The organism is Mycoplasma sp. 4404 (assembly GCF_034863325.1).
Taxonomy (GTDB): domain Bacteria; phylum Bacillota_I; class Bacilli_A; order Mycoplasmatales; family Metamycoplasmataceae; genus Mycoplasmopsis.
Genome location: NZ_JAYFFE010000002.1, coordinates 1 through 57,671, shown reverse-complemented (window position 1 = coordinate 57,671; position 57,671 = coordinate 1). Strand labels below are relative to the sequence as shown.

Sequence of the window (57,671 nt, the reverse complement as noted above, 5' to 3'; positions counted from 1 at the left end):
CTGTATTAGATGAAAAAGCTCTCCCATACACAACAGTGGAATATGACAGACCTACAATTTTAGTTGTAGGTAATGAAGGTGATGGAGTATCAAAAAGTGTGCTTTCAGTCACAGATCAAACAATCTATATTCCACAAAGGGGGAATGTGCAATCTTTAAATGTATCAGTAGCAACAGGTATTATTGTGTTCGATGCATTAACTAAATGATAAGAAAATATCATTTGAACGATAAGTTTCTCTCTGAATTTTTGAAACTCGAAAATGACAAGTATTATTCAGTTTCAAAAATTATTTCTGCTTTCAGTATACAGCACAGTAAGTCAATAGATGTTTTGTCTAGAAAAATTAGTTGAGTCTTTGGTAAGGTATCTATTGATCCAGCAGAAATTAAAAATGTTATACTTCATGAATTTTTAGGAATTTTTCTAGAAGTTTCTTCAGAAGTTTTTTGTAAGGATTTTAAATCCTATTCTCATTTCGAATCATTCATTTGAAATAAATTAAAGTTAAAGACTCTGAATTTCTTCCACTCAGAAATTAACTCTCAATATATTTTTGATGATGGTATCTCTAACAAAAGGGTAAATTTACAAAAAATTCTAATAGACATGGAAAATAGTGTAGTTGATAACTCACATAGTCCAAAACAACTTGATTGTCAAATTAAAACTCTAAAAATGCACTCAAGAAATCATTTTTTAAATAGTAGTTATAAAAAGAAACACTCAGTTATGAAAACAACAGATTTAAATGTTGGTTCATCTATTGATATTGACATTATTTGTTCGAACAACCTTATTACTACATTGATATCAAGTTAAATAGAGCTTATGTTATCTTATATGTCAAATTTTTAATTCTTCTTTCTCATATATATTTATCGTATATTTACATAAGTTTATGAAATGTTTTTATGGTATAAAACGCAGTAGATTTTTTAAATTATTTTGTGTTGATTTTTAAAATCTCTTTAATTTATTATGTTCATGTTTTTATAAACAAGCTATATTTTGCTTGTTGCTCCATTATTTTTTATAATTTTTTGAGACAAATCGTTTTTACTCTCTGGCGATTTAGTCCCTTCTATATTTCTTTTATTTTTTCACTTACAAAATATGCATGTATAGACTTTTTTTTGATTCTATCTATGTTTTTCCGTATTTTAGGTAAACTTACTTGGATTTTATTTCCAATAATTATTCATTCTTGCATATTAATAACATTGGGTAAGTGTTAGGTTATGAAAACGTATCATCTCATTTGCTTGGGGGAGTGTGTGGGATGGTCAAAATTAATTAAACTTGAATTTAAGTTTTAAGGGTTAAGGAAAATTCGTAAGTTTAATTAATATGTTTTCTCTTGTTGCTTTTTATTTTATTAGTGTAAATTTTGGGGTACTTCTCAAAATTACGGTTATCTTCTTGTATGTTGTGGGGACTGAACTCTTTTTCACTTTCCAGTTTATGTTCTTCATTACTCACTTTGGTTTTCATTAAATTTTTATAGTTTATTTTTATAGTGTTTAAAACAAAATATAATATGGTTTTTAGTTTATTTGTTGGATTATTCCTTTCTAAACATTTGAAAAGTATTTCACTTTCTTATATTTCTCCATTTATTAACTTTTATTCAATATAATATCTTATTATTAAATGCGAAATACAAAATTGGTTCTAAATGAACCGAAATTCATTATTTTTTCTTCTCTCATCAGTTAGACATTTTCTGTTAAATGTCAAACACCTTTCTTTAATTTTATTATTTAATTTTTTACAATGTCTATTAGATTTCCACTTAACTTTTTTAAGTTAAGTGGTTTTTATATCCACTGTATGTAAATTTTCTCTTTTTATATTATGTGCTAATATTTTAGTAATATGAATAATCGCAATTTTAGAAATAAAAAATTTGTATTTATTGGTGACTCAATAGCGCAAGGTTTTGATTTATCTCAAGGAACTGGAACATATGGAAATTTAGATGAGTTAGGTTATGCATATTCGGACTATTTCATTGAGTTAATTCAGAAGAATGTTGGTAGAAATTTAGACATTAAATATAGTAATTTAGGCCTATCAGCAAGCAAGATTAGTACTTGAATTAATATCGTTTCTGGTGAAGAGTTTACGGATGAAACAAGAGAGCTAATGCACATAAATAAAGTTTTAGCTCAAAAATTTAATCACACTTGTTTTAATCATGATTTTGATTCATATTTAAAAGAAATTAAGGAAGCAGATTACTTATTTATAAATTCTAGTGGAATTGAATTTTTATTCAGTATTTCCTATGTAGACTTAGTAGAAGTAATGTCTCAAAAAGATTACTACCTTCAAAATAAACAAATTGATGATTTATTGAAAAATGTTAAACGTACAACACAGCAAATCATTAATGAATATATTGTTTTAGTTAACAAAATTAAAGAAGTTAATACAAATTGCAAAATCTATTTAGTCGATTATCCTATCGCTTCATTACCTGTGCTTAACAAGTTGATTCTTAAAAACAAAGATAATCTTTTAAACAAGAGTTATTCTATTTTTAAATCTATATACAAGGTATTTCAGAATATTTTTGCAGAAGTTTCAGCAGCAACAAATGCTAAATATGTTGAAATATTTGACTTTGAAAAATGTTTAAGAAATGAACGCAAATGATATCAGTTGTTCTTAGATATTCATTGCAGTAAGAAATGTTATAAATACATAGGAAAGAAACTTTATCTAAATTTTGCTAAAGAGCATCATTTAAATAAATTTACTTGAACTAAATTTAGAAGTATTCCAATATACCCGGATAACAAAATTATTCATCTTGTTCAAACTTGATACAAAGAATTAGGAGTCCTAGAAGGATCGCTAATTAGAATTTATATAAGCACAATTAGCAATTCATTGATTACTGAGAAACTAACTAAAGGTTTAGATATCACTCTTAATTTCAGCGCGCTTCTAAATGAGAATGTTATGTCACTCATTGGTAAGATTTTCCATGATGAAAACGTACTCGAATATATTGAAAATAAATTCAGTTCACTAAAATTCACAGACACATTAATTGACTTTTTAGCTAATAGTCAAGAGTTTGTTACATTGATTGATAATGTTGAAAAATTCTTTACTAGAAACAAAAACATTTCGCTTAATAAGTTTTGACAATTCTTTTTAGTTTCAAATGAAAAAACATTGTTTGATATAACAAAAAAATTCTTTGAAAAGTACCCTAATTTCAAAGAAGAGATAATTGATTTAATTCATTTTATCCTTGGAGAGTTAAATAAAAGAAAATTTATTAAGATTCCAATTGATATTAGAAAAATTGATTATGAGTTTAATTTAGATTTTTCATTAGTAAAAAATGATTTAGATGAATTTATGATTATTTTTAAAGATTACTTTTTATCAAGTTCACATTTTGTTAGCTTCGAAAGTTACTTTAATAGTTTTATTATCAAAAACAAAGAGCTAATCAAACAAATATCATCGAAGTTTCTAAATATTGTTTTAGAACAATTATTCACTGATAAGGAAAAATTAATTCAATTCATTTTAGCCTATTGCAAGATTGATTATAAATATCTCTCAAGAAGAGATTTTGAAGCTCTTGACAGATATGTAGATAAGTTATTGAGCAACTTAAATATGACTAAAATGCAAAATAAAATCATTAATGAAACAATTAACTTTATACTAAAAACACCTAAAATGAAGCTTATTAGTTCTAACAACATTATGCTTATTGGACTTATTATTAAGAATCAATTTAGAAATAGATTATTTTTAAGCTTAGTTAGAGGTAATTTGGTCCCAACAGTTAATTTAGGAGTGCGTTTAGCATTTGCAAAAGTGAGATCAATATTTAGATGAAGAAAGTAATGTGTTATGTTTTTTTGCACATGTAAATAATTTCAATTAAACCTATTACATAGCATTCATTTACTTAATGTATATTGTAATGTTGTGGTAAAATTAAAACACTATGAAAAGTAACAAGGTATCAATTGCATGCGAATTATGCAGAAAGAAAAATTACGTGACAATTAAAAGTGCTGGAAATGCAGAACGTTTAGCGATTAAAAAATATTGTCCTCATTGCAAACAACACTCAATTCACAAAGAAGAAGTTTAATTATGAGAAAAAATAAGAAAGCAAAAACTGAAAAAGTCGAAACAGCAAAAATGTCTTTAAAAGACAGATTTGAAAGCAGAAATAAAATTTATTTCTTTAGAAAGACTGTTAAAGAAATTAAACGTGTTCGTTGAGCAACTCCAAGACAAAATTGAATAAACCTTGTTAAAATTCTTGTTTTTACAGCTATATTTGCTTTATTTGTTTATGCAGTAACAATTGGATTTACAAAATTATGAGAAGTAATTGGTTCAGTTTAGAAAGGTAAATTATGAATAATTTTAAATGATACATGATCTCTACTGTTAGAGGAAAAGAAGAACAAGTTATTGAAGCTTTAAATAACCGTATTATTGCTGAAAATGTTGCAGAATCATTTAATCAATATGCAACACAAGATGGCGCTTTTAAAATCTTTAAAAAACCTATCTTAACAGCTAAAGAATTAGAAAAAAGACGTTTAGGTCAAGAATACAAGGTTAAATACACAAATCTTTATCCTGGATACATTTTTGCAAATATGGATATGACTGATGAAGCTTGATACGTTGTACGTAACACACAAAACGTTACAGGTATCATCGGATCATCTGGTAAAGGAGCAAAACCTACACCTGTTTCTTCTAGAGAAATTAGAAAAATGGAAAAAGCTGCTGAAGAAGCTACACACTTATTTAACTTAGGTAAAAACTTACAAGGACTTAAAGTTAATGATTTAGTTGTAGTTTTAGACGGTCCATTTAAAGGTGAAATTGGTCCAATTAAATCATTAAACTTAGACACAAATATCGCTACAATTCAAATTGAATCATTCGGAAAAAGAACTTCTGTTGAATTGAGCATCGATTCATTAGAACATTCAACAGAATACTAATCATTAGTGAAATTGAACAGTTTTAGCTGTTCTTTTTTATTCAAAATTTATCAAAAGAATAAAAAATGACTTTATTACCTACTAAAACAATCGTTTAATAAGTAATAAAGTCTAATTGTAATATTTCTTTTAAGTCGAGTTTGATATTTTAAATAATTTGAAGATTAATCTTCACTCATTATATATTCAGCTTGTTTAATAACATCATCTACAGCTTGTTTTTGATATTCTGGAGGATAATTATACTTCTTCAAACATTCTTTTATTTTTGTTCTCATTCTTGCTCTTGTGGATTCTTTATGGGCCCAGTCTGTTGATGCGTATTCTTCAACTAATGACTTTAATTCCCTAGCAATAAGTTTAAGCGTTTCATCGTTTAGTAATTCTTTAGCTGATTTATCTCTAATTAAAGCATCATAGAACGCTTTTTCTCTTCCGAATACACCAAGGTCTCTAGCTGTTTGTTCGTCCCTTACCATTTCACTAGCGAATCCAACTAAATCAACAATAGTTTGTTCTGGTGAAAAAATAGCATCTCTATCATTATATTTTTCTAAGATTTTTCTTAATCTTTTACTGTATTCTTGAGATTTAAAATAATTATTTTTTCTAGATTCAGCTATTGCTCTTTCAAGCAACTTCTTAACAATTTGAACAAACACATGAGGAGGATTTTTTACTCTTAATTCTTCTATGTTTTTCTCACTTAATAATTCAATAACCTTACTTGAATCTTCTTTTGTTTGAGTTAATACTTTTACTTCATCACCTTTAATAGCGTCTGCTAGAAGATTAGAAACATATTCGTTCATTTCTTTTATAGAAACAGTTGGAGTTTTTGCTCTAAGCTTTAGAATAAAACTTCTAATAGCTAAGTAATAATAAACATCATTTTTCTCTTCTTCAGTTAAAATACCAGCACAAACGACAAAGGCTTGCTTTACAGAAAAGGAAAGATCACTCATAAATGCATCTTCTCTTTTAGCTTCTTGTAACACAAATTCTGTTCCGATTTGTACAGCTTCAAATCTTTCGTGATCATTAGAGCTATAAAATTTGCTTTTATCAATTTTGTAAAATCATTCATTAAGTACGCTTAATTTTTCTTTCAAGATGTCATAAATTTCTTTCTTTACATCTTGAACATTTTCTTGTCTGTCTCTATCTGTATATTCTGTTAATGCTTCATTTAATGCTTCATTTAGACCTATGTAATCGACAATTAAACCATAATACTTACCTGGATAAACACGATTAACACGAGCAATAGCTTGCATTAAATTATAAGATTTGAGTCTCTTAATAAAATATATTGCATCTAAGTCGGGTACATCAAAACCGGTTAATCACATATCAACTACAATTGCGATTTTATATTTTGATGTATCTTTTTTAAATTCTTCACCTAACTCTTTTCTATATGCAGAATCTTTAAATAGATTACGCATTTCTTCTGTGTCTTTATTAGATTCAGTAACAACCAAAATTACTTGTTCTTTCATTTCAGGTGCAATCTCAGCAACTATTTTCTTATATAGTTTTAAAGCTGCATGACGAGTTTGACAAACAATCATGGCTTTTCCGTTTAAAGTACCCTTTCTCTCAGAATAGTGAGCCATAATATCTCTAGCAAATAAATCAATCATGTCATCATCTTCTAAAATGACTTTGATTTTGCTCATTTCACGTTTTGATTTTTCTATTGCTTGATTATCTGCTTGTTCATTTTTCACTAAATCATTATAGTAATTATCAATTTGACTCAATATTAATTGATCTGTCCAAACTTTCGCAAGTCTAGATTCATAAAAAAGTTTTACTGTTGAACCATCGATAACTGATTGAGTCATATCGTAGACATCGATAATATCACCGAAAATGTCTGTTGTTTGTTTTTCTTTTGTTGATACAGGAGTTCCGGTAAATCCAATAAAAGTAGCATTAGGTAATGCTTCCCTAATATACTTTTCTACTCCATATTTAAAAACCGCTTCTAATTCATCAGTTTCTTTATTTCTTTCGTAATGAACAGTCTCATAAATTCCATAGTGCCCTCTATGAGCTTCATCAGTCATTACGATAATGTTTGAACGTTCATTTTTTGGTAAATTATGCTTATCGAATTTACCAACTGTAGTAAAAATTATTCCACCTTGTTTAATGTGCTTAAGCTTCTTAACTAAATCTTCTCTAGATGTAGCTATTTGAGGTTCGCATTTTAGGTAATTGCGCGCACTAAAGAAAGTTTTATAAAGTTGATCATCTAAGTCGATTCTATCTGTTAAAATCACTATAGTTGGAACATTTAAGTCTTTGTTAATCAATAATCTATGTGCAAGCATTAGCATTGAAAATGATTTACCACTACCTTGAGTATGTCAAACAATACCAGCTTTACCATTTCCATTTGACTTAATGCTATTTAAAATTGATTGAACTGATTTTTTCACCCCAAAATACTGGTGATATTGCGAGATTATCTTAACTGGTTTGTCATTTTTGTCTTGAATAAAGAAAATATTATGTTTAATAATATCTAGTAATCTGCTTTTTTCAAACACTCCATCTATGAAGGTATTTAGTTTAAATGCATAATTAACATCATAACCTTTTTTACCATCAACACTTTTTCACTCATTGTATCTATCGAATTTAGAAGTCAATGTTCCGATTCTAGTACTTACTCCATCAGAAATTACTAAAAAAGCAGAGTAATTAAATAAAGTTGGAATATCATAACGGTATCCATTAGACTCGCTGCTTCCACCTAATTGATTGTAAGCGTCTTCCAATGTTGCTCCAGTAGCATCTTCAACTAAAGACTTAAGTTCCATCACAATTAAAGGAAGTCCATTTATATACACAACTATGTCTGGTATTCTAGTCGATCTTCCTTCGTTGAACTTAATTTGATGAACTACTTGAAATGTGTTATTATCTACATTATCAAAATCAATGAATTTGATAAGAGGGTTAACTTGATATTTATTTGACTCAATTGTCACACCTTCTACTAAGATTTTGTGAACTAAAAAATTCCTTACGAATAAAGAAGGATTATCAACTCTCATAAGCATATTCATTGCTTCGTTAAGTATTTCTAAATCATCAAATTTATTTATTTTAATTAACGAATTTAAAAGAACTTCCTTATTAATGAATTCATCAAGCTTTCTTTCACTTAGTCATGAATCATCAAAATTTAAAAATTCAAAACCATTTTTTTCTAAAAGTTCTATAATGCTATTCTCAATAGTAGCTTCATTAAACATATGATTTTACCTCGAAATTATTATATAAAAAAGCAGTTATTTTTCTCAAAATTAATACAGATAGTTAACACTATAGGAACAGTTGGTAATTTGATTGAAAAAACTAATCAAAAAATTATATTGTTTGAAAAATTACTAAAATATATTTATCAAATTTATTTTAATGATAAAAGTAGTGTAAACAAATTAGGTGATGTAATTAAATATTTTGTTGGTGGAACATTTAAAAGTAAGGATTATACAAATCTTCCATCATGAAAATTAATTACAATTAAAAACATAGGAGACTCTGGATTTAATCTTGATAATATCACTTATTTTAGTATGAAGCCAGAATATGAAAAATTTAAATTAGAAATTGGGGATATCTTACTCACCATGACTGGGTACGTAGGTAGAACAGGTATTGTTGATTCTGAAGATTGTTATTTAAATCAAAGAATTATAAAGATTACTTGTGAATCGAAAGCTTTAATATATACCTATTTACTAATGGATAAGGAAAATATTTCTAGTTTAGGTCGCGGTAGTGCACAACCAAACTTAAGTATTTCAGATTTTTTAAACATTAAAGTTCCGTTTGACGAGAATGACGTTAACTATTTTAAAAAATATGATTATATATTTGATGCAATTCTAAAAAATAGAATGAATATTAGAAAATTAACAAATTTGAAGAAACATCTTCTTTCAAAATATTTCTAAATAGTTAACACTATAGGAAGTGTCGATGATCTTATTGAAAATTATGAGTTAATCGAGACTAAAATTAAATCTATTGGATTAAGAAAAATAAACTCCTTGAATTTTATTAGAAATCACATTCCCTTCTCGAAATATGGGATATTTGACAAAGGAATAGAGGTTGGTTCTAGCAACTATATAGAAAAATCTCAAACTAGAGACACTCTTATTCCGTACTTAAGAGTCGGTGATTTAGATTCATTAAAAAATTGTTACATAAAAAAAGCGCAAAACCTAAAAACATGTCACTCAGATGATACATTAATAGCATTTGATGGCGCTCCTGGAAGGGTGAATGTTGGTTTATCAGGTGCTTACTCATCAGGAATATATAAAGTAATATCTGAAAATAAAGGTTTTGCTTTCTTTGAACTATTAAGCGATTTAAATCAGTCTATTATCAAAGATAATTCACAAGGCACAACAATTTTGCATGCTTCCAAAGCAATACCAATGCTATTAGCTTGTGAACCTACCAATGATGAAATTAATTTTTTCAATTATATTTATGAATTATTGGTTAAAGTGAAAATGTTAAAATCTAAATGTCTAGATATTAAATCTATACTGCTTAATAAATATTTTACCAATTAATTATTTTGTCAACTATTTCCTGTTGCTCTTCACTTGTTTTTCTCAAATAAATTCTAGTAGTTTCTATAGATTCGTGACCCATTAAATCGGCTAGTAATGCAATATCTTTGCATTTTTCTAAAAAGTTTTTTGCGAATCGATGTCTAAAAGAGTGAGGGTAAACCACATTTAAATTCATATTGTATTTTCTTGCTAGTGATTTTAATTGATGAGCTATACCTCTAGTTGATATTTGATTACCATCTTTATTAAGAAATAGATAACCCTCTGTTCTAGCGATAGAATCATAATATTCTATCGCTTTTTTTCTTAATCTAACGGGTATGAATATTCTTCTTATTTTGCCACTTTTTGTGTAAAGGTCTATATAACCCCTTATTAAATGCTCATATTTGAATTGAATAAGCTCAGAAATCCTAGCACCAGTTGCTCCTAAAAATCTAATAATAAAATACCACTCATAATTTTTGTCTTTGAGCAATTTGTTTTTAAAGAACTCGTAATCTGCATCGCTGATAACATTTTCTAAAAAACTTTTTTGTTGAATTTTTATGTATTTTAGTTTTAATTTTTCTTTCCTTAAAAATTCCAGATATTTATTGATTCCTTGAATTCTCAAATTAATAGTTTTACCCTTATACTTATCGACTAATATTGATTTAAAAGCTAATAAATTTTGTTTTGTTATTTCGCTAAATTCTGCACTAAACTGTTTAACCGCAATAACATAAGCATCAATAGTATTTTTTGTTAAATTTTGATGTTGTAAAAATGAAATAAATTCTTTCAAATTGTAATACCTCCTATTTATGGAAGGTACTAAAATCTAGAAATATTTATTCAATAGTAGATTCTTCAATTCTTTAAGCTTCTTTATTTTTCTTCTATAAGAAGTTAAATGAATAACTAAAGGACTAAACTCCTTATTGAAACTATTTATCTCTTCATCAGATAGTTTAGGGACAAGAATTTTATTAAATGTTTCATTATTAATCCCAGCCATGGTTGTACCTACAGAGTTAAGGTCTCTTTGAACAAAAAAGTTCGGGGATAAAATAATACCTGTTAGAAATGATAGTGGTAATTTGTTTGTGGCTTCGACTCCCAAATATCCTGTCGAAAAGATATAATTATTAAGCAAATCATCATCTTTTTCTGTCACTATAATTACCTTTTTTGAGTCTTTCATCTTGGCGAATCATATTGAATCAACCACTGGTTGCATGTTTGCTCTAGACGGTCTGTCCTCAAAGTTGAATGAATCAAATTGTAAAATATTGTTAATACCTTCTACGGACGATGTGTCCAAATAATTCTTGGTATTATTATATTTTTTTATACCAGATTTAATAATTTGAGGCGAGTAATATTCAAAAGGAATGAGACTTTTATCAGATAAAGACATAGTAAATATGTTTAATATTTTTGATATCTGATTTTGATAATTTTCGATAAGATGATCGACGCTTCCTATAGTGTTAACTATCTAGAAATATTTGCTTAATAAAATATCTTTAATTTTAATTAATAAAGAGATTTGATTTCTATAATTTAAAATTAAGTTGTAAATTTGACCTGTCTTCTCATTAATTTCTTCAGAATGATTGTTTAGATTTATTGATATTTTTTCAAGCATCGGTTTAGTAATAAATTTAATTACTGACCCTTGAGAATTATTTTTCAAAACATTTATATTATTTTCACATTCTTTTAGAAACAAGTAAAAATATTTTTGAGGTTCTAATACATAAGTCCTTTGATATGCATTAAATTTACCCTTGTAATGTTTAACTGAGATTTCACCATTACCAGCAATTATTATAGCCTCACAATCAAAAGCATAATCATTAATTAGTAACTCATTAGTACCACATGTAAAAAACGGAAAAGAACCGGTCTTATCAGCTTCATTAGCATTAATTTTTCCTGTTTTTATTAAGCATACATCTGCTAATGATAGATTTTGTATACATGGATATTCAGAATTTTGAGAATAAAGATTTGTTGACATTATTTTTAAAAAATTTATTTTCTCCTCAATTTTTTCAATCAAATTATCAACTGTTCCTATAGTGTTAACTATGTGTTGTTGAATTTCTAAGTTTGGTAATTCGATATCAACATTTCCAAGTTGTTCTTTAGACAGCTCTTTGAATGTCGAACCTCCAGCAATTGAATTTAAATATTCTCTATTCTTAAGTAACCAATAATATAAATACGTAGGTTTAACTAGATTTTCATTACAAATCATTGATTTAAACCCTTGATTTGTACATAGTGAGTTCTCTGCTATTGCAACATATCCAATCGGAGCTCTTGAAGTTAAAAGAACAGTTCCTTTAGGAACTAAAGTAGTAGAACAACTGCTATATCCTAATTCTGTTATATTTCTATTACCATAAGAAATATATCTAGTCTTTAACGAAGACATGTCCTTTGGTGTTATTCACTTTATATCACCATCCCAAAATTCAGGATTAGAAGTACTTGGGGTCGAACCATTGATGATATTTACCATATTTTTCAATTTCATTACTAATACCTCATTTCTAGGAGTTTTATATGAATACAGTAAAGTTAAAAGATATATCAATAGGTAATAAAGGTTCATATGGAATCGGTGCCTCAGCATACAAATGTGAACCATCATCGCCACAATACCTCAGAATCACTGATATATCAGATGACTCAAGAATTAACATACCGTTGCCTGCATGTATAAACGTGGATGAATATCCAAAATATAAAAACTACTTTTTAAATGAAAATGACATAGTTTTTGCTAGAACCGGTAATAGTACCGGTAGAAATTATTTTCACAATGGAAGTCCGGATAAAATAGTTTATGCAGGCTACTTAATTAAGTTTTCTATCGATTCTAGCAAAATAAATCCACGTTATGTCGGTTATTATTGTCAATCAAATTCATATTGAAAGCAAGTGAAATCGCTATTCACAGGAAGTACACGATCTAATTTAAATGCAATAATGTATGGTGAACTAAATATTCCTATATTGGAGACATCAAAGCAACAACAGATAGTTAACATTATTTTAATTCTTCCATTAATATATCTTTAACCTTATCTTCTAGTTCTTTACTTTGTTTCATTAATTCTAATAATTCAGCAGTGGTCTTTCTTAACTCTTCTTGAATTTCTTCAGGAGATAATTTGTTAGACTCATCTGCTCCAACGTATCTTCCAGGATTTAAAGAGAAATCTTTTTCTTTGATTTCTTCTAATGTGGCTCTCTTACAAAAACCTGGTATATCTTCAAGAGTTCCTTCTCTAAAATCACGATAAGCTTTGACAACTTTGTCTACATCTTCTTGTTCAAGGACTCTTATTTTTCTTGAGACTAATTTCCCTAAGTTGTATGCGTTTACAAATAAAACATCGGTGTTAGTTTTTCCTTTATTTAAGATTCAGCATTGAACTGAAATGGTAACATTTGAAAATAATTTATCAGGCAATGCTAGAATTGCTTCAACCTTACCTGATTCAATCATAGTCTTTCTAATTTTGTAATCATCTTTAGTATTACTTGTTGTAGCTCCGTTTGGCATCAATATTGCTGCTTTACCATTAGGTGCTAATTTAGAATACATTAATGAAAGTCATGCATAGTTAGCATTCTTCATGTCCGGTTTTCCAAATACTCATCTAGGATCACCTTCCAGAGATGGTTTTCAATAATCTTTTAAATTGTATGGTGGATTAGCAATGATGTAATTTGCTCTTAAAGACTTATGCAAATCATCTGTAAAAGAATCAGCGCTTTTTTCACCTAAATTCCCTTCAAGTCCTCTAATAGCTAAATTCATTTTAGCCATTTTTCAAGTTCCAGGGTTTGATTCTTGTCCATAAATTGAGATGTTATCAACATTACCTTGATGTTCTTTAACAAACTTAGAACATTGAACAAACATACCACCACTTCCACAACATGGGTCAAAAACTTTCCCACTATAAGGTTCTAAAATATCAACCATTAATTCAACAACAGATTTTGGAGTAAAAAATTCTCCACCTTTTGTCGGTATATGCTTAGCAAAAGCACCTACATAGTACTCATAAACTTGGCCGAAGAAATCACCATCAGCATCTTCCATATTTAAATCATTAGTGAAAAAGTCTACTAAGTCTCCTAAAGCAGATTTATCTAAATCACTCTTAGAATAAGTTTTAGGAAGAATTCCTTTTAGTTGATTATTGTGTTTCTCAAGTTCGATGAAGGCATCATCAATTACTTGACCTAAATCACTTTGTTTAGAGTGACTTGCTATATTGGTTCATAAAGCATTTTCAGGTACTAAAAATACATGATCTTGAATGTAATAGTCTTGATCTTTTTCTCTACCATCACCAACTTTTTTGAGCTCATCATATTTAGCAATGTACTTATCACTAACATATTTTAAAAAGACTAAGCCCAATACAACATTTTTATAATCAGCAGGATCACATTTGTCTCTTAGTTTTTCTGCTGCTTTTCATAAAACATTTTCATCAATTATTTGTGACATACTTATCCTTAAATTCTTTCAATATTTTTAATTATTTGATTATATCATAATCAAAGCCTTTTATTATTCTATCACTATATTCTGCATGTTTTTGGGTTAAATCAGATTCTAGATTACTACAACTAGATTGCTGAATTTTATAAGAACAAGAAAAATTAAACTAGGACAATTCTTATAAACAATTTATAAAAAACTCAAAGCATCTCAATATTGTTGAGGTGTTTTTCAATTTAACACAAATTGAAATCTTTCATTGTTATATCATTCAATGTAATCTTTGATAATATTTTTGAGTTTATCAAAGCAAATTGTTTTGTGATTTACAAAGTTTAAACACTCAGATTTGATGTTTGAAAAGAAATATTCAACTTCCCTATTGTCTAATGAATTTCCAACCCTACCCATAGATACATTTTCATTGTTTTTTGCAACTACATCGAGATATTTAGATGATGAATATTGAAATCTGTGATCTGAATTAAGAATTCAAGGTTTTTTAAACTTGATATCCTTGATGTGTGAAATAACTAAATCTGTATCATTTCTTCTTGATAAGTTTCAATTCAAAATTTGTTTGTTTTATGATGTATTGCAACTGAAAGATAATCGTTATTTTCATCTATATCATTTGGCGCTTTTATATATGAAACATCTCTTGCAATAACATTATTTGTAATTTCATTGTAATCTCTATTTACAAAATCTTTAACTTTAACATTTATAATCTTGATTTCTCTAACTTTGCATTTTGACCTAACTACACAAATTAGATTTAATTTGTTCATTATTCTTCCTCATGTTCTGTAATTTATGTCTATTTTAAAAGTTAAAATAGCTAAAAATATTCTTAAATTCTTCTATTAAAATAAATATCAAAAATAAAAAAATCTGGTACTTCGAAAACACCAGAAAATTTATTTGAAATTTGGCAGGGGTTAAAGGAATCGAACCCTTACTTTCAGTTTTGGAGACTGCAGCACTACCACTATACTAAACCCCCATACAATCATCATCTAAAATGATGATTTTTTTATTATTTCCCGAATTTGAAGTGACAAACGTCACCATCTTTCATAATGTAGTTTTTACCTTCAGAACGCATTTTACCAGCGTTTTTAGCACCTAATTCACCATTGTATTCAATGTAATCTTCATATGCAATAACATCTGCTTTAATGAATTTTTTCTCAAAGTCTGTATGAATAATTCCTGCACATTTAGGAGCTGCTCAACCTTTATGATAAACTCAAGCTCTTGCTTCAATTTTACCTGCTGTAAAGTATGTTTCTAAATTAAGAAGATCAAATGATTCTCTTGTTAAAACATCTAGACCACTACGTTCTACACCATACATTGAGAGCATTTCGTTTTTTTCTTCATTTGATAAATCAACTAACTCAGATTCTAATTGAACTGAAATTGGAATGATTTTTTCATTTGGTTTTAATGAATTTTTAAGCTCATTATAAAGTTTATCATCTTTGTAATTTGCATACTGTTCTGTGCCTAAGTTAGCTACATAAATTATTGGTTTTAATGTGAGTAAATGATAACCTTTAACAGCTTTTAATTCATTTTCATCAAGTTCAACATCACGAGCCGGTATTGATTGAAGTAATGCATCTTTAACTTTGTTAGCAGCATTAAATTCAATTAAACCATCTTTATCACCTGATTTAGCTTTTTTAGTAACTCTATTAATTACGTTGTTAATTGTTTCTAAGTCAGCTAACATTAACTCATAGTTAATAACATCTTTATCTCTTACAGGATTTACTGAATTAGCTACGTGCAAGATGTTTTTGTCTTCAAAACATCTAACAACGTGAATAATTGCATCAACTTCTCTAATGTTTGATAAGAATTTATTTCCTAATCCTTCACCTTTTGATGCACCTTCAACAAGTCCGGCTATGTCAACAAAGTCAAATGTAGCTCAAACAATTTTATCTGGTTTGATAATGTTTGCAATTTTTTGTAATCTTGGATCAATTAAAGGAACTGATGAAATGTTAGGCTCAATAGTTGTGAAAGCGTAGTTAGATGATTCAACTTGCTTTTTAGTAATTGCACTAAATAATGTACTTTTACCTACGTTCGGAAGACCTACAATACCTGCTTTTAGTGACATAAATAAACTCCTTTTTAATCAATAATTATGTTTTTAATTTTACTCTAAATGCTTGAAAAGTAATTTTTTAATTTGATAAAATTAAAATAAATTTTAAGAAAGGTGAAAATGAGTCAAATTAACAATAAAATCACACATTGATTTAATTTCTATAAATCCAAAGAACTAATAAACTCAGACATTAATGAATTTGTTAGAAAGGTTGATAATCAATTTCCAAACGGTGAATTTTACACAAGAGCGAAATCAACTGTTTATGGAATTGAATTCGATACACAAAATCAACTTGGTTACAACAATTTAAACGCTTATACATTGCTTAATTTGATTTCACTTTTTGATAAATCACTTCCTAGAAAGTCAATTTTTAATAGAAAAAGAAAAGTTTTAGTTGCATTAAAAAACAAAGTTAATATTAATTCAAAACTTCAAGATTTATTGATTAGGTTTTTAAATGATAAAAAGTACCACGTTTATACTTTTAATATTGATAAGCTAAATGATTTTTTTATCAATACAACTGTAAACAATATGGATTTAGATTATTCAGTTTATTTAGATTACAAAGAAACTAATAATAAATTTTATTTAAAAATTTACAACAAAAATAAATTAATTTCACTTGAGGAACAAGAGAAGTTAATTAATGAGCTTTATGAAGTTAAAGATCACATATTTGTTTCTGATTCAAATTATTCGATTGTTCTAAACTCAGACAAAGTTATTGACTCAGCTTATGAAAACTTCTTAAAATCAGTTAAATCTGAATTTGATTTTAGTTCAAACAACAAATTGGTTGTTTATACGCTTATTAGCGACAATTTATCAAACTACATTATTAATAGATTTTTATCAAATTTAAATGTTAAGGTTTCAAAATTGAATCCAACACTTAACAAAGATTTAAAAAATAAAAATTCAACTTTTTCTATTGTTAAATGAGCTCTATCAACTAATTACAATGCTAACTTAATTATTGTTATGGATGAACATAATGATATTAAGTTGTTTGCTAGAGTTAAAAATAGCTTTGTTGAATTAAATAATGACCAAATAGCTTATCTTTTCATTTCAAATCAATATTTAAAATGAAAAGAAACTAAGTTAACAGATAAACCAAATATTTTTATTCCACTAGATGCTTCAGAGTTAATTATCAACTTACTTAATACTTTTAAAATTCCTTATGAATTTGAAAATAAAATGGATGATCCAAACAACATTTTATTTGCATACAATTCAAATTCATTTTCAAATGATATTAATGAGCATTTAAGTTTTGAAAATTATGGTTTTCTATTTAACTTCTGTGTGATGTTGCAAGAGTATTTAGAAAACAATAACTTACTTACACTTAAATACAACAAGATGATTGAATCAATGAATAAAACTTACTATGTTTATTCATACATTAACAAAACTGTTCAAGATATGAAAAATGTTTTTGATTATTTAGTCAATAAACCAACCGGCTTTCTTAAAAAATCAAAAATAGATAAGCTCCAATTACTTGATTGAGATAACACAAAACAACATTACATTTTTCAAGTTAAAACGAAAGGTAAAAGGTTTTCAACTATTACAAGTATTTCTTACAAGAAAGCTAAAAAAGAGATCGAAATTAAAACTGAATTTCAATCTCATATGTATAAATTTCATCCATTTTTAGAAACTATATGAGCTAATTTAGTTAAAAACAAAATCAGAAAAAGAATTTTAAAAATTGTTAAACAAATAAACAAGCTGCAAGAGAAAAAAGTATAATTTCCAAATATATTAAGGAGTTACTATGATTACAAAAATTAAAGGAACAAAAGACTATTCACCAGTAGAGTTTTTATTAAAAGATTTTGTAACTGATATGTTCACTGAAACAGTTGCTAAAGCAGGTTATGTTGTAGTGGAAACGCCTATTATGGAACAAGCTACACTTTTCAGACGTTCTGTGGATGATTCAGAAATTGTTAAAAAAGAAATGTATGAATTTAAAGACAAAGGTGACAGAGATATAGCACTTAGACCCGAGGGAACTGCACCTTTTGTTAGAGCACTTATCGAACAAAAATGATTAAATGATGGATTTAGTAAATTTGCTTACTATGGACCAATGTTCAGATATGAGCAACCACAAAAAGGTAGATACAGACAGTTTTATCAAGCAGGTGTTGAATTTGTAGGTGAAAAAACTTATACAAAAGATGTGGAAGTTATTTTATTAGCTGCACACATTTTAGATAACTTAATGGTTGATTGAGAATTAAAAATCAACACAATTGGTGATGAAGTAAGTAGGAAACAATACGAAGAAGCTTTATATAACTACTTATTACCTTACAAATCTGAGTTAAGCAAAATTTCACAAGAAAGATTAGAAAGCAAAAAAGTTTTAAGAATTCTTGATGATAAAGAAGATTCACAAAAACCTTTTATTAAAAATGCGCCTAAAATTGCTGATTATTTATCAGATGAATCAAAAGAATACTTTGTAAAAGTTACTACAGCACTTGATGCAGCAAATATTGAATACAAAGTTTCAAATGAATTAGTTAGAGGGCTCGATTACTATGATGAAACTGTATTTGAATTTGTAACAGCAGGTAAAGGCTCAACAAGTGGACTTACATTAATTGGTGGTGGAAGATATTCAAACTTAATAGCTCAATTAGGTGGAGATAATATTTCAAGTGTTGGTTTTGGAATGGGAATTGATCGTGTTGTTGATGTTGTAAGAGAAAATGCGATGGAAATTTTAAAACCAGATACAGAATTAAGACACGCTGATGTTTATATTGCGATGACAAATGATGAAGATAATATTGCTTTTGGTACTATAATGGGGCAAAATTATATTGCGACAGCTGGTTTATCAGTTTACACAGAACACTCTTTAATTAAAAATAAAAAGTTATTTGAAAAAGCAGCAAAGAGAACTGCTGACTTCTTAGTCTATGATGACAAAATGATTGATCCTAACTTATTAATCATTAGAGATATGGTTACAGGAGAAAAAGTTACATTCTCAAAAAATGAAGAGGGTATCATTTCTGCACTTAACTTTATTTTAGAAAATAGCGATGAACACATCACAATCAGTGATTCTAAATTAGCTGATGTTGCACTTCTTATTGAAGAATTAGAAGAAGGAAAATAATATGAAAAAAACAATTAAAAATAATCAATTAAGATTAGAAAATGTTGGACAAGTTGTTACTTTATACGGGTGAGTAGCTAACAAACGTAGATTTGGTGAATTAAATTTCGTTGACTTACGTGACAAATTTGGAATTACGCAATTAGTATTTAAAACACCTATTTCATTCACAAAAGAATCTGTTTTAGAAGTAACTGGAACAGTTTGTGAAAGAAAAGATAGAAATCCTGACTTACCTACAGGAGATATTGAAATTTTAGTTGATGAATACAAAGTTTTATCATCATCTAAAGAACAATTACCATTCCAAATTAGAGATGACATTGAAGTTAAAGAAGAATTAAGACTTGAATATAAATTCTTAGACTTACGTAGAAATGTGATGCAAAATAACATTAAATTACGTAATGATGTAATTTTTGCAATTAGAGAATACTTACAATCTCAAGAATTCACAGAAATCGAAACACCAATTTTATCTAAAGCAACACCAGAGGGCGCTAGAGACTTTTTAGTCCCTACACGTAATAAAGAAAATGCATTTTATGCACTTCCACAAAGTCCTCAATTATTCAAACAATTATTAATGATTTCAGGATTTGAAAAATACTACCAAATAGCAAGATGCTTCAGAGATGAAGACTCACGTAAAGATAGACAGCCTGAATTCACACAATTAGACATCGAAGTAAGTTTTATGGATGTTCCTAGCTTCCAATCATACATTGAAGGTTTATTCAAACACTTTATGAAAAAAGTTATGAATGTTGATATCAAAGTTCCTTTTGATAGAGTAAGATTTGATGACTGTATTAGAGATTATGGATCAGACAAACCTGACTTTAGATTTGAAAACAAAATTGTTGATATTCCTGAATTTGCTAAAAACAGTGATTTCAGCATCATAACATCAGCTCCTTCAATTAGATTGCTTCATTTTGTAGAAAAAATTAACAAAAAAGAATACAAGAAACTTGAAGAAATAGCTAAGAAAAACAAAGTTAAAGCATTATTCTACTTGGTCGTTAATGAAAATAAAGAATTAGTTGAAACAAATTTTGCCCAAAAATTAAATCCAGCAGATGTCCAAGAATTAATTTCACAATTTGGTGAAGGAACATACTTGATTTGTGCTGATAAATTCGAAAATGCTTCACAAGCTTTAGGAGCATTAAGAGTTGAACTTAATTCTTGATACGGATGAGCTAGAGATGAATATAACTTCAAATGAATTATTGACTGACCTATGTTCGAATATGATGAAGAAACAGGAAAATGAGCAGCAGCTCACCATCCATTCACTCAATTCGATAATCCATTAGAAGATTTAGATAAATTACCTAAAGAAAAAATTAGAGCAAAAAGTTATGACTTAGTTCTTAACGGGTTTGAATTAGGTTCAGGTTCAGCTAGAATTTATGACGAAGAAGTTCAAACTAAAATGTTTGAAATGATCGATCTGTCAAAAGAAGAACAACAAAACAAATTCGGATTTTTCTTAAAAGCTTTTGAATATGGAGTCCCACCACACTGTGGTATTGGTCTTGGAATCGATAGATTAATTATGATTTTATCTAACCAAAAAACTATTAGAGATGTTATTGCTTTCCCTAAAAATTCAAAAAATGAAGACCTTATGACCCAAGCTCCTTCAAGTGTTGATTCAGAGCAATTAACAGAATTATTCCTTGAAGTCAAGTCTAAATAGTGATGTAAAAAAATACTAGATTTCGTAAGTCTAGTATTTTTATTTTGCAATTTATAGAATTGATTTTACATCAATTAGTTTACTGATTTTCTTGTATCCATCAAGTTCGTTTAAGACCATTAAAACAACATTAGCTAGAACTTTTACACCTTGAGATTGAAGTAAATCAATAATAGCTTTTGTAGTTCCACCAGTTGCTAAAACATCATCAATAATGATTGCCTTTTGACCTGGTTTTAGAATTTTATCTTGAATTTCTAAAGTGTTATCACCATATTCTAAGTCATACTTTTGAGAAATTGTAGGACCTGGCAGTTTACCTTTCTTTCTAACCATTATAAATGGTTTATTAAGTTTATAAGCAACAGGAGTTCCGAAGATAAATCCTCTTGCATCAGGTGCTACAATGATGTCTGCTTCTTTGCACAATTGTGCCATTTTGTCTATGACATAGGCAAATGCATTAGGATTAGCTAATAGTGGTGCTATATCTTTGAATACAATTCCTTGTTTAGGAAAATTAGTAATATCAGTAATTAAATTTTTAAGATTTTTCATACTAATTATTAGTTAACTCTTACATCTTCATAGAATTCAAGGACATCATCTGCTTCAATATCATTAAATCCTTTAATGTGTGTTCCGAAGTTTTTACCTTTAAGAACTTCTTTAACGTCATTTTTCTCGCGTTTAAGTGAGTCAATAACACCTTCGTGAATAAGTTTTCCTTTACGGTAAACTTTAACTTTACAGTTAGATCTTACAACACCTTCATCTAACATTGTACCAGCGATGTTTCCAACTTTTGAGTAGAAGAAAATTTGAATAATGTGACCTTCTCCAATTTTTTGTTCTTCATAGATCGGTGCTTTTTCACCATCAAGCATACCTTGAACATCTTCAATAATTTTGTAAATAACATCGTGAGAAATAACAGTAACATTTGATGCAGCTGCATTTTGTTTAATATTTTGTGAAACTCTCAAGTTAAATACAAAAATAACTGCATTTGACGCTTTAGCTAAAAGTAAGTCTGTATCATTAACGTTTCCAACTGCTGCTGAGATAACTTTGACAATAGCATCTTCATTTTCTAGACCATCAATTTGATCTTTTATAGCTTGAGAAGTACCGTAAACGTCTGATTTAATAATAACGTTGATAATTTTTTTACCATCAATATTTTGATCTGTAATAGTTTTTGAGTGAAGTAAATCCATACGATCAGCTGTAGCTTTTTCTTGAGCTAATTTCTTAGCAAATTTTTCATCATTGAATCCAACAAATTTATCACCAGCATCAGGTGCATAGTTAAGACCTGAAATAATTGCTGGTGCTCCCGGTTCAACTGCTTCAATTTGGTTTCCATTAGAATCAGTAATCATTCTAACTCTTCCGTATTTTGAACCAGCGATTAAGAAGTCTCCTTTGTGTAATGTTCCTGTTTCAACAATAATTGTAGAAACAACTCCAACTCCTTTATCAACACGTGATTCGATAATTGTTCCCATTGGATATCTTTTTGGATTTGCTTTTAAGTCTAAAATTTCGCTTAATAACATAATAGCATCAAATAATTCTGTAAGTCCTTCACCTTTAAGTGCTGAACCATAAACGATTTGAACATCTCCACCATATTCTTCGATAAGAACATCGTTTTCAGCTAATTCACCTTTAATTCTGTCAAGGTCTTTGTTAGGTTTATCCATTTTGTTAACAAAAACGATCATTGGAACATTTGCTGCTTTAGCATGCTCAATAGCTTCTTTTGTTTGAGGCATAACACCATCATCAGCTGCAACAACTAAAACAACAATATCAGTAACTTTAGCACCTCTAGCACGCATTTGTGTGAATGCTTGGTGTCCAGGTGTATCTAAGAAAGTGATTTTTTGACCTTTGTGACTAATTTGGTAAGCACCTGTATGTTGTGTAATTCCACTGCTTTCTGTTGAAACAATGTTTGAGTTTCTGATTTTGTCAATTAATGTAGTTTTACCGTGGTCAACGTGCCCCATAACAGTGATGATTGGAGATCTTTTAACTAAATCTTTTGGATCATCTTTAAATTGAACTTCATCAAGGAAGTTTGAACCATTAATGTTTGTTTCTTTTCTGAAGTCATATCCATATTCAATTGCCATTTCAGCAATTTGCTCTTCATCTAAAAGTGTATTAAGGTTGTACATTTTACCTTGCATAAAGAATTTTTTGATAATTTCTGTAGCAGGTACTCCGATTTTTTGTGCAAAATCAGCAATTGACATTTTTTCAGTGAAAATAAATACACCATCTTTTAATTCAGTTTTTGTTGTTTGTAATTGCTCTTTAATTTCATTTACGTTTGAAATTCTGTTTTGTTTTTTAGCCATATAACACCTCCTTAAGTTCATTTTCTAATGAATCATATTGTTCATCAGATATGTTAGTTTTATATGTTCTATTTAAAGCTTTTGTTTTTCTTATTTTTTGTCAGTTTTCTAAACTTGCAACAAAATAAGCTCCTCTATGTTTTTTGTTTTTATGTAAGTCTAAAACTAATAAATTATTTTCTTTATCGTAACTGAATCTAGTGAGTTCATCAACTGGTAAAACTTGATTTGTCGCAATACACTTACGAAAAACTGTTTTAATCTCAGTCATCTGAATTTAAGTCATCTAAATCAAGTTTTACGTTTGATAATCCATAGTTTGTAAGGTCATCATCCACTTTAAAGTCTTTAAGTTGATTTTTAGTTCTCTTAAATTCATTAAGCATTTTTCTGTTTTTCTCTTCTTTTTTAGCGTTTTCAGCTTCTTCATCAAGAGTTTCATCTTCAACTTCATCTGTGAATTCGTCATTGTATTTGTCGATTTCATCAACGAAACTGTATTCATCTAATGAGTTAAGAAGTTTTTCAAGGTTTGAAGATTCTTCTTCGAAAATATTGTTAATTTCTTCTGTTTTATTTTTATTAGTTTTATTAACTTCGCTAGTTGCAGGTTTTTTAGCTTCTTCTGCTTTTTGCTTTGGTTCTTCCACAACTGTTTCTGTTTCTAATTCTGTATAAATATTGTTGTTAAAGTCTTCAAATAATGAGTCTGTATCAATGTACATATCAATGTTTTTAAGCATTGAGTTTGTTTTTGATTGTTTTTTACTTGCATTTACTTTTGGTTGAGTTGTGTTGAAGTAGTGCACATCATGAACATAATCATTTTTGAATTTAATTCCTTTTACAAGTGCTTCTTCAGTTGTTAATACTTCAATTCTTGTTCCTGTTAATTTAGAAGCAAGTTCAATATTAATCCCTTGTTTTCCGATAACAACTGTTGCATCGCTTGGTTTAACAATTGCATAAACTTTTCTTCTTTCTTCATCAGCTCATTTAATATCAACTGCTTTACCAGGAGCAATAGCATTTTTAACATATTCAAGTGTGTCTGGTGAGTAAACAATAACGTCAATTTTTTCACCATCTAATTCAGTAACAATTGATTGAATTCTTGAAGCAAATTGTCCTGTAATTGAACCAACTAAATTAATTTGATCACTATCTTGATCTTTAAGTGCAAATGAAACTTTAGATCTTTCTCCAGGTACTCTTTGAATGTCTTTAATAACGATTTCACCTGATTTGATTTCTGGAATTTCGTTTCTTAAGATTTCAACTAATTCTTCTGTTGAGTTTAATGAAACTGTAACAATGCTTAATCTTGATTCAGGATTAATTGAATCAACATAAACCATAATTTTTTGACCTAAGTTTAATTTCAAGTTCTTAGGCTTTTTAGCTCCAGGTAAGAAAGCTGTTTGTTTATCTTCTAACATAACATTGTATGAGTTGTTAGATAAGTGTTTTAAAACAACTGCAGGAACTTTTTGTCCAATCATTTTTGAATATTTTTCAACAACTTTTGATTTGTTTGTTAAGTTTAAAGATTGTTTAACACCACTTGTGATTGCTCTTCTTAATTTGTCTGATAATCCAGCAAACTTAAATTGAATTCTAACTACATCATCAACTTGAACATTTGAATCGTTTTTTCTAGCTTCTGAAAGTTGAATTGTGTAGATTTTAGCTAATACATCATCTTCACTTAAAACTTGAGGTTCATCATCTTCTGAAATTTCTTCATCTTCAATAACTTCACCGTTTAAGTTGAACATATTTACAGCTTTATTATCAAAGTCTACTTCAAATTGAATTTCAGCATTAGGATCCACTTGTTTAGTAATTGCTTTTTGAGTTTCTGATCTAAATAATTCTAAAACTTCTTCAAATGGAGAGTTTAGACCTTCTGCTTGAAGTTCAATATATTTAAATAGTTGTTGACTTTCAACATCAACTTGTGTTTTATTTTTAGCTTTTGCCATTATTTACTCCTTTATTTTTTGTTAAAACTTAATATATTCTTCAATTTCGTTTATATTAGAAATATCTAATTTAATTGTTCTAATTTGGCCTTTTTTATTTCACTTACCCACTATGTGATCTGGCTGAACTTCAGTTAATTTAATTACAAAATTATTTTGTCCTTCAAAACTTTTTTGAGTTTTGACTTCAATATATTTATCAATGTATTGATCTAACATTTCCATTGAAATTTTAAGGTCTGTTCCTTTTGATAATACTGCTAAATTTATATCATCAGTAAATCATTTTTGTGTCTCTAAAAATGCAGAAATTTCTTTTCCAAGTTTGTTAACTTCATCCAAACTTCTATAATCAACCACCACTTCTAGTGTTTTTCCTAAAAGAGGATCGTGTTCCATTTTTGCTGATAAAACTTTAGAAAATTGCTCTTTTAAAATCTTTTCATCAAACATTTTTCTCCTATAAAAATGTAAATAGAAAGAGCTGCTTTCGCAACTCCTTTCTCTTACCTCTAAATATAATTAACGTTGTATATAAATAATACCATATTATTTTAATAGTATTTATTATATGTATTGATTTTTATGCAAGTGCATAAGGCATAAAAGTATTTTTGTATTATTCATAAAGTTCTAATGTCATATTAATTGATGTTAAAACTTCATCATTTTCGTATGTGAATAAGTCATATTGAAAGTTAAATTCATTAATTGATGTGAAGAAGTTTTTACATACAGTTTTTAAATTAATTTCAAATTTTTTCTGTGTTGAAGGGTCAACTACTGAAATGCTTGCATTACCCTCTTCATTTTTCTTTACACATACAGTTGTTAAGTTTGTGTAAATATTAACTTCATTTTCTGAAATGTCAATTCTATTTGTTTCATTGTATTTAGGTTCATTGAATTTAAGTTCAATAACACCATCTTCAGTTTTGTTATATAAATCAAGTTGTGCTAAAAACTCAATAACCTGAGGTTCATCATTTGTAGGAACTTTAATAATTGATTTGAAATTAATTTTCATATTCTTTAAGTCTTTCTGAAATTAATTCTTTTCCGAATAATCAAATAGCTTTTGCTAATTCAGGTCCGTGAGCAATTCCTGTTGCAGCAAGACGAATTGGCATAAATAAGTTTTTACCTTTAACATTTAAATTTGAAGAGGTTAAATTAATTGCTTCTTGAATGTTTGCAATTGTGAAGTCATCAGCTGCAAGTTTTTTGAAGTTATTTGCAAATTCTTTAACTGTATTTAATTCAGCTTCATTGAATTCAGTTTTTGAGTATTCAGGGTTTAAATATGAATTTAAGTGAGTTTTTAATTCTGAAACTGTTACAGAGCTAGCTTTAAATGTGTCGACAAAAATATTTAATCATTCTGAATCTAAATTTGAGTTTTCTAAATTCATTAAGTCAATTAATTTTTGATTGTCTGTATTTTTTAAGTATTGTTTTGAGAATCAATCCATTTTTGAAACATCAAATTTTGAAGGCGACTTAGATAATCTTTGTGGATCAAATTTAGCAATGATTTCTTCTTTGCTCATTAATTCAGATGCATCAGCAGCTGTTCATCCTAATAATGATAAGAAGTTGAAAATACCTTCAGGCATATATCCTTCATTTTTGTAATCTTCGATAAATTGTTTTGTTACAAGATCACGTTTTGAAAGTTTTTTACCTTCCATATTTGTAATAATTGTCATATGTCCAAATTGTGGTTTTTCTCAATTTAAGTATTCATATAAAACAAGTTGCTTAGGTGTGTTTCCGATGTGCTCTTCTCCACGTAAGATGTGTGAAATTTCCATATCGTGGTCATCAACTACTACTGCAAAGTTATAAGTTGGATATCCATCTGATTTAAAAATAACTCAATCAGCTATTTCATCAGAGTTGAATGAAATTTCACCTCTAACAATATCATCTCAAGCTAAAGTGTGATTTTTAGGCATCACTAAACGGTATGAATATTCACCATTAGCATCTCTTTTTTGTTTTTCTTCGTCAGAAATTTTTAATCAGTTTCTGTCGTATCTAAAACTTGGAATACCTTTAGCGTCTGATTCTAATTTTTGAGCTTCTAATTCTTCAGATGAGTCGTAAGCTTTATATGCGAGACCTTTTTGTAAAAGTTCGTTTAAAACTTCATTGTATCTATCTAACTTTTGACTTTGTCTGTATTTACCACATTTTGGATTTGGATTTAATGGAGATTCATCTGGAATAATTCCTAATCAAGCCAAGTTATTTAATTGAGATTCTTCACCACCTGGAACATTACGTTTAACATCTGTGTCCTCAAGTCTGAAAACAAAATCACCATCAAAATGTTTAGCAAATAAATAACAAAATAAAGCTGTTCTAGCTCCACCGATGTGTAAGTATCCTGTTGGACTTGGTGCATAACGTGTTCTGATTTTTTTACTCATAGTAAAATAACTCCTTTTGTAGCTGAATATTAAAGTTATAAAATTATAAAACAATATTCATGGAATGAAAAAACTTAATAAAAAATGCTATTTCCAAACTTTTACCATACTGCTATAGGTGTAAAAGTTTTAAAAAGCACAAAAAAGTCTTTGAAGTTTTTGCTTTTTTATATAAAATAATTAATTTTAGATTTTATATAATTTAAATATGAAATCAAATTTGAATTATATGATTAATGATAAATATAAAAAGAGCAAAAGGAAGTTTAGGGAAGAATTAGATCCTGGAATTTTAGAAAACCACCACGAGCAAGCGTTAGAAATATTAGATGACTCAATAGAAGTGAAAATGCCTGGTAGATTTGGTAAAAGAGTTTCGAGAAAACCGATAACATATCAAAAGATTTCAAAACTTACAGGTGTTTCAGTTGCTACAATTAGTCGTTTCTATAATGATGGTTATGTTTCTAAAGATAACAGAAGAAAAATTGAAGAAGTTATAAAGGAATATGATTATGTTCCTAATCCAAGAAGTAGAATTAATAAAGTTCAAGTAAGCTCGATTTTTGTTATCTGCCCTCTTTATGGTCAAAGTTATATTCAAAACATTATTTCAGGAATTATTGCTGGGGCATCAAAAAATAATAGAAGAGTTGTTACATTTTACACTGTACCAACAGCTGATGAATATATTGAAACTTTAAAATATCTTTTATTATGAAAACCAAAATCAATCGTTGTATTTCTTAGTGAAGAAAATCTAGAATTATTTGATTTCCTTAAAACCATTAAGGATGTTGCTGTCTTAGTTTATGGACACAAAGTTGATGGTGTTTCTTGAGTTGTTCCAGATGATAGAGAAGCATTTTATAAACTTACAAAATCATTTATTAGAAGAGTCCCAAGATCGAGAAACTCAAACAAAATTATTTTCTTAGAAGATCAAAAGTTATCTGATTATCAAAAATTCCAAAGAATTTCAGGATTCAAGGAAGCTTGTTCAGAATATAGTATGACTTATATGAGATATCCAATCAGTGCTAAGAAAAATAAAGATGAAGTTAAAGAAATTATTGCTTTCGCAAATACAAATAATGTTTCAAATATTATTTGTTCGACTCACGATTCGTTTATTTCAATTAACACGTATGCTTCAAAACACTTTAGAATTAGTGACATTGGTTACCAATCAATTTACGATAGTTTAGGTGTTTATGTTGATAAGATTTTTGTGGACTATCCATATATAGGAGTGATAATTGAATCAATGATTACAAAACAACTTTCATCAAAAAACCCACAAACAGCAGTTATTAAACTTAAATTAATTAGTGAATTAAGTGAAAAAACATCTTAAGATCTTAGATGCAACATCAAATTGCATCTATTTTTTTAATCTAACAATTTGAATAATGAAAATAAAGATTTTAAGACCTATGAGAGTATCTTGAAAGTTATGTTAATAAAAATTAAATGCTATATAATTTAGAAATATTTAATTTAAATTAAAAAAATCACTATTAAGAAAGGAAAATTATTATGGTTATAGGAAATTCAAAAGTAGCAATTGATGCTATTGAAAAATATGACAATATTGTTATTTTTCACCACGTTCGTCCAGATGGAGACTGTTTAGGTTCACAAGCTGGACTTGCAGAATTAATTAGAACAAACTACCCTAACAAAAATGTTTACACAGTAGGGGATAACTTACACTTATTTGACTTTATGGGTTATCACTTTGATGACATTGAAAAAATCGACTTTACAAACTCATTAGGTATTGTAGTTGATGCTTCAAGTGGAAACAGAATTGAATGTGCAAACTTATTATATGAAAACAAGACAACAGCTAAATTAAGAATTGATCACCACCCTAACTCAGCTGACATCGATTACGATTACAACTGAATCGATGAACACTATGTTGCAGCTGCTGAAATGATTGCTCAAATCGCATTTGATGCAGGATGAACAGTTACACAAAAAGCTGCATCACACATTTACTTAGGAATCAACACAGACTCAGGAAGATTTTTATACCCTGACACATCAGCTAGAACACACAAATTAGTAGCATTCTTAATGGAAACAGGATTCCACCCATCATTCATCTTAAAAGAACTTTCAAAAAGAACATTCAAACAACTTAAATTTGTTGGAAACATTTTAAATGGATTCAAAAAAGAAGGAAGAGTTCTTTACTACGAGATTGATGCAGAAACATTAAAGAAATATGATATGGATTCATTCGAAGCTGCTCAATACGTAAATGAATTAGCTAATATTGAAGACAACTCTTGTTGAGCATTATTCATTCAACTTGAAGATGGAACAGTTAGAGGAAGATTACGTTCAAATGGACCATTAGTTAACTTAGTTGCTAACAAATATGGTGGTGGAGGGCACGATAACGCTGCCGGAATTACTCTTCAATCTTGAGACCAAGTTAAAGACGTTTTAGCTGACTTAAACCAAGCTATCATTGAGTGAGAGGCTAAATAATTATGGTCATTGGTAATTTAAAATTAGTTACTGAACAATTAGAAAAATACGATAACATCGTTATTTTTCACCATATTCGTCCAGATGGAGACTGTTTAGGTTCACAATTTGGATTAAAAGAATTACTTGAAACAAACTTCCCAAATAAAAAAGTTTATGCAATAGGTGATTCAAAAGGTTCATTCTCATTCTTAGATATCAAAATGGATGAAATTCCATCAGATGAATTTTTAAAAACTGCTTTAGGAGTTGTTGTAGATGCAAACTTCAAAGACAGAATTGAATATAGAGAAGTTTTAGACAAAGACTTATTTGCTCAAGTTATTAGAATTGACCATCACCCAAACGATGATGATTTAGGCGAAAATTGCATTAGATGAGTTGATTCATCATATATTGCGGCTGATGAAATGATTACAGAAATCGCGGTTGTAAACAACTGAAAAATCACACAAAAAGCTGCTAACTTCTTATATTTAGGAATCAACACTGACTCAGGAAGATTCTTATTCAATAACACTACAGCTAGAACATTAAATTTAGCTGCTAAATTATATGAAGCAGGATTACAACAAGACTTTATCCACTCAAATTTAGCTAAAGTTACATTAGATGACTTAAAATACAGTGCTTGATTAATGACAACATTAAAAACAAGAGATGGTGTAGCTTACATTCAAAATGATTTAAAAACAACAAATGAATTTGGTAAAACACCACAACAATCAATTAGAGTAAATTCAATTGCTAACATCGATGGATTCCCAATGTGAGTTCAATTCACAGAAGAAGAAAACGGAAAAGTTAGAGTTGAATTTAGATCAAATGGACCAATTGTTAGAAATGTTGCCGTTAAATGAGGTGGTGGAGGACATGAAAGAGCCTCAGGTGCTATTATTGACTCACTTGATTTAGTTGAACAAGTTATTGATGATTGTGCTGCTGAAGTAGCTAGATGAAGAGAAGAAAAAGCTAACGCTTAATATAAATTTATTCCATACACAAATTAATGTATGGAATTTTTTATTTATTTTTAATTTAGAGAAATCGAATTCAACTTTTAAACCTAGAGCACTACAGTAAAAGTTAATTTTAATTTATTAGATCATTGAAATTAGAGGTTATCAAATCACTCTGAAAAGTTTTATAATATTAGTGGATCGTTAGCTCAGTCGGTAGAGCAACTGGCTCTTAACCAGTGGGTCGCAGGTTCGAACCCTGTACGGTCTACCATTTCGTTTAAGCGACCAATCTCCACATATTAAAAATATGTGGTTTTTATTTAGTATTTTTAAAATTTCGCTTTATTTGTAAAAGTGATAGAATAAGAATAGTAATTTAGTTATCTTGTTGATAGGTAACATATTTTTTAATTTTAAAGAAAGGAGCAAAATGCTTTTTAAAAAGTCAAATAGTCATAAAGACCAAAATTCTTCTGAATGACAAGACACAGTTGAAAACTTAGAAAAAGTGCACATTAAAAAAGAGAACACTTTATACAAAAGAACAAGAATGTCTAACTTTGGTCTTAAATTAAATTACTTCTACCAACAAATGCCGCTTTGAAAAATTATTTTAATAACAAATATTACAGCAGTTATCTTCGGTATCATTGGTGTATTCTTTGTTAAAAATGTTGGTATTTACAACTTTGGTTTAGCTGCTTTTGGACAAGCTGGAGCAAAAATTTTAGTAGTTTCTATAGCTGGACAAGTTGATGGAACAGTGCTTAACTTAATTGACCAATTCGTCTTCTGAGTTGCTTATGTTATTTTAAGTATTCCTATTTTCATTTTCGGTTATAAGAAAGTTGGAAAATTATTTACAAACTTAACAATTTTATTCTTAGTTGTTTCATCATTAGTTTCATTCGGAATCGGAATGATCCCAGGTGCTGGTTCAACATATATTATCGGGGACTTCTCAAACAAAGCTGTTAAAGCCGCTTTACCTACAGCTTACCAATCACTTTCAGGATTAGTTCCATTATTATGAGACTCATACTCATCAGGTAGTGTGTTAGCATTAATGCTTTATGCAATTGTTTATGGAGTATTATTAGCTTACGTATTTGCTATTATCCAAATCATTGGAGGAACAGCTGGTGTTACAGGTGTTATCGGTGAATGATACGCAAACGCAAAACAAAAATCATTCGGTTCAATTAGTGGATATATGAACATAGCAATTATGATTGTCGCTGTTTTAGTTGGGTCTTGATTACCAGGTTCAATTCTTTTATCAAAAGTTGATCCTTCATTAGTTGCTAAGAATAAAATTGACATGGGATTAACAGATTCACAAGTAACTGAATTCACAAGACAAGCAGAAGCGTTGAAAGCAAAAGTATGACACGCTGAACTTTACTTCTCACCTAACTTCATCGCTACATTCTTAGTAAACGTTGTTTATATCGGTGTATTAGATAAATTATTCCCTAAATTTAAACTTGTTAGAGTTCAAATCTTTACAAAGAATGCTGCTAAAGTTAAAGAAATTATCACAAGTGACAAGAAAATTGTTACAGGTATGACAATTTTCAGAGCCACAGGTGGATACGAAGGAAAAGATATTGATGTTATTACATCAATTGCATTATTCAGACACGTGTTACGTATTATTAAAGATGTTCGTAAAGTTGACAACGATGCATTTATCTCTATTTCAGATATTAAAAGTATTGATGGTTCAATTTACTTACCACAAGATAAATTCTAATAAATCATTAACTAGCTACCTTTTAGGTAGCTTTTTTTATCTTTTTTAGTAATTAATTAAAAAGAAAAAGCAAGATATCAAATTAAATATCTTACTTTTTGCATCTATGTGCATAGGTTAAATGATTTTAACTTTAACTCTAAAACCTCTAGAAGAATAATATGAATCAGCACTATTATGGTAGGCAAATACTGCACCATATCTATTTTCGCAAAATATTTCGCCACCTTTATCTCGAATGTCTTTAGATGTATGAATTTACGAAGATGTCTTAGTATCTAGTGGTTTGATTGTATTTAAAAATCTATAGTCTTGCTCACTTAGCAGTTAACTAAAATAACTATGTGCAAGACTTAAAGCATCATTTTCAGGCACAAACTTCTTTCTGTTAATTAGCACAGTGATCTTCCATTAGGTGTCAGAGTTGATAAATCTACAAGATAAATGTTGTCAAACATTGAAACTAATGTTGGTTCACCATAAGTTTGTTCCATTCAATCAAATGTGTTAATTAATTTTGGGCTGGAAAGAATTATTTAAACACATTTTTCAAATTCGTCATTTGATAATAGATTCAAATTTGCATTTCTTTCTAAAAGAGTTTTATAAATGTAATTTATTTTCATAATTAATCAATTACTTTAAACGTGAATCCAATAACTAATTTATTGAATTCTTGAGCTCTTCTTGTGTCAAAAGCTGTATAAACTTTTTCAAGCTCTTCTTTATTATATTTGATTGAGTTTTCAGGATCTGAAATTTGTTCAGGATCACTCTCAGTATTTTTATTAGGGTTAGCAATTTTCGGATCAGTTAATTCAGTTAATTTGTTTTTGAAGTATGTAACTTTATTGGTGTCAAAAATATTTCATTTTTCTTTTTCTGCTTTAGCAGCATCTAATTTTGCTGTTGCTTCTTCTTTTTGCCCTTCTAATTTATCTACTTCAGCTTTGAAAAGCTCGATTTGTTCTCTTAATTTTTGCTTTTCTTCTTCATCTTGTGACGCAGCAAGTTTTTCTTCAGCAGGTGCAATTACTTCTTTTTTGTATGTATCAATTCTAGATGTGTAATTTGAGATTTCACTTTCTAAAGAAGAAATGTATTCTGAACCTTTTGTTGATACATTAATGTAATTATCAATTGCATCAATTAAGTATTTTTGAGGTAGTGTAGATGGAATTTGATCAACAGGAATAGCTTCAGTTGGATATGTTTCATCAGTTACATCTTTAAATCTGTACATATAACCAAATTTGGAAATCATTTCCTTATCATCATTTGTTATTGTGATTTCTTTATCTTCAAGTGCTGAAATTTTAGCTTTTAATTCAGATACTTTCGCAAGTTCTTCATCAGACATTTTGTCAATAATTAATGGTTTAATTTGGTTTTCATAAATTTCATCACTCAATGTTATATATAAGTCAAATGAAGCATTAAGATTAATTCCTTGCTCAGAAAGTTTAACAGCATTTTTATCAATTAAGTATTCATATGATGGGGTTAAGAAGAATGTGTCTCAAAAATCTTTGTAATGTCTTCCACCTAATAATGAATTTCTAACAACTCCAATTTGCAATAAATTGTATTTGTTGTTATCTTTAGTTTCTTCTTTAATCTTATATTCAATTGGTTGGACCGAGTTAAATCCTAATGTAATATAGTCAGTTAGTTTTGTTAATTCACTAATATTTTCATCGCTTGATTGTTTATTTATCTTTGTATTAGCTTCATTAGGGTTGAAAACACCTCAATAATTAATAATTTCAATAGGTAGTGATAATTTTAAAATATGATCTGCATTTCAGCCATTAATCATTGATGAAACTAATTTTGAACCTTGTGTAATTTTTTCTTCAAGATTTAATTTATCAAATGAATTTGTTTGCTTGTTTTTTGAGTAAATTACAGAACCAAATTTGAAAGATTGATTTCAGTTAGTTGTGAATGAAATTGATAAAGGTAACATTTTTCCATTTGTAAGATCATTTAATACACTTGGATTTTCAATTGTTACTTTTTCTTTTAAGTTTTTAGCTTTGATTTTTTCAATAAGAGCTTTAATTTCTTGGTTTTTTTTGTATTTCTCTAATAAACTATCATATGTTGTTGCTTGGTTTTTGTAAGTCTCCTTACCATTTTCATCAAGAATAGGTTTACCAATGTCGTTCATATTTGGCATTTTTGCAAAGTTAGGAACAATTAATGAGTTAAATTGTTTATTTAGCGAACTTTCTGGTTGTGTTAATTCAAGATATGGAACATTAAATTGCTCTCTAAAACTCATAAATTGTTTTTGGAATTTTAAATATTCATCAGACATTTCTCTGATTTTCTCTTCAGATAATGAAGTGATTGAATCATATGCATAGTTTTGTGCATCATTTAATTTTTTATACTCAGCAATAACATTTTGATTTGATAATAAATATTGATCAACTGAATTTTTAAGTGCAGCATCATTTGTCAATGATTTAATTTTATTAGCTCTATTTTCACTCTCGTTCATTAGAATGTAGTTTTTAATGATTTCAGCTTTACTATTTGAATAAAATAAGTATCCAACTAACTTAGTAAAGTCAGATTTCATTGATTGTTGAATTTCTTCACTTTCAGGCATAAATCTAATAAATGTAGAAAGAATACCGTTAAGAAACTGTGGAGTTATAGCTCATGTGATTCTTGAAACTTCATTAAAGTATTTATAAGTATTTTGGATTTCGCCATTAATGATTTGTTCAATTTGTTTTAAGTTTGAGTCGATAATGTTGTTTTTAAATGATTCTGGATCTGATTTTAAAACATAAATAACCGTGTCTTTAGCATTTTCATTTTGACTAAAGAAATTATTTAATCTTTCATTAGCTGCAGAATCATTTTCAATGATATTTAATCATTTTTGTGCTGTATTGACAATATTGTTAAATAAAACATTCGCTGTTTTTAAGTAGTCACCTTTAAATGATTTTAAATTTTGATCCTCTTTTTGTTGATTGTTGCAAGAAAGCGCAACAATTGGTAATGCAGCAGATATTCCAACTGGCATTGTTAATAAGAATTTTTTAACTAGTTTTTTCATAATTATTTTAATTTTATTAAACTTTATTATTTTTATTATTAAAAAATCATTTTTATCTAGCATATAGTTATATCAGTAAAGCACAAAAAACAGATATTGTGGTATTATTTAAAATATTAATCTAACTTATATTAAATAAGTAAATATTAGGAGTAATAATGTCAACATTTTTAACAGTTATATTGGTAATGGTTGGAATTCTAATTGTCTTCGTTTCATTATTAATGTCACCTGATTCAAATGGTTTTTCAGGAGCATTAGTTGGTTCAGGAGACTTGGAGTTATTTAAAAATTCAAAAGAAAGAGGAGTTAAGAAATTCTTAAAATACTCAATGATAGTTTTAGGAGCAATTTTAATTATTGCTTCAGTTGTTTTAAGAATAGTACTGAAAAAATAAAAGTATGCAAAAACAAGAAATATTAAATTACATTAGAAAATATAAGTCAAGGTCATTTTTAGACATTGCAAAACATTTTAAAGTTTCATTGAGAAATAACAAAGACTTGACTAAAGCTATTTCAGATTTGCAATCTGAATATTTAGTTTTTAGAAATAATAATGATGAATATTATTCACCAGAACTGGAAGAAACAGTTGCAGGAATTTTAAAAGTTGCTACAAAAGGTAACTTTGGATTTGTTGATTATGACATCAACGAAGAAGAAGGAACTAAAAAAAGTGTTTATGTAAAAACTTTTAATTTTAATGGAGCTATTAGTGGTGATGAAGTTAAGGTTAATGTTTATAAACTTCAAAAAGGTGATGAAGAATTAAAAGATGGTGTAGTTACACAGATTATTCAAAGAAACAATGAAAGTTTTGTTGGATTTATAAAAGAAAAAAATGGTGTTAAATCATTTGCGCCTATTGATGCTAGATTTAAAAGTGTTAAATTTAAATTAATTCCTTCAAGTGTTCCAAACAAATTAAATGACTTAGTTTTAGCTAAAGTTTTAGCTTACGAAGATAAATTCATAACAATAAGTGTTGAAAGAGTTATTACAAACGAAGCTGACCCAATGGTTTTTGTTAAATCATACTTAGAACAAATTAAAGTTCCATCAGCTTTCCCTGAAAATACTGAAGATGAAATTAAATTAATTCCTGAAACAATTGATAATGAAGACCAAACAAATAGACGTGATTTTACAAACGAAATGATTGTAACAATCGACGGTGATGATACAAAAGATTTCGATGATGCAATCACAGTTAAAAAGTTAGATAATGGAAATTATTTCCTTGGAGTTTATATAGCTGATGTTTCTCACTATGTCAAAGAAGGTTCATTCATTAACCAAGAAGCCTTAAGCAGAGGGACGAGTATTTATTTAGTTGACAGAGTTATTCCGATGTTACCTGTCGAATTATCAAATGGAATTTGTTCGCTTAATCCAAATGTAAAAAGATTTGTTTTAGCTTGCGAAATGGAAATTGATAAAAATGGAAATACAGTTAGAGCAGATATTTCACAAGGTATTATTGAAAGTAAATTTAGATTAACATACAAACAAGTTGACAAATACTACAATACAGGCGAAATTAATGAAGATCATTCAAACCAAGAAAATGTAGCTAAATTAAAACAAATGCTTAATGTAGCTAAAGAATTAAGTTTAATTATTCACGATTACAAGATCAAAGAAGGATATGTTGATTTTGATATTGATGAACCTAAAATTAAACTTGATCAATATGGTAGAGTTGAACAAATAGTGATCAATAAACGTGGATTTAGCGAAGTTTTAATTGAAGACTTTATGGTTAGAGCAAATGAAACAGTTGCTAAATATCTTTTTGATGCTAAGTTACCTGTCTTATATCGTGTTCACGAAGCGCCGGATGAAGATAAAATTCAATTACTACAAAACTCTTTAGCAGCAGTTTCAATAGACGCATCAAAACTTAAAGCGAACTCAATTACTCCTAAAATATTTGCTGATTTTGTTAATAAAGTTAAAGCTGAAAGAGATGATGATTTTATTAAATTAATGTTCTTGCGTTCAATGCAAAAAGCAATTTATTCAGATGTAAACATTGGGCACTTTGGATTAGCAAGTGAATATTATTGCCATTTTACAAGTCCGATTAGAAGATACCCAGATTTAATCATTCATAGAATAATTAGAGATTTTATTATTAATAAACAAACTGAAAAACTTGAAGAGTTTAGATTAAACTTACCTGTATTTGGTGATTTAAATACTAAATCAGAACAAAAAGCAGTTCAAATTGAAAGAAATGTTAATGATCTTAAGTTTGCTGAATTCTTAAAAAATAAAATCGGTTCACCATTTAGAGCTCAAATTTTAAGTGTGCTTAACTTTGGTTTCTTTGTTGAATTCGATTTTAAAGCTAGTGGGCTAGTTCATAAGTCAACATTGATTGATGGAGAATATGAAGCTAATGAAAACTTAACTAAATTGGTTTCTAAAGATAGAAAATTTACAATTGGTGATTTTGTAGATGTAGTTGTTACAGAAGTTGATTTAGTTGAAGGTAAAATTACTTGTGTATTAGCTGATTTATACGAAGCTTGATTAGCTAAAAAGCAAAAAGAAGAAGCTGAAAGAGCTTCTAAAAATAAGCAAAATTTTTCAAAATCAAGAAAAAATTTTCAAAAATAAAACAATAGCGCAAAGCTAATAAAGAGCTATGCGCTTTTATAATGAAAAGTTATCTTTTATATAACTTATTTAATATAATTAAAAATATTTATTAAAGGATAAAAATGAAAAATAAAAATAGAAATTTAGAGGAAAATTCATTAGGTTTTGATGCTGGATTAGTAATTAAACAAGATAAAGATATGTTTAATTATTCAGTTGACACCATTATGCTTGGTAATTTTATTTATTTAAATAAAAAAAGCACTAGAGCACTTGAAATCGGCGCTAATAATGGTGCTTTATCAATTTTTGTTGCTTCTAGATATGACAAATTAAAAATTGATGCAATTGAAATTCAAAAAAAAGCAGCAGAGTTAGCGAAAGAAAATGTGAAGCTTAATAATATGGAAAATCAAATTCATATTATTAACCAAGACTTTAATGATTTTTACAAACAGCACACAAAGATTGCACAAAAGAAATATCAATTTATTTTCTGCAATCCACCTTTTTATCCTTATGATAAAACAAAAGTTAAAAATAACATTTCACAAGAAAAACTAATTGCAACGCACGAAATTCATTTAAATTTAGAACAATTAATTTTAGGTTGTTCTAAAATAATAGAACAAAAAGGATTTTTATCACTAGTATTACCTGTTGAAAGAATGGTTGATGCTTTTGAATTATTAAGAAAATATAAATTTGAGCCAAAAAGAGTTCAACTTATTTATCCTAGAATAGACGATAAACCTAAATTTATTTTACTTGAAGCAAGATACCAGACAGGTTGAGGTGTTCATTTCTTACCTAACTTATATCTTCATGATAATATCGATAAAAATAATCATGATTATTTACCTGAAATTAAAAAACTTTATAGACCTAAAAAAGTGGAGGAGAAGATGAATAAAAAAACAAGTTATATAACAACACCTATTTATTACGCAAGTGGAAATTTACACATCGGACACTTATATACAACTACAGTTGCTTGAGTTTTAGCTAATTATAAAAAACTACTTGGTTATGAAGTTAAAATGCTTACAGGTAGTGATGAACACGGTTTAAAAATTCAACAAAAAGCTGCTGAGCAAAATGTAAATCCACAAGAATTTGTTGACAATTTAGTTGCTAAATATAAACAAATGTGAGTTGATTTTGGAATAGAATATGATTTCTTTTCAAGGACATCATCACAATTCCATAAAGATTCAGTAAAACACATTTTCTCTTATTTCTTAGAAAAAGGTTTTATTTATAAAGGACAATACAATGGGTTGTACTCAGTTTCAGATGAAGAGTTTTTAACAGAAACACAAGCAGTTAAAAAAGAAGATGGATATTATCATCCGACAAGTGGTCACAAGCTAATTTTAGTTTCAGAAGATTCATATTTCTTCAAAATGAACGAGTTTGTGAAATGATTAGTTGAGTATATCGATGGTAATCCAGAATTTTTAGCACCTAACAAAATCATCAATGAGATGAAAAATAATTTCTTACTTAAAGGACTAGAAGATTTATCAGTTACAAGAACTAATATTGACTGAGGTATCAAAATTGATGAAGACCAAACACATACACTTTATGTTTGATTAGATGCATTATGCAACTATATAACTGCTTTAGGGTATGATGTAAAAAACAAACAACAACCAGATGAGTTTATGAAATTTTGAGCAAGCAAAGACTCAGAAGTTATTCACTTAATTGGCAAAGAAATCGCAAGATTCCATATGATTTATTGACCTATTTTCCTTAAAGCGCTTAACTTAAAACAACCTACAAGAATTCAAGCGCACGGTTGATTAGTTACACCGACAGGAAAAATGTCAAAATCAAAAAATAATGTAGTTGATCCATATGATTTATTAGCTAAATACGATAAAGAAATGATTAAATACTATTTAACATCACAAATCACATTAGGAGAAGATGGTGTTTGAGATGAAGATAGATTTATTGATGTGATTAACTCTGAATTAATTAATAATTATGGAAACTTAGTTTCAAGAACTTTAAAAATGAAATCAAATAGTTTTTCAGGTCCTTTAAAATACAAGTCATCAAAAGATCAAAATGACTTGGACATAGACTTAAAAATTAGAAATTCTATTTCTGAGTATAAAAAACACTTTGACAATTTAGAAATTGACAAAGCATTAAAAGCTGCTATTAATTTATCAAGCGACTTGAATAAATATGTTGATTTAACAGAACCGTGAAAATTAAAAGAAGATTTACCAAGACTAGAGCAAATTTTAGTAAGACTTCTAAATGGTATTTATGCAGTATCAACTTATTTATCAGTTGTATTAAAAGATAAAACAAAAGAAGTAGCAACAGCATTAGGTTTTGATAGTTTTTCTATTGATTTAATAGAAGATTATCAAAAATTTGATAATATTAATCAAGGGAATGAGTATATGCTCTTTGCTCGTTTAAAAAAATAACTTGATCTTATTAAGGAGGCGATTTTGATTTTTGCCAAAGCATCAAGATATGTAATAAATCCAGAAAAATTAAAAGGATTTATTGATTATTTATTTATATTAACTAAAAAAACAAGAATGAAAGAAGAAAACTTATCATTCGAATATTCTGTCGATCCTGAGGGAGTAGTAATTGTTTTAGAAAGATGATCTACAAGATTAGATTATGAAAAGTTTATGCAGTTAGAAGAGTTTAAACAAGAGTTTAAAACCCTTAATAAAATGTGTAAATCAGTTAATACATTATATGATGTAGATTTAGTTAAATAGTAATAATAATTTTAAGTAAATTCAACTCATTAAATTAATCGAGTTGATTTTTTATCCAAATTTATTAAAGTGAGGCATTTATGGTTATAGGTATAAGTGGAATGATTGCTGCAGGAAAAAGTTCGTTAGTTAAAAACTTACAAAAAGAGTTTCCTACTTCAAAAATATTAAGAGAGTTTGAAGAATCCGATGATGTTTTCAACACTTTCTTAAATTGATTGTATGAAAATAAACCAAATTTAACAATTAGTTTTCAATCTTATATAGCTGAAAATCATTCAGATAAGTTTGCAAAATTATTAGATGAATACAATCAATCAAATTCAAATATTAAAAAAGATCACATTTTTGTTGATAGATTCGCATTAGAACATTATATTTTTGCTAAGTTGATATTATCAGCAAAAAGTGAAAAATATTTAGAGGCTTATGATGCTATGTTTGAAAAGTTAGTAACTGAAGATGAAATGCCACATTTTGCAATTTTCTTGGATGTAGATTTTGAAACATTTAAGAAAAGATTGTTTGCAAGAAATAGAGAATCAGAAGTGAAGAATTTTGATTCTAATTACGAATATTTTAAAAATTTACATTCTAACTATTTAAAAATCTTTAAAGAGATAGCTTCAAAATATAACCTTAAGTACTATGTCATAGACACAAATGATAAAGATGAAAAACAAATATTGCAAGAAGCATTATCAATTATTAGTGCTGAAGAAAAATTACTTGGTCAATAGATTTTCCTTTTTTATCACAATTAAGAAAACACTTATTTTTAGTTCTATTAAGAACAGGAATGAGTGTTTTTCTTTTTGCAAAAGCATAAAAAACAACACTAATCTAATTAATTTAGTGTTGTATAAAATCTATGTAAAAATTATTAAGCTGGTGTATTTGTTTAATTTGTAGTAGCAGCTGGAAGATTTAATGTAACTTCGAATGTTTTTGATGAACTCTTAACTGGTGTTGCATCATTAACATATTTAGCAACTTTGAATTTAATTGTAACTGTTCCTTGTGATTCATTGTAAACTGTGTTAAGTCATCCACTTGCCCCTTGAATACCTTGTTTGTTTTCGTATTGAGGTTTTACATCATTAGCAATCATGTATCCACTTTTAATGTGTTGAATTCCTTTTTCAGTATTAATAGCCTTAATTTCTGTTGAAGGTTGTGTAACATTGTAATCTCTACCAACACCTGTTGCTAATTGACCATCATAGTTAGAGAAGAATAATTGTCTTTTTCTTACTTCACCTTTTGTTAATTTGTCAATAACATCTTGTCTTTTTTCTGGTAAGAATGTGAATAATTCAGCTCCTTTAGCCACTAATCTTTCACCAATTCTATCTAATTCAGCAATTTCTGGGTCAGCTTGCACAGGTGAACCTGTGTTTGGGTTAGCAGGTTGTTCTGGGTTTTTAGTATCTTTACATGATACTGCCACGGCTGGTGCCACAATAGCTGATAATCCAGCAATACTCATAAGTAAAGTTTTTAATTTTTTCATAATAATCATCTCCTGAAAATTAATTTATCTACTTAAATTTAAGCACATTTTTCAAATATTATGTAATAAATATGTAATTTTTTCTTATTTTTTTCACATTTTGTGAAAAATTAAGGATTTTTTCTCTAGTTACACCCTTTATTCAGTGAATTCTGAAATAAAAACCACAGCTAGAAAGCTGTGGCGAAGTTATGTAATGCATAATAATGATTATGTGTTTTACATAAAATTATTTAGTGACAGGTGTTTAATAATTTAACACAAGAAGGATGTTTCATGGACATCACATTCTTTATCCGAATCAAGTTCAAGGATAAAGCACTGGTATTATTATAAGATAAAAATTCAAAAAATGAAAAAAATTTTCATCTATAATTTAAAGAACTATGGAAAAAAGTAAAATTCGTAATTTCTCAATAATAGCTCACATAGATCACGGTAAGAGTACTTTAGCTGACCGTATTTTAGAATACACAAATACAGTAGACACAAGAGAGTTAACTGCTCAATTTTTAGATTCAATGGATCTTGAAAAGGAACGTGGTATTACAATTAAACTAAATGCAGTTCAAATCAAGTATAAAGACTATATTTTTCATTTAATTGATACACCAGGACACGTTGATTTTAATTATGAAGTTTCTAGATCCCTTGCAGCTTCTGAGGGAGCTTTATTGCTTGTGGATGCAACACAAGGTATTGAGGCTCAAACTTTAGCTAATGTTTATTTAGCGATTGAAAATAATTTAGAAATCTTACCTGTTATAAATAAAATCGATCTACCAAGTGCTGATGTTGAAGGTGTCAAAAAAGAAATAGAAGAAGTTATCGGTATACCAACTGATAATGCTATTTTGGTGTCTGCAAAAACAGGACAAGGTGTTCATCAATTGCTTGACGCGATTGTTGAATATATCCCAGCACCTAAAAATGCAGATGATAATAAACCTTTAAAAGCATTGATTTTTGATAGTTACTTTGATCCATATCGTGGAGTTGTTATGTTTATCAGAGTATTCGAAGGTAAGCTTAAAACAGGAGATAAGTTTAAATTTATGTCAAGACACGATGCAGGAAATGAGTATCACGTTATTGACTTAGGTATTAAAAATCCAAATGAAACCAAAAAAGACGAATTAGTCGCAGGAGAAGTTGGATGAGTTTCAGCAGCAATTAGAGATGCAAAAGAAGTTAACGTTGGGGATACAATCACTTTAATTTCTAATCCAACAAAACAAGCTCTTCCAGGTTACAAAAAAATGAAACCTGTTGTATTTACTGGTTTTTACCCAATTGACACAAAAGATTACATGGATCTTAAAGAAAGTTTAGAAAAAATTTCATTATCAGACTCTTCAATCACATGAGAACAAGAAACATCAAAAGCATTAGGGTTTGGATTTAGAGTTGGTTTCTTAGGAATGTTGCATATGGAAATTCTTCAAGAAAGACTTGATAGAGAATATAAAGTTGGAATTATTGCGACAAGCCCAAGTGTTGAGTACAAGGTAACTACTACAAAAGGAGAAATTGAATACATTTCTAACCCTACATTATTCCCTGATAGAACATTTATAGAACAAATTGAAGAACCTTATGTTGAGGCAAGTATTTTTGTACCAAATGAATATATTGGTAATGTTATGGAACTTTGTCAAAATAAAAGAGGTATTTATAAAACTTTAGAGACAGTTGACTCTAGAAGAACTAGAATAATTTATGAATTACCATTAGCTGAAACTGTTTTTGATTTCTTTGATAGATTAAAATCTACCACAAAAGGTTATGCATCATTTGAATATGAGTGAATTGGATATAGACCTTCAGATTTAGTTAAAGTTGACATCTTATTAAATGGTGATAAAGTTGATGCATTCTCAATAATTACACATAGAGAAAAAGCATATGAAGCAGCAAGAGAGTTATGTGTAAAACTCAAGGATGCAATACCTAGACAAAACTTCGAAGTACCTGTGCAAGCCACAATTGGTGGAAAAATTATTGCAAGAGAAACAATTAAAGCTTATAGAAAAGATGTTACTGCAAAACTTTATGGTGGGGATGTAACAAGAAGACAAAAATTACTCAAGAAGCAAAAAGAAGGTAAGAAACGTATGAAAAAACTAGGTTCTATCGAAGTGCCACAAGAAGCTTTCTTATCAGTTTTAAAAACAAATATTGACAAATAATTTATTTAACCAGGTTAATACCTGGTTATTTTATTAATCAAGTTTTATAGTTATCTCCATATAAATTTCTAATTGCATCTTTATATGATGATTTTTGATTTTGATATCCTCCATAAATTAAATCATATGGTTCTATGTTGTATGACCCGAAGTTATGTAAATAATCTAATTCAGGCGATCTTAATAAACAAGATATTGATGCTTTATTTTTAAAATCAACATCATATGTAGCAAACATTAAACCAAGTAATTGATTATTTTGATTAACAACCGGAGATCCTGATGAACCATAATATGGTTGATAATCATTTATTACGAATCCTAAACCATAATTAACAAATTTATTTACTTTGAAAATTGATTTATTTAGATACTTAAAATTATTTAGATGCTTTATGTATCTAAAGTTCAGCAAAATATCGACAAAACCAGGATAGTTTTCAAAAAAATGAAATTGCTCTGAATGATTTAATTTATTTGAATTATTAAAAGTAAGCTCATTTTTCTTATCATGGTAACCAATTGAATAAAATTCTTGATTTTTCAAATCATTATCAGAAGAGATTGCGTTAATTTTTTCAATATTAATAAATTTCTCTAATCATTCATTGAATGAGATCTTTTTACATCTGACTAAATTTTCGTTTTTATAGTATTCAAAAATCAAATTACTTTTATTATGAAGATTTTTTAAATCAAGTTCCAATATACCAAAGTCGATCATTTCTTCGATATTATCCATATTGTGGATGTAATCTTTAGGACTAGACTTTAGAAAATCTAATGCTAAATATACAATTCTAAAATCACTGGGATTAAAGTTAAAAATTTCTTTAACTTCTTGATTTTTATTCGGATAAAATTTCACTTTCGAAACTTGAACTTGTGAAGTTATAAAACTACTTTCGTCATTTAATAATTGATTATCATTGACAATATTTGAAAATATTGAGTCATCAGAACAATTCTTTCTAAAATTATTTAGAACATGAGCATTTGTGGCGAAATACAATTTTTCAACTTCACCATTATCATCAAGATGATAATCAAATAAACTGATAGTGCCTGAGTGAATCATATATTTTGATTGTGAGTTTACATTGTTATAAGGGTTATAGTTATGAAACGAAACTTTAAATACATTATCAATCATATCTTGATACTGAGAGTTAAAAATATTAAGATTGATTTGATTGTTTTTATCAAGTTTGATGTTTTCTCAATTCACTTTTGTCGAACCTAGCGAAATTTTATTATTAATTAATAATGGAACAAAATTATTTAAATATTTCTGATTCAATAGATTATTTGTTATTTTATAAGAATTTGTATTCTGATTTTTTTCATTGATTTCTTTAGTTAATTGATAGTTATTTGTTTTACATGAAATAGCGAAAAAACTAAAACTAAAGATCAATTTCATAAAAGTCATTAAATAGACTCCGATTTTTACCATAATTACCTCATTAATATAGTAATTTTTCCAAAAAATGAACTATTACTGAATTAACTAAAGAAATTGAAAAGATTATTAACCTTAAGTAACTTATCCACATGTTTTGAAGTTTTAAATCATATTTTCCACAAAATGTGAAAAAAAACAATTTTTTAGTAATGTTTTTCATTTTTTATTTCATTAAGTAGTAGAATAAAGTTATTAGAGGTATAAAACTTATTTTCAGGAGAATAAAATGAACAAAATTAAAAAAATATTTCAAAAATTGCTTTTACCTTCATTAATTTCACCAGTCATTATTTGCTCTTCATTAAGTGTAAGTGCAAAACCGAGTTCCGAAGAATTCGAAGAAATGGTTCGAGATTTATATGATCATTATATTGAACTTGAAAATATCGAGGAATTTAATAAATTAATGAAATCAGAAGAAAATGAAAGTCCTTATCTCCAATATTTCCAAAAATTGGGTATTTCAGATTCGATAAACAAAGTTAATGAAAACAATGATGAAAAGACAAAAATTGGAATTATTGAATTAGGACTTGTTAATCCTTGATTATTTCTACAAAACGATGAAACATCAGATAATTTAAAATTATATCTTCCTAAATATAGCAAGGAAGAAATTTCAGATAAGAAAGATATGGAATATTTTGTCAAAGATTCAATAGACGTTATATCAAGTGAGTCATTCAAGAAAATGGAAAATTCAAAACTAACAAGAAATATGTTATGAAAGCTCAATAAAGAAATTTTTTGAGTAAATAATAAAGTAAATTTGAATAATAATTCAGGTACTTTAGGTGAAGTGATACAAAGAGAATCGCTTGAAAATCTTTTTTCATCTCATGCAACAACTGTAGCAAGTATAATGAGTGGTCATTTAGGTATATTAAAAAATGCAGAAATTCATTCAGCTTCACTTAATATGTTTAATCCTTTCTCTTTAGGAGAAAAAACATTTTTGACATATTATGATCATAAAACAGATGATACGAAAATAATAAATCAGTCACTTGGTCGTACTCCTGATTATTTCAGAATAAGAACTCTAGATTCCATTCTAAGAAAAATGTTGTCTAACAATGTTAAATTAATAAATATGAGTTTTGGAGGATCCACAATCTTCGAAGAGGGAGTTGCAAAAAATGTTTGAAATCATTTAAACAAACTAAGTTCTAGATTTGAAAAAATTAAAGCTGAATACAATATTAAAAATTTTGATGAATTATACATGTATCTGATAAGGAAAGGTGTTTGAAATGACAAGTTAGAACAAGAAGATCTGGAAATGTTTTTAGAAATAAAACACATAATTTTATGATACTTATATACTAACGAGCGTTTAAACACTAAAGAAAATATTCAAGAAGTCTTAAAAATGGGATATAGTAATTTTTGCAATTGGGATGAAAGAAATCAGAAAATAGAAAAATTAGAAAAATTATTGGACCATAAATATTCGTATGCACCTATTATGAGCATGATTGATTCATATGCATTCAAATATAATATGAAATTTTTTATAGCAGCAGGTAATGATGAGGAGTGGCTATCTTTATTAAGAATTTGCGATCGTTTAACTTATCATATGGAAACTAATTCAAAATTGAGAAAAAAATTAGATTTAAAATATATCGATAGTATGTCGGCTAATACTAATAGTGGAAAAAACGTTATATATGTTGGTTCTATGAATCCTTCAGGATATGTCTCAAGATTTAGTCAACAAGGTTCTTATGATAAAGGTGATTTCCCATTAATAATTAATTATGGTGAGTTAAATAATTTACCTATTGAGACAGAAAATAGAAGATCAGAAAATTTATTTAAACTACTTTATAAAGATCAAACTGGCACAAGTTTTGCTACTCCTATGACTACAGGAACAATTGCATTGTTAGAAGCAGAAAGCTCTAAAATCGCACACAATAAAGCACCTAGAGATTGAAAAGCAGCGTTAGCATCTTCTTCAAGATATATTTGGGATTTAGGTGCTAGAGATTATGACCCATCAGATGATCCGGAATTTTTGGAAACTTTTAATGCTTTAGAATTTGAGGCTGTCCATTCTAATAATTCATATACAATGTCTGGTTTTGGTTCAATTAAATATAAAACATTAAAAGATGTTTTAGAAAATGAAATATGAGTAAAAATTCCTGATATAACTAACAAAGAAGATGAACCGGAAATAGTAAAAATCCCTGCAGATCTTAATGGTTGCACAATCCACTTTTTCGGTTTGCCAAGAAATAAAATTGAAAACAACAGTTATCGTGAAGTATTCAGAAAAGGTTTTGATGAAATATCAAGAATTGTAAAATTAGATATTTCTGAATTTGTGAAAAATAAAAATAGTTTAAGAGTAGCTCTGTCTTGAGATTTTACGAATTCAGAATATAGATTAAATAAATTCAAAGAAAAATATTCAGCATTAGCTAATTCAGATATCACCTTATATGAAATTAAGAAAGAGTTAGTAGATATTTTCGATTTAGAAGTATGACCATATACTGAACGAAGTGGTTGACATAATGACGTCATTAACTCAAATAATGTTAAGAAAAAAGGTTATTGAAATTTCAGTACAGGAACTGATACAAATGTTGAGTGTGTTAAAATTGATAAAATAGATTTTGAATATGCAGAAAAATTAGATATTAGACTGATAACAAAAACAAAAAGCAAGTTTTTCACTGAAGAAAAATATGAATTAATTAAGAGGGTATTGGCAGGTGGTTTATTAACAGTGACAATTTCTGCTGATTAAAAATGAAAATGAAAAAATATAAAAGTCTTCTATCTATATCTATATTAACTGCAACAATTTTAACACCTCCTTTCTTTATTAACAGTTGTAATGAAGAAGTGTATTTGAGAGAGAATTATAACATATGAGAAAAAGTGGATGTTGAACCTGCTTTTAAATTAAAATCATTTAATCTAGTGAGTGATGATTATGCTGTGCACATAAAAGATAAAGTGAAGAATGAAATCGATTTTTTATCAGCAAACTTGAAATCTACATTTTTGAAAGATATAGAAATAGATTACGATTCGGCTTTAAATAATTTTATTTTAAACAGAAATAAAATTCAATACAAAATTAGCACAACAATAAAGGAAATTAAAAGTTATTATGATGAGTTACCTGATGAGCCTAACAAAATGTCTACTTTTGAATCTTTTGAGCATAGAAAATTGGATATTTTATTAAATTATTTAAAAAATGCTAAACCTAACATTTTATCAATTCATAAAACAAACCATTTAGCAAGTGTTTCTAGCGATACAAATAAAAAATTGAGCAGTTTAATGAATGACATTAAACCAATTAACTCAAAATTTAAAATAAATTGAAATGAATTTAAAAAATTTTCAAAAGAGTATGATATTAGTTTCCACAATGACGTTGCAAAATTCAATAAGTCTACAATACAAAATAAGTTTGATCAATTTTGATTTACTCACCTTTTAATGAGTACCTTTAATCATAAAAACTTAAACGCTGTATTTGATTTTGACAAAAGTAGTGATCCTATTCTTAATTTCATTGAATTAGCAGATAAATTTATTAATCTGTGAGAGTTAAATTATAATTTTGAAAAATATGCAGTCGCTAATAAATATAATGACGATAGGATTTTCATCCCTAAAATTACTTCATATTATGACGAAGTTCCTCCAGTGAAAATCTCAGACTTTGACAAGCACATACAGGACAGGATTGAGAATTCCGATTTTCTAATTCAAATTCCTGTAGTGAATAATCATAATCATGAACTTGATGAAATTTTAAATGGAATGTTTTCTAAATTTAATAATCATGATAGTTCTTATTGAGATTATGTTTATAATAATATTATTCATCCAAGATATGTTAATTATGCATATAGTAGTTCTAAGAATTATGAAGTAGAAAGATATTACTTCTATATTAATTCTGCATATTATTTTAAAAATAAAAATACTAAACAAAATGATTCTCCAATATGAGTAATAAACTCTTTAACATCATCTAGAGACAAAAATACTAGTTTTCCCGAAGATAAATATTGATTAATGTCTCAAAACGAAATAAACGGTAATAATAAGAATAATCACTCACTATTTTATGATGCTATTATAAAAGATGATATTGAAATTTTAAACACTTATCAAAATTCGAATAATCATAATGATGCAAAAAAATGATTCAAACCTACTGAAGATATCCTAGTTTGATTTGACCCATTAAAAGGAGTGGATGAGTGATATGAATTTTCATCTAGAAATAAAGATAATAATTTCTACATAATAAATAAATACAATAATAGGGTTTATTTAAATCCTAAAGGTAATTTGTACAGTAATGAAACATCACAAATAATATTCGATGGCCTTACTATTAACCAGTGACTAGGTCTTGAGAATTTGGATAAGATAGATGAAAATAAGATTCCTATAGAATATGCAAAATATTTAGAAAAATTTAAGTCAATTTTTAATAAAGTGGAATATCGAAAAAATGACACTTGAACAAAAGTTTATGAGTTAATTACTTTATTTGGACATGAATCTGAATATTTAAAGGAATCAGGTTTGGAAGGTTTTAAAACAAAAATTAGAAATGCAGATTATTCTATTCTAGGAGATAACTATAATATTTCTTATTCGTTTGATGCATCTGAATTAGATAAAATTGCAAAATATATAAATAAGGATGAATTGTTATCTGCTTATTTGAACAAAATAGACTATATAGTCAATAAATTGAAAGAAATTAAAAATGAAATTTTAAGTTGATCTGAAACTGATGATTCTAAGTTTAAAAAACATTTAAGAAATTATTTAAATATACTTCATAAATATGATAATTCAAAACAAAATAATGACAAATATGATGTATTAATAAATTCAAAAATACTTAGTCAAATAAATGATACTGTTGAATTTATTAATCAATTACTTATGAATTTAAAGATTAACTAAAATCGAATTTCACTGATTTGTAAAGTGAGATCCTATAACCTTAATTAAATCAAAACAAGAAAAGTAGGCATAAAATAAAAAACTGTCTACTTTTCTTGTTCTAGTTTGACAGCGGTCGTCTATTTATTTTTTTAAATTTCAATATTTAATCAAAAACCTCAATATAACTATCACTAAAAATGTGTTCGTTATATTGAGGTTTATATTTTTCAATTTAGTTAATTATCAAATTTTGATTTGTTCTTCTTCAGGTAAAAACATTTGATCATTTTCATTTAAGTTATAAGTTTTTGTAAAATCTGGATTGTTTAATAAAACAACATTTCCACGTATTTCTGAAGGTGAGTGAACATCAGATTCCAATCTTCTTTTTGCGCTTCCTTCTGTGATAATCATTCTTCAAACTCTAGCTCAGTTTTCGAAGAAGTTTTTTGGATTAAAGTCATTTTCAAGTTTAGCAGCTTCAAAGGCACATGAAACTCCACCGATATCAGCAATATTTTCAGAAACTGTTAGTTTTCCATTAACTTTTCCATATTTAGTTTCCTTACCATCATATAACTTAATAACAGCGGCAATTTTTTCGTCAAATTTCACTCTATCTTCATCAGTTCATCAGTTGTTTAAGCTTCCATTTTCATCAAATTGTGAACCGTTGTTGTCAAATGCATGTGAGATTTCGTGAGCAATAACTGCTCCAATTCCTCCATAATTTGCAGATGAAGATTGATTAATATCATAATAAGGAGCTTGTAAAATTGCAGCAGGGAAAACAATGTGATTTGCAAATGGATTAAAGTAAGCATTAATTTCTGCTGGAGACATTGATCAATACTTATCATTCTTTAATTGATTGTATTGCGATAAGTTATATTGAGTCTTAATTGATTCAAAGAATAAAACATTTTCTAAAATATTTGAACCTTGCTCATATGTCTTAACAACAAAATCTTTGTAAAATGGTCTGATGATTTCTGGGTATCCAACCATGACACCTAATTTGTTCAATTTAGTAATTGCTTTCTTAATTGTTTCTTTTGATAATCATGTGTTTTCTTCCAAGTTTTTCTTATAGACTTCAATCATATTAGCAACCATATGTTCTACATCTTTTTTAGCTTTCTCTCCAAAGAAATGTTTTGCATAGTACATACCTAATGGTTCTTTGAAATATTTAGTAGCTAAATCATAAGCGAACATTTCTAAATCTCTTGGTTTTTGGATTGAGTAAATTGCATTTTTAAATTCTGTTGCTTTAATTCTTGTTTCTTCATCTAAATATGAAGCTGCAAAAATTAAGTTTTTAATAAAGAATAAGGCTTTATAATCTTCGAATGTTTCACTATTGAAAATATTGTTTAAGTTTTCAATAAATTTAACGTTCGAACAAGGTATCATTTCAACTTTTTGACCTACTAATTGCTCTGCAATGTTTGGAATATTAAAAATTGAACTTTTATCGGTATATCATGAGATTTCTTTAGGGTTGTATAATGAAACATAATCAGCCTTTTGAACATCTGAAAGAACATAATCTTTAATTTTTAAATCAAAAGCAATAGCTTTATTAATTAAATCATTTGATTTTCTTTCATCAAATCCGTATTTTTGTAATAAATCAAAAACCATATTAATTCATACAGTCATTAATCTATTTGCTTCTTGTTCATTTTCATATGTTTCTTTTGATGGCAAAATTAAGCTAAATTCATCAAGTCATAAAACTTGTAATTTATTATTTTTAAAATCTTCTCCAACACCAAAAGATAAAGGTAAAGATACATATCTATTATTAAAGTAATCAAAATTTGAAGCAAGTTGTTCAAATGATTTTAATTCTTCAATATTTTTAAGAAAATCTTTAGCCGGTTTTATTCCGATTTCTTTTCTCTTATCTTTATCAATAATCATTTTGTAAAATTCAACATACTGCTTCATCATAGGATCATTAGGTAATTCTTTTTGACCATTAGCTCACTGAACTGTTAAGTCTTTAAGTAATTTTTCTAATTTGATATCTAATTCACCGAATGCTGACATTGATGATCTATCTGATGGAATTGTAGCAGTATTTAATCATTCATAATTAACGTATTCATAAAAATTATCTTCTAATCTAGGTTTTGACATTTTAACTCCTTATAATTTTCTTTTTATTATATAGCAATTAGAGTTTTTTAAACAAAAACCACCAAAAATTGGTGGCACATATCTATAAAAATAATATATAAATTCTATTTAATAAATTAAACAACTTTAACTGAAACTTCTTTAGAATGTGATTTACCTTCCAAATTGTTTCTTTCTATATGGAATATTTCAATTTTTTCATTTCCCTTGGTGTGTAATCCGTGTTTTTGACCACGGCGAAATCCTTTGATTTGACCTTCTAATTCGTCAATTGTGTTAGCTTGTGCAATAACTTCACCACTAGCTACTAATTTTGCTTTGTATTTGTACATAAGCACCTCCGATTTCTTACACTTTTATTCTATAACTTTTTGAGATACAGTTATCAAAAATTTAATATTTTCTAGTAAATTTTTCACATTTATGAAAAAAATAATTACATCACTTCTTATCTTATTTTAAGATAAAAAGTGTATGATTTAAACATGACTAAATTACGTAAATCTTTATTGTTTTTAACTGGTTCAATTTTAGGGCTAGGAACACTTGTGACTAATTCATGCAGTTTTCTAGATATTTTTAAATCTTCCGGAAATGGTGATAAAAAACAAGTTAATCAAGTTAAATTAAGATTTACAAATTACACACATCCTACAATTGCAGCTTCTAATGTAGTCTCAATTAACGATAAAGAATTTATGAAAACTTCATCAAAAAGTAATGATGAAGTTAGTCAAATATTAAATAGATTTGAAACTGAAAAAAATAATGTGCATGAATATGAAGAAACTAATGGATCCTGCTATTTTGAATACATAGATCCATACACAAATGTGACCTTTAGAGACTATGCATATTATGTTAGTGAAGACAAAAGTGAACGTAGATATTTATTAGGTCCTGAAGGTTTAGTTTTATATGCTCATGAATTTAAAAGAAAAATTCCATTCAGTACTGAAGTTTTTGATCTTGAAGCTATAAATATAAATAATTTTAGTGTAATAGATAATACTGCAAACGGCTTATACATTCCAAATATTAAAAATATCTTTATTAATGGTTTCTTTTTTTGTGAATCAGGAATGAGCCTTTATGAAATTATTGCTTATATGATGCAAACAACATTCCACGAATATATGCACCATTGAGCAAACTCATATGCAGAAATTGCATTTAAAAAAGATGTACTTGCAAAATATTATAGTTTTGAAAATGATGATTCAGATTTAGTTAACCCGTCAATTATTTATTATTCACCTGGAGCAACAATTAAAGATCAGCATAATCATCTTTACATTCAATATTGAAATAAATCGTTTGTTGATTCATTTCAATATTTATTAAACTATGATGTAACTTCAAAATCAAAAATCTCTGATGAAACTTGAGAAATATTAAGAGCAGATAATAACAAAAAAAACAGTTTTATTCATAATGTTTTTAGTCCAAAAGATATTTGAGATCTTTCAAACGGAAAACCAAGCAATCCTGATGTAATTGAACTTAATAAAAAATTAAAAGAACATTCAAAATTGTATTATTCGCCTGATACAAAGTTCGGTCTTTCATCAAATAATATTCGCTACTATTATTCATTGACTGAATTAGTCCCTAGAGAATATTTGAAATATGGTTTTGAACCTTACTTTAATATAAATTTACCAAATCCAATTGGTCCTGCTATGGAAGATTCAAGAAATAAAGGTCAAGATATCTTTACAATGAGTTATTTTAGCTATGCTCATATCGACAAAACATCTTCATCCACAACTTACACAATTTCACCAACATCTTTAGCTGATGATATGAGTAAAGTTTTCTTGAATAATTTTGATTCACAATATAGACAAGGATGATACATACAAGGTGATTTGACAATTCAAGAAAATTCAAACAGAACAAGAACTTATAAAAATCAATCTTCAATTCTTCTGCCAACAACACCTTTTGCTTTATCTGAATATCAACCTCAAGTAGGATATAGAACTAAAACTGAATATTTAAATCTTCAGAAAATAAAACAAGATAAATCAGTTGATTTTTACAAATTATTTTTAGATACAATGGGTTATGGAAAAACTATTTCACAACTATATTATGATAATAGTGGATGAAAATGAATTGATTCAGAGCATTCGCAAATTGAAAATAATGAAGCAAATCAACATAAAATCAAATTAAGTGGTTACTTAGATTCAAATGAGTACACAGGGTTTGTCTTCGTTAATCCAAATAATAATCAAGTTACTGCAACATCAAAAATTAAATACTTAGATACATTCAATTTTTTTGGTCACAAAACTTTTGATAAAGGTGCATTGTTATCAAATTCATTAACATCAGAACAAGCTCAGCAAAGAGAAGAGCAATTAAATAATAGAATTTATCCAAATTCATTAAATGAATATACAAACGCTTTATTTATTCCATATATTTCGGAAGATTTCATTACAAAACCAAGTAATAATTCAGTTATTTATTTATGAAAAGATTTGAATAACAATAATATTGCTGAAGAAAATGAAATTTTATTAGAAAAAGAAATAACACTTCCTGAAAATAGATGAGTAACAACGGCAAGATCAACAAAAAATGAAAATGTTTACAATATAATAAAAACTACAGATAATAAAGTTAAATTAGATTTTCATAAATTATTTAGATAGTTAAGATATTTACAAGCAAACAGAAAGGGATTTATGCTATGAGATTTTTCTAAATTAAAAGTTGGACAAATGATTAATGTTCAAGCTTATAAACATAATGGTCATCTTTATAGACAATGAAATTCTGTAAAAGTAATTTTTCATAATAAGAGACATATTGTTTTATTTTTAAAAAACACTAAAGTGGCTGAATATGAAAGAGATGTAAATGGGTGAAGATATAAAGAAAATGCAATTTGATTTATTCCGAAAGATTCAATGTACAATGCAATTGTTCTTTTAAAAGAAAGTGGTTCTTATTATTATATAAACCTTGCATCACGTCCAATTTTTGAAGATGACACTCTTAAATTTATTGATTATGATTTAGACATAAAATGTTATCCAGATAAAGAATTGCAAATTGTTGATAGAGAAGAATTTGCTGAACATTCAAAAGAGATGAAATATCCAGAATCATTAAGAAAGACTATTTATGATGAAATTAAAGACATCATTTCTTTATATAATGATTATGAATATTTCTTTTCGGATGAAGTTATTGCATACTATTTAAAAGTTTTATATGATGACAAATTAATAACAGAGAAAACATATAATAAATTATTAGACACTAATAATAGAAGAAAATACAATGAAGAAACTTCGATGTTTGCTGATATTTCAAAAATATACAAATAACAAAAACTTTAATACTGTCCATTAAACTATGATGTGGACAGTATTTTTTTAATCAAAAGTTCAAATAAAAAATTCGAAAAAAATTTTTAAAAAAACTTTGAATAAAAAAAATAGTGTTATAATATTCATGCTTTTGATAGCAAAGAAGTTCTTTGAAAACTAGATATATACAAGACATGACAAGTCAATTTTTTTCGAGAGTTTGATCCTGGCTCAGGATGAACGCTGGCTGTGTGCCTAATACATGCATGTCGAGCGAAGTTCTTTGAACTTAGCGGCGAATGGGTGAGTAACACGTACTTAACATGCCCTTTAGATTGGGATAACGATGAGAAATTATCGCTAATACCGGATACTTATATGGAACGCATGTTCTATATATAAAAGGAGCCTTAAAGCTTCACTAAAGGATTGGGGTGCGTAACATTAGCTAGTTGGTAGGGTAATGGCCTACCAAG

47 protein-coding genes, 2 tRNA genes and 1 rRNA gene (1 of these 50 running past the window's edge) are annotated in these 57,671 nt (G+C 27.7%); 28 read left to right on the top strand and 22 right to left on the bottom strand.

The features are described from left to right. The 6 genes from rlmB to nusG form a co-directional block, all read left to right on the top strand. Positions 1-212, top strand: partial view of a 23S rRNA (guanosine(2251)-2'-O)-methyltransferase RlmB gene (gene rlmB, locus VBN07_RS01985; protein WP_323177641.1) — the final stretch only. It extends 553 nt beyond the left edge of the window; 212 of the gene's 765 nt are visible here — the last part of the coding sequence; the start codon falls outside the window, past its left edge; it ends in the stop codon at positions 210-212. A 38-nt stretch (positions 213-250) separates the two neighbouring features. After that, the gene (locus VBN07_RS01980; RefSeq protein WP_323177640.1) at positions 251-823 is read left to right on the top strand and encodes a hypothetical protein; all 573 of its coding nucleotides are present in this window, start codon (positions 251-253) and stop codon (positions 821-823) included. A 1,056-nt stretch (positions 824-1,879) separates the two neighbouring features. After that, positions 1,880-3,880: a hypothetical protein gene (locus VBN07_RS01975; protein WP_323177639.1), complete on the top strand. Its 2,001-nt coding sequence runs from the start codon at positions 1,880-1,882 to the stop codon at positions 3,878-3,880. 103 nt (positions 3,881-3,983) lie between these two features. Continuing rightward, positions 3,984-4,133 carry a 50S ribosomal protein L33 gene (gene rpmG / locus VBN07_RS01970; protein WP_257089433.1) on the top strand — a complete coding sequence of 50 codons (150 nt, stop codon included), beginning with the start codon at positions 3,984-3,986 and terminating at the stop codon, positions 4,131-4,133. 2 nt (positions 4,134-4,135) lie between these two features. Then, positions 4,136-4,393 (top strand): preprotein translocase subunit SecE, encoded by a 258-nt coding sequence (gene secE / locus VBN07_RS01965; RefSeq protein WP_323177638.1) that lies wholly within the window; start codon positions 4,136-4,138, stop codon positions 4,391-4,393. An 11-nt stretch (positions 4,394-4,404) separates the two neighbouring features. Beyond that, the gene (gene nusG, locus VBN07_RS01960) at positions 4,405-5,007 is read left to right on the top strand and encodes a transcription termination/antitermination protein NusG (protein WP_323177637.1); all 603 of its coding nucleotides are present in this window, start codon (positions 4,405-4,407) and stop codon (positions 5,005-5,007) included. A 164-nt stretch (positions 5,008-5,171) separates the two neighbouring features. On the opposite strand, the gene VBN07_RS01955 is transcribed toward nusG, so the two are convergent. Then, positions 5,172-8,279 carry a type I restriction endonuclease subunit R gene (locus VBN07_RS01955; RefSeq protein ID WP_323177636.1) on the bottom strand — a complete coding sequence of 1,036 codons (3,108 nt, stop codon included), beginning with the start codon at positions 8,277-8,279 and terminating at the stop codon, positions 5,172-5,174. Between the two features lie 90 nt (positions 8,280-8,369). Here VBN07_RS01955 and VBN07_RS01950 point away from each other — a divergent pair, with 90 nt between their 5' ends. Continuing rightward, positions 8,370-8,984, top strand: a complete 615-nt coding sequence (locus VBN07_RS01950; protein WP_323177635.1) for a restriction endonuclease subunit S — start codon at positions 8,370-8,372, stop codon at positions 8,982-8,984. 96 nt (positions 8,985-9,080) lie between these two features. After that, entirely contained in the window at positions 9,081-9,617 is a 537-nt protein-coding gene (locus tag VBN07_RS01945; protein ID WP_323177634.1) for a hypothetical protein, read from the top strand. On the opposite strand, the gene VBN07_RS01940 is transcribed toward VBN07_RS01945, so the two are convergent. From VBN07_RS01940 to VBN07_RS01930, 3 genes are all read right to left on the bottom strand, one after another. Beyond that, on the bottom strand, positions 9,607-10,407 hold the full coding sequence (locus VBN07_RS01940; protein ID WP_323177633.1) for a tyrosine-type recombinase/integrase: 801 nt from the start codon (positions 10,405-10,407) through the stop codon (positions 9,607-9,609). The genes VBN07_RS01945 and VBN07_RS01940 overlap by 11 nt on opposite strands. Before the next feature lie 36 nt (positions 10,408-10,443). Continuing rightward, positions 10,444-10,926 carry a hypothetical protein gene (locus tag VBN07_RS01935; protein WP_323177632.1) on the bottom strand — a complete coding sequence of 161 codons (483 nt, stop codon included), beginning with the start codon at positions 10,924-10,926 and terminating at the stop codon, positions 10,444-10,446. Between the two features lie 177 nt (positions 10,927-11,103). Next, on the bottom strand, positions 11,104-12,150 hold the full coding sequence (locus VBN07_RS01930; RefSeq protein ID WP_323177631.1) for a restriction endonuclease subunit S: 1,047 nt from the start codon (positions 12,148-12,150) through the stop codon (positions 11,104-11,106). A 29-nt stretch (positions 12,151-12,179) separates the two neighbouring features. On the opposite strand from VBN07_RS01930, the gene VBN07_RS01925 reads away from it, so the two are divergent. Next, positions 12,180-12,698 (top strand): restriction endonuclease subunit S, encoded by a 519-nt coding sequence (locus VBN07_RS01925; protein ID WP_323177630.1) that lies wholly within the window; start codon positions 12,180-12,182, stop codon positions 12,696-12,698. Here the strand turns inward: VBN07_RS01925 and VBN07_RS01920 are convergent. The 5 genes from VBN07_RS01920 to ychF all read right to left on the bottom strand — a co-directional run bounded on the left by VBN07_RS01920 (position 12,667) and on the right by ychF (position 16,276). Beyond that, on the bottom strand, positions 12,667-14,145 hold the full coding sequence (locus tag VBN07_RS01920) for a class I SAM-dependent DNA methyltransferase (protein WP_323177629.1): 1,479 nt from the start codon (positions 14,143-14,145) through the stop codon (positions 12,667-12,669). The two genes, VBN07_RS01925 and VBN07_RS01920, sit on opposite strands and share 32 nt — an antisense overlap. A 183-nt stretch (positions 14,146-14,328) precedes the next feature. Continuing rightward, positions 14,329-14,712 (bottom strand): IS3 family transposase, encoded by a 384-nt coding sequence (locus VBN07_RS01915; RefSeq protein WP_323177628.1) that lies wholly within the window; start codon positions 14,710-14,712, stop codon positions 14,329-14,331. Next, the gene (locus VBN07_RS01910; RefSeq protein WP_323177626.1) at positions 14,673-14,930 is read right to left on the bottom strand and encodes a hypothetical protein; all 258 of its coding nucleotides are present in this window, start codon (positions 14,928-14,930) and stop codon (positions 14,673-14,675) included. The genes VBN07_RS01915 and VBN07_RS01910 overlap by 40 nt, the downstream gene beginning before the upstream one ends. A 141-nt stretch (positions 14,931-15,071) precedes the next feature. Next, a tRNA-Trp gene (locus VBN07_RS01905) sits at positions 15,072-15,145 on the bottom strand. Positions 15,146-15,178: 33 nt separating this feature from the next. Continuing rightward, entirely contained in the window at positions 15,179-16,276 is a 1,098-nt protein-coding gene (gene ychF, locus VBN07_RS01900) for a redox-regulated ATPase YchF (RefSeq protein ID WP_323177625.1), read from the bottom strand. Between the two features lie 108 nt (positions 16,277-16,384). Here ychF and VBN07_RS01895 point away from each other — a divergent pair, with 108 nt between their 5' ends. Genes VBN07_RS01895 through aspS form a run of 3 tightly spaced genes read left to right on the top strand, consistent with a single transcriptional unit; the run spans position 16,385 to position 21,135 of the window. Then, positions 16,385-18,040, top strand: coding sequence for an MAG5620 family putative phospho-sugar mutase (locus VBN07_RS01895; protein ID WP_323177624.1), 1,656 nt, complete (start codon positions 16,385-16,387; stop codon positions 18,038-18,040). 25 nt (positions 18,041-18,065) lie between these two features. Continuing rightward, positions 18,066-19,427 (top strand): histidine--tRNA ligase, encoded by a 1,362-nt coding sequence (gene hisS / locus VBN07_RS01890; RefSeq protein WP_323177623.1) that lies wholly within the window; start codon positions 18,066-18,068, stop codon positions 19,425-19,427. 1 nt (position 19,428) lies between these two features. Continuing rightward, a complete protein-coding gene (gene aspS / locus VBN07_RS01885) occupies positions 19,429-21,135 on the top strand; it encodes an aspartate--tRNA ligase (RefSeq protein ID WP_323177622.1) in 1,707 nt (568 codons plus the stop codon). 51 nt (positions 21,136-21,186) lie between these two features. On the opposite strand, the gene VBN07_RS01880 is transcribed toward aspS, so the two are convergent. The 7 genes from VBN07_RS01880 to gltX form a co-directional block, all read right to left on the bottom strand. Beyond that, positions 21,187-21,693, bottom strand: a complete 507-nt coding sequence (locus VBN07_RS01880; protein ID WP_323177621.1) for an adenine phosphoribosyltransferase — start codon at positions 21,691-21,693, stop codon at positions 21,187-21,189. 8 nt (positions 21,694-21,701) lie between these two features. Continuing rightward, positions 21,702-23,507, bottom strand: coding sequence for a translation initiation factor IF-2 (gene infB, locus VBN07_RS01875; RefSeq protein ID WP_323177620.1), 1,806 nt, complete (start codon positions 23,505-23,507; stop codon positions 21,702-21,704). Beyond that, the gene (locus tag VBN07_RS01870) at positions 23,500-23,778 is read right to left on the bottom strand and encodes a YlxR family protein (RefSeq protein ID WP_257089457.1); all 279 of its coding nucleotides are present in this window, start codon (positions 23,776-23,778) and stop codon (positions 23,500-23,502) included. Before VBN07_RS01870 ends, infB begins: the two co-directional genes overlap by 8 nt. After that, complete coding sequence (locus VBN07_RS01865) at positions 23,765-25,492, bottom strand: NusA N-terminal domain-containing protein (RefSeq protein ID WP_323177619.1); 1,728 nt, start codon at positions 25,490-25,492, stop codon at positions 23,765-23,767. The genes VBN07_RS01870 and VBN07_RS01865 overlap by 14 nt, the downstream gene beginning before the upstream one ends. 21 nt (positions 25,493-25,513) lie before the next feature. Next, entirely contained in the window at positions 25,514-25,945 is a 432-nt protein-coding gene (locus tag VBN07_RS01860; RefSeq protein WP_323177618.1) for a hypothetical protein, read from the bottom strand. Between the two features lie 166 nt (positions 25,946-26,111). Beyond that, positions 26,112-26,519 (bottom strand): hypothetical protein, encoded by a 408-nt coding sequence (locus tag VBN07_RS01855; protein WP_323177617.1) that lies wholly within the window; start codon positions 26,517-26,519, stop codon positions 26,112-26,114. Beyond that, complete coding sequence (gene gltX / locus VBN07_RS01850; protein ID WP_323177616.1) at positions 26,509-27,927, bottom strand: glutamate--tRNA ligase; 1,419 nt, start codon at positions 27,925-27,927, stop codon at positions 26,509-26,511. The genes VBN07_RS01855 and gltX overlap by 11 nt, the downstream gene beginning before the upstream one ends. Positions 27,928-28,156: 229 nt before the next feature. Here gltX and VBN07_RS01845 point away from each other — a divergent pair, with 229 nt between their 5' ends. The 5 genes from VBN07_RS01845 (at position 28,157) to VBN07_RS01825 (ending at position 33,150) form a co-directional block, all read left to right on the top strand. Next, a complete protein-coding gene (locus VBN07_RS01845; protein WP_323177615.1) occupies positions 28,157-29,284 on the top strand; it encodes a LacI family DNA-binding transcriptional regulator in 1,128 nt (375 codons plus the stop codon). Positions 29,285-29,466: 182 nt separating this feature from the next. Continuing rightward, positions 29,467-30,432 carry a bifunctional oligoribonuclease/PAP phosphatase NrnA gene (locus tag VBN07_RS01840; RefSeq protein ID WP_323177614.1) on the top strand — a complete coding sequence of 322 codons (966 nt, stop codon included), beginning with the start codon at positions 29,467-29,469 and terminating at the stop codon, positions 30,430-30,432. A gap of 2 nt (positions 30,433-30,434) precedes the next feature. Then, positions 30,435-31,415 carry a bifunctional oligoribonuclease/PAP phosphatase NrnA gene (locus tag VBN07_RS01835; RefSeq protein WP_323177613.1) on the top strand — a complete coding sequence of 327 codons (981 nt, stop codon included), beginning with the start codon at positions 30,435-30,437 and terminating at the stop codon, positions 31,413-31,415. Positions 31,416-31,589: 174 nt separating this feature from the next. Next, positions 31,590-31,665, top strand: a tRNA-Lys gene (locus VBN07_RS01830). 159 nt (positions 31,666-31,824) lie between these two features. After that, the gene (locus VBN07_RS01825; protein ID WP_323177612.1) at positions 31,825-33,150 is read left to right on the top strand and encodes a DUF2179 domain-containing protein; all 1,326 of its coding nucleotides are present in this window, start codon (positions 31,825-31,827) and stop codon (positions 33,148-33,150) included. 117 nt (positions 33,151-33,267) lie between these two features. On the opposite strand, the gene VBN07_RS03095 is transcribed toward VBN07_RS01825, so the two are convergent. Together VBN07_RS03095 and VBN07_RS01820 are read right to left on the bottom strand one after the other, a co-directional pair. Further along, a complete protein-coding gene (locus VBN07_RS03095) occupies positions 33,268-33,408 on the bottom strand; it encodes a DUF4256 domain-containing protein (RefSeq protein ID WP_416235051.1) in 141 nt (46 codons plus the stop codon). A 370-nt stretch (positions 33,409-33,778) separates the two neighbouring features. Beyond that, a complete protein-coding gene (locus VBN07_RS01820; RefSeq protein WP_323177611.1) occupies positions 33,779-36,229 on the bottom strand; it encodes a hypothetical protein in 2,451 nt (816 codons plus the stop codon). 158 nt (positions 36,230-36,387) lie between these two features. Between VBN07_RS01820 and secG the strand changes: the two genes are divergently transcribed. The 5 genes from secG to VBN07_RS01795 all read left to right on the top strand — a co-directional run bounded on the left by secG (position 36,388) and on the right by VBN07_RS01795 (position 42,344). Then, complete coding sequence (secG, locus tag VBN07_RS01815) at positions 36,388-36,627, top strand: preprotein translocase subunit SecG (protein WP_257089479.1); 240 nt, start codon at positions 36,388-36,390, stop codon at positions 36,625-36,627. Positions 36,628-36,631: 4 nt separating this feature from the next. Beyond that, positions 36,632-38,857, top strand: a complete 2,226-nt coding sequence (gene rnr / locus VBN07_RS01810) for a ribonuclease R (RefSeq protein ID WP_323177610.1) — start codon at positions 36,632-36,634, stop codon at positions 38,855-38,857. Positions 38,858-38,961: 104 nt separating this feature from the next. Then, on the top strand, positions 38,962-41,295 hold the full coding sequence (gene metG / locus VBN07_RS01805) for a methionine--tRNA ligase (protein WP_323177609.1): 2,334 nt from the start codon (positions 38,962-38,964) through the stop codon (positions 41,293-41,295). Positions 41,296-41,319: 24 nt separating this feature from the next. Beyond that, positions 41,320-41,604, top strand: coding sequence for a putative quinol monooxygenase (locus VBN07_RS01800; protein ID WP_323177608.1), 285 nt, complete (start codon positions 41,320-41,322; stop codon positions 41,602-41,604). Positions 41,605-41,684: 80 nt separating this feature from the next. After that, complete coding sequence (locus VBN07_RS01795; RefSeq protein ID WP_323177607.1) at positions 41,685-42,344, top strand: deoxynucleoside kinase; 660 nt, start codon at positions 41,685-41,687, stop codon at positions 42,342-42,344. A 161-nt stretch (positions 42,345-42,505) separates the two neighbouring features. Here the strand turns inward: VBN07_RS01795 and VBN07_RS01790 are convergent, their stop codons facing one another. After that, the gene (locus VBN07_RS01790; RefSeq protein WP_323177606.1) at positions 42,506-43,117 is read right to left on the bottom strand and encodes a variable surface lipoprotein; all 612 of its coding nucleotides are present in this window, start codon (positions 43,115-43,117) and stop codon (positions 42,506-42,508) included. 386 nt (positions 43,118-43,503) lie between these two features. Here VBN07_RS01790 and lepA point away from each other — a divergent pair, with 386 nt between their 5' ends. Beyond that, entirely contained in the window at positions 43,504-45,306 is a 1,803-nt protein-coding gene (gene lepA / locus VBN07_RS01785) for a translation elongation factor 4 (protein WP_257089491.1), read from the top strand. 25 nt (positions 45,307-45,331) lie between these two features. Here the strand turns inward: lepA and VBN07_RS01780 are convergent, their stop codons facing one another. Continuing rightward, positions 45,332-46,729, bottom strand: coding sequence for an MIP family Ig-specific serine endopeptidase (locus VBN07_RS01780; RefSeq protein ID WP_323177605.1), 1,398 nt, complete (start codon positions 46,727-46,729; stop codon positions 45,332-45,334). A 268-nt stretch (positions 46,730-46,997) separates the two neighbouring features. Between VBN07_RS01780 and VBN07_RS01775 the strand changes: the two genes are divergently transcribed. Together VBN07_RS01775 and VBN07_RS01770 are read left to right on the top strand one after the other, a co-directional pair. Beyond that, positions 46,998-49,535, top strand: coding sequence for a S8 family serine peptidase (locus VBN07_RS01775; protein ID WP_323177604.1), 2,538 nt, complete (start codon positions 46,998-47,000; stop codon positions 49,533-49,535). 104 nt (positions 49,536-49,639) lie between these two features. Further along, positions 49,640-51,736 (top strand): hypothetical protein, encoded by a 2,097-nt coding sequence (locus VBN07_RS01770; RefSeq protein WP_323177603.1) that lies wholly within the window; start codon positions 49,640-49,642, stop codon positions 51,734-51,736. A 222-nt stretch (positions 51,737-51,958) separates the two neighbouring features. Here VBN07_RS01770 and VBN07_RS01765 read toward each other — a convergent pair whose 3' ends face one another. Further along, complete coding sequence (locus tag VBN07_RS01765) at positions 51,959-53,866, bottom strand: M13 family metallopeptidase (RefSeq protein WP_323177602.1); 1,908 nt, start codon at positions 53,864-53,866, stop codon at positions 51,959-51,961. Between the two features lie 116 nt (positions 53,867-53,982). Then, the gene (locus VBN07_RS01760; RefSeq protein ID WP_257089500.1) at positions 53,983-54,198 is read right to left on the bottom strand and encodes an MAG6790 family protein; all 216 of its coding nucleotides are present in this window, start codon (positions 54,196-54,198) and stop codon (positions 53,983-53,985) included. 153 nt (positions 54,199-54,351) lie between these two features. Here VBN07_RS01760 and VBN07_RS01755 point away from each other — a divergent pair, with 153 nt between their 5' ends. From VBN07_RS01755 to VBN07_RS01745, 3 genes are all read left to right on the top strand, one after another. Further along, positions 54,352-56,532, top strand: coding sequence for an MYPU_1760 family metalloprotease (locus VBN07_RS01755; protein ID WP_323177601.1), 2,181 nt, complete (start codon positions 54,352-54,354; stop codon positions 56,530-56,532). Between the two features lie 33 nt (positions 56,533-56,565). Continuing rightward, positions 56,566-57,213: a DUF402 domain-containing protein gene (locus VBN07_RS01750; RefSeq protein WP_257089504.1), complete on the top strand. Its 648-nt coding sequence runs from the start codon at positions 56,566-56,568 to the stop codon at positions 57,211-57,213. Between the two features lie 190 nt (positions 57,214-57,403). Further along, positions 57,404-57,671: ribosomal RNA gene (locus VBN07_RS01745) — 16S ribosomal RNA — on the top strand; the annotation flags it as partial.